Source organism: Microbulbifer rhizosphaerae, from assembly GCF_014191725.1.
In the GTDB taxonomy this organism is placed as follows: domain Bacteria; phylum Pseudomonadota; class Gammaproteobacteria; order Pseudomonadales; family Cellvibrionaceae; genus Microbulbifer; species Microbulbifer rhizosphaerae.
In genome coordinates, this window is the sequence record NZ_JACHWZ010000008.1 from 1 (window position 1) to 57,671 (window position 57,671).

A 57,671-nucleotide genomic window follows, 5' to 3' on the forward strand; every position below is an offset into this window, starting at 1 on the left:
TGCACACTGGCGCGGTTAACCAGGGCATAGGTCCAGAAGGTGAGCACGTCGCGGCTTAAGTTCAGCGGCGGCTGCAGCAATAGCCGGTAGAGGCGTGCGGCGGTCTGGTATTCCGGCAGGTGTTGCTCGCCGGGCTGCCAGTCGAGCTCCTCCAGCTTCTCTTTGAGCAGCGAATCGTCGCTGCTTTCCCAGGCCAGTTGGTCCGGGCCCAGGATACCGCGGCCCAGGGCATAGACCTGGCTGCTGTCTACGGTGGTGAAGTACAGGGTGCCGTTGCCGGCCAGCACCGGGGTTTCCGCGATGCCGGCACCGGCGGGATAGGTCCACTGGATCGCGCCATTCTGGGCCTGCACCGCGTAGAGGACGCCGTCCATGGAACCTTGATAAAGGATACGGTTCTCGTCCAGCACCGCGGAGGCAACCAGATCACCGCCGGTCTTCAGGCGCCACTGTTCCAGACCCAGGGGGGTCAGCGCATAGAGGTTGTCGTCCAGGGAGCCTACATAGATATTGTCGTTGACCGAGTCCACCACCGGGGTGGCTTTCACCAAGTCACCGGTGGCATAGGGCCAGCCGGAGATAACGGTGCCATCTTCAGGATTGAGGGCGTAAACATTATTGCCGGAGCCCACATAGATGGTGCCGTCGACAGCCACTGCCGGCGCGGAGTCGATCTGGCTGAGGCGCTCCACCGTCTCGTTGCCGTAGGCATCGATACCCGCGCGCTCGCCGTTGGCGTTTTGCACCGAGACGTGGACGCCTTCCTTGTTGTCCAGGGCATTTTGCATGGCGACGCTCAGGGGCAGCCATGCGTAGGTGGCGGGGTCCAGCTCCTCTTCGGCGCCCACCCTGACCGGGGGCCGCCAGGTAATTGCAGCGGGGCTGAGCAACTCCCGGCCGCCAGTTTGCAGATCCGTAAGGGTAAAGGCGGAATCCGGGTCTATACCAGTGCCCTGGATCTTCAGGCAGTGGCCGTTGCAGTTTGCATCGTCGGCAACGGGGTCGGCAGTCAGCAGGTTGGGCGGCTGTACATTAAAGGTGACAACTTCCCCCTCGGCGCTACAGTCGAAGGCGTTACAGGCTCTGACCTGATAGCTGTAGGTGCCCGGCGCCTTATCTTTGAGGGTCAGTTCCGTCGTCAGACTGTTAGTGAGCGCCTGCCACTCCGCCGGAGAATCGACACCGCCGGTTTTTTCCTCCAACCGGTAATACTTGGGTTTGGGTTCGCTGGTGACGGACTCCCAACTCAAGGTATGAGCGCCGGTAAAGTCGTAGCCCGCCCGCGCGGGCACGGCCGAGAGTCCGCTGGGCGCCTGGGGCGCGGAGAGCACCACGGAAAGGGCAATTTCCCCACTGAAGTCGCCGCAGCCGGCGGCGTTGCAGGCGGCCACCCGGTAGCGGTAATGCCCCTGACTCTGGTTGGGCAGATAAGCTGAGGTAACACCGTCGGGAGTGGCGATATCCTTAAACTGAGTATCCACACCCTCCTGCAATTGTTGCAGTTGATAGTCATCGGCACCGGCCACGGGATTCCAGGACACGGTGTAGAAACCGGTGATATTGTCGGGAATTGGGGCCAACTGGTCGTCGATCTTGAGCTGGGTTGGAGGCGAGGGCGGTTGCAAAGCTTCAACCACTACCCGTTGCGTCTGGGAAGATGCCAAGGCGTCCTCGTTGTCCGCAGCCTCGACATGAATATCGTAATTGCCGGCGGCGCCGGGCGACCAGGTTTTTTCGTAAGGCGGCGAGGATAACCGGCCCAGGCTGCTGCCGTTTTCAAAGAACTCCACCCAGGCGATGCTGCCATCACTGTCGCTGGCGCTCGCCTTGAGCGTGAGAGAATCGTGATCCGTAATGTTTCCCGGCAGGGATTGCAGCAAAACCAACGGCGGCTGGTTTTCTTCAATATCCACAATGATACCACCTGCCGAACCGCTGACCGCGCCCAAGGTATCCTTTGCCTTGACGGTAATCGTCACAGGCCCTTCATTGGCGGGGGTTGTCCAGTTGTAGCGATAGCAATTGTGAGTACTAATGCATTCCTGTTTGTCTACGGCCCGGCCCTCGCCCAACCGGTTGCCGTTGCCGTAGAAAACCACTTCGGCAATACCGTTCGAATCAGTGGCAGTGGCGCGCAGGGTAAAAATTTCTCCCGGGGCGGCAGGAACCCGCTTGCTCGGACTATGTAGCTCGACCGTTGGTGGATTGTTTAACGGCACATGAACCACAACGACATCGCTGAAATCGCCACACTCCCGATCATTACAGGCACTGACTTGATAGGAGTAGCTGTGCCCATCTTCCCGGGGACTGCCGCTTGTAGTGAAACTCCGCGTTAAACCAGCCGATTTTCCTTGAACTGTATTCCAGCCTTTGCTGTCTTTTTTCTCTTGAAGGATATAGTAGGTGATATCCCCGGAAGGTTTATTCCAGCCTATGGTGTAAACGCCGTCGACGTCCCGGTTATTCGACGGAAAGGTATTGATCGTCGGCTTTTTCGGTTTTTCCGGCTTGTTGACAATAATGGTTTTGGGGACGGAGGTCTCACTATCTGAGATATTCCAGGTAACAGCGCCGGTAAAGGAGTCTCGATTCCACCAGTAAATTACCGAATAGACCCGGTAATCATAGGTGCCGTTATCGCGCTTCAGCGCAACGGAAAGTTCAGTGATTAGTTCGTCGGGCCAGTCCGGGCGATCACTCGGTTCATGGCTGGCGATAAGGTGCCAATCCCCGCCATTAGCACGCTCATAGAGCGCAATGGAGTTTTCGTGACATAGGAAAATCTCCATAAAATCGCAAGACCACTCCTGTGTCGCCGTCACCGTGTATTCGCCGTCGATGCTCTCCGGAGCGTCATCAATGGTCAGCGTCGTCGCAGCCCACTGCGCACTGGCCGAGCCTGCACCCGCGATGCACGACAGAAACACCATTCCCAGGAGCCAATGATGAAAACTCTTGGGGCGCCAGTGGCGGATCTTGTGTGTTTGCATACGCTAACAGCCTTTCTTGTACTTTTTCCGGCCCCACCAATACCTGTGGTGGCGGCCAATCCCTGATTTGTCTGTATGTTCAAGTCGTCGAGCCGGACCGACCGGCCGACAGCGGATACCAGTCTGGGGTGGCTCTAATTTAAGGGCCGGGTGAGAGAGTCAGATCCCGGACCCATAGCAGGCGGTCGTCGGCCCCCAGTTCTGCGGTCCGCGTATCGATCGCCATCAGCCGCCGGTCGGTGGTGTGTACGATCAGTGCCCCCTGGTCGGCGGACAGTGCCGGCGCGGCAGCCACGGCCGGCACGTCCGGCAGCGAGTACTTCCAGTGCACCTGCCCGTTCTGCGCATCCAGTGCATAGACTTGTCCGGTATAGGTGGCGATATAGGCGGTGGCCTTATCGGCGCTAAGAATGGGGCCGGCAACCACGGCACCCTCGGTGTCGAAGTTCCACAGCAGTGTCTTGTCCGAGTTGAGGGCGTAGACCCGCCCGGCGCTTTCAAGGCGACCGCTGCCACTGACATTGGCACCGACGATAATGCGGTCACCTGTGATTGCGACCTTGCCCATTACCAGGCCGGCATCTTCCAGGGTCCATGCCACTTGGCCGCTGGGATCGACCTTGTAGAAGTTGCCGTCGAAGGCGCCCACATAGGCGCTGCCGTCTTCGGCTACCGCAAGGGAGGTGGCGATCTGTTCCTTGACGGGGATCGTGGGGGTAGTCCACAGATCCGGCGGAGGTGGCAGGTCGAGGGTGACGGTGAGGCTTTGGGTGGCTTCGCCGCCGGGACCGCTGGCTTCGAGGGTGTAGCGGGTGGTGATCTGCGGGCTGACTTGCAGGGCGCCCGGGCTTTCCAGGTCTGCCTGGGCTTCGCTCCCGGCGTCGTTGCTGAGGGTTATTGTATCGGCGCCTTTGACCCGCCAGCGCAGTTCGACAGTCTGGCCCCGGCTTTCTAGGGTGTTCGGCGAGGCGGCGAAGGTTTCGATGCTGAGCGGCGGGAAGCTGTTGGCATCTTCGGGATCGCTGCCCGCGGCGATTTCCTCGGCGTCGCTGATGCCGTCGTTGTCGCTGTCCAGTTGTTCGGGGGCGCAGCCGTCGGCGTTGGCGGTGTGGGTGGTCGCGGTAGCGGGGCACTGGTCGGCGTAGTCGGCGATTGTGTCGCCGTCGCTGTCGATGGCAGTGGTGACGGTGGCTTCGCTACTGTTGCCCGCCAGGTCTTTGATCGAGGCGGAGAGAGTAACTTCCCGATCCGTGGCCAAAGGTGCGGGCAGTGTGCAGTGGGCGAGGTTATCGGCTATTTCGCAAGCGGTGACAGCCGTGCCATCGGCACTGACGCTCAGGCTGCCGGTGTCCAGTGCCAGGTTGTCGGAGAGCAACAGTTGCAGCTCCGGCTGGCGATCACTCAGCAGGGACTGGTCCGCGGGGGAGACGAAGGCGATTTCCGGGGCGGTGCGGTCCAGGTTGAGGGTGACTTCCGTGCCGGCGGTATTACCGGCGAGGTCGACGACGCTGCCGCTGAGCACCTGGCCTTCTCCGTCGGCGACCAGGGTTTGCGGTTCGGAACAACCGGCGATACCGCTGAGGCTGTCGCTGCAGTGGTAGGTCACGGTGACCGGGGTATTGTGCCAGCCGTTGCTGTTGGCCTGGGACGAGAGCTGAGTCTGGATAATGGGGGCAGTGGTATCGATACTGAGTAGCGCGCTGCTGCCGGCGGTATTGCCGGCCAGGTCTGTGGCGCTCGCCGGGATTTCCCGGTTGCGGCCCTGTTGGGATTCGACCCGGTCTTCGGGGCAGTCGACCACGCCGCTCAGGTTGTCGCTGCACTGGTAGCTGAGGGCTACCGGGGTTTTGTGCCAGCCGGCGGGGTTGGCCGGCGGGGTGATGGTGGTGACGATTTCCGGCGGCGTCAGGTCCAGTTGGATGGTGGTTTGAACTTCAGTGGTATTGCCGGCGATATCCGCGGCGGTGGCTGCAATCTGCTGGTCCGCGCCTTCCTCGCTGACCTGCTGTGCCTCGGGACAACTGGCTACGCCGCTCAGGGTATCTGCACAGGTATAACCGATGGTGACGCTTTCCCGGTGCCAGCCATTGTCGTTGGCGGGCGGATCGATTTCGGCCAGCAATTGCGGTGGGGTCTTGTCCAGGCTGACGGAGAGCTGGGTGCTGGCACTGTTGCCGGCCTTGTCCACCGCGGTGCCTTCGATCAGCTGTTCCGCGCCTTCTTCCTCAACCACGACGGGATCGCTGCAACTGGCGATACCGCTCAGGCTGTCGCTGCAGGCAAAGGAGACGGTGGCATCGGTATTGTGCCAGCCGGCACCGTTGGCCGCCGGGTCCACCGCCGCGACAATCTGCGGCAGGTCGTTGTCGACGCCGACGATTTCCAGTTGTACGCCGCTGTGCCAGTGGCCGTGCAGCTTGACGGTCAGGGTGTTTTCCAGGGCAAGGGACAGGGGCAGCTGGATCTCCGTCTCTTCCTCACAGGACCGGCCAAAATCCGGGCGCCAGGGAGCGTGTTTGTTTTTGTTTTTGTGTTTGTTTTTATGCTGCCCTTTCCCCGGATGTCCTTTCCTACAAAAGGCTTTTCCCCACCCAAAATCTTTGGGGCTCAATAATTCGCGGCCGTTCAGCCACAGCCAGCCAGCGCCGACTGGGTGCAAGTCTCCTGCCCCATTGTTCAAACGCAATAAATAGTGCGCACCGGCCACGGGAGCTTCAAAGGTAAGTTCCTGTTCCTGGGGCCAGCCGAAGACGGGGGTGAATGTGTGCGAGCCGCTGAGGGGGAATTCGTTGAAATAGGGGTTTTCGTCGCCGATGCTGAGCACTTCCAGGCGCAGCCCGCGCCCGGGGCGGCCGTGCAGCTCGACAGAAAGCTCGTTGGCCAGTTCGAGATCGAGGGGAATCTCTACCGGAGCCAAATCACCATTGCCCCCGTCGCGGCAGTGATGCTGCCAGAAAGGGCAATTGAAAGCGGCGGCGTACCGTCCGGCTTTCCAGCGCAATGCGGCGAGATTGGCCACTTTTTTGTGATTGACGGTAATCCAGCCGGAGTCCACCGGCTCCAGCTCGCCGGGGCCGTTGTGAATGCGCAACAAGTAGTATTGGCCGGGCGCGGGGGCATCAAAGGCGATCAGTTCCCGCTGGGGACGACCGCGCTCGCGGGTGAAATCCTGGGGGCCGGTGAGGGAGTATTCAGTGGCAGATGCCGAAGGGATCAGGGCAATCAAACCCAATACGCACAGAAATATCCGGTGCGCGCGGAAAAGCCGTCGCGGCTGCATGTATCCCCCAAGACTTTTAAAAATTACTGCAAGCTATCTAATTGATATTGTGCTCTGTGCACGATTCAAATCGGAACAAAGTCACAAAATTAGACCACAGATAAGACCGAAATTCCAAACCAAAGAGCAGCGGAAGATGAAAAATGGCCGTCAGCTTTCAATTAGTGTGGAAACTTTAGACAAACCTGTAATTGAGGTGTAATCGGCTACAGGTTAAACAGACAGGTGAGTACGTATTGGACAGATATGGAGGGCATCCCCGATCGGGGATTGTTCGCCTGCAAACAGGCTCCTACAAAAATACTTTGCAGGAGCCCGCTTGCAGGCGAGAGGGAAGGATGGATTAAAACTCAGCGCTGGCTCTCAGGTACCAGAAGCCACCGTTAAATCCGAAAGGCGACGTCAGGGACTGACGCACCCCCAGGAACTGCAGGGTGGGATCGGCCTCGTCATCCGGCTGTACATCGAAGATATTCTCTCCACCCAGGGCAAGCTTGTAGTTGTCCTTGATAGTGAAAGTCGCTTCCAGGTCAACCAGTAACTCGCTGCCGTAGCTGGAGGCATCGGAGGCATCTCCCGGCCCGAAGAGGCCGAAGGTGGACTCCCAGCTGCTGTACCGGTTCAGGCGCAGATAACCATTAAACAAGCCGCCGGTATCATAGGAAAAGGTGAGCGTAGTGCGGTCGCTCGGCACCTGATTTTCCAGGTCGAATACCCGCGATTCGTTGATGGTATTGGCGGCAACGCTGGTCACTTCCTGTTTGTTGTGATTGTGGCGCAAGTCCACGGTCAGCAGATTGCCGGCCAGTTCGAAGTCGCTGGTAACCGCCAGGTCGATACCGGAAACTTCCGAGTCATAGGCATTCACGAAATAGTTGGCGTTGCTGCCTTCCAGCAGAGCAGCACCTTCGATCCCCGCGTTGGTCAGCGTCTCCACTTCCGCGACACCGATGGTGTTGTTGCGCAATGCCAGACGATCTTCGATATCGATATTGTAGTAATCGATGGTCACGTTGGTGTTGTCGAACGGAGAAATCACCAGGCCGAGGGTAAAGCTCTGCGACTCCTCCGGTGTCAGCGAAACCGCACCCAGGGCTTCGGCCACCGGGTGGTTGACCGGATAAGTGCCATTGGGAATCAGGTTGCCGCTGGAATCGGAAGTGGTGGTGACGTTGAGGGTGTTCACCTGTCCCGGTGTGGGCGCGCGGAAGCCAGTGTTGGCGGTGGCGCGCACGGCAAAGTTCTCGGTGAAATCGAAACGGCCGGAGAGCTTCCAGTCGAAGGTGGAACCGAACTCCTCGAAGTCTTCATGGCGCAGGGCGGCCCCCAGGGTCAGGCGGTCGGTAATATCGGTCTCCAGGTCCACATAGCTGGCCCAGCTGTCGCTTTCGAAGCTGCCCGCAGCTTCCAGCGGGAAGCCCTGGAAACCATCGGAGCCCACACCAAATTGTGCCGCGGTGGGGCCGGATACTCTGGAAGCCTCGTCACCGGCGCCAATCTTATAGGTTTCGTTGCGCCACTCCACGCCGAATGCCAGGTTCAATGGGGAGGCGAAGGCGGCTATGTCGATGGGTTTGACGAAATCCGCGTTAACACTGGTCTCCTCCTGGGTCAGGGTGCCCGGGTTAAAGCTGGTGGGAGACAGTGCGCCCAGGCTGGGGTTGATGGAATCCTTCAACACATAACTCACCTCGTTTTCCGCAGTGCGCGCGCGCAGGTCCCAGCTAATGCCATTGGCCCATTCGCCGCGGGCACCGACCACCGCGGAGATGTCCTTGATATTGGCGCCGAACTGCGGGTTGTAACCGCCGGGGAACTGGCTGTAGATGGGGTTGCGCAGCACGTAGCCGCTGGGGCTGGAAGAGTCCGCCACCAGGTAATTGGAAGGGTCCAGGCCCTGGGCGATAATATTGGCGACCAGCGACGGCGGCGCCGGATCGGGCATAAAGTTTTCATCGGCATCCACTTGCAGGGTACCGCGGGCGGTGAATTGGTGTTCCGGGTCCAGTACCGGGCCGCGATAGAAGAAGTCGGAAATAGTCTCGTTATCCGAGTAGCCGAAGTTGCCGTACAGCTCGGTGCTGTCGCCGATCTCGTAGCCGGTATTGACGAACAGCTTGAGGGTTTCCACCTCGGGATCGCCCCAGCGCTGGCCCAGGCCGTCCAGCGGCACTTGGTCTGTGCCGACCACGCTGCCGACGAATTCCGCATCGGGGCGCGCCTCACCGCGCCAGGTCTTGTCTGCGGTGGAGTGCTCGACGGTGGTGTTGACGAAGCCCCGGTCCCCCAAACCAAAACCGGCGTTGGCGGCCACACTGGTGCGGGTGCCGTCGCCCTCGAAGTACTCGCCCCGCTGCGCGGAGACGCTGAAGCCCTCGGCGGCATCCTTGAGAATCACGTTGACCACCCCGGCGATGGCGTCGGAGCCGTACTGGGCCGAGGCGCCGTCGCGCAGCACTTCCACTCGCTTGATGGCGGCGGAGGGGATCGCGGAAAAGTCCACTGCCTGGGACCCCTGGTTGGTGGTGCCAAGGGGAGCCAGCTGCAGGTTGACCAGCGCGGAGCGGTGGCGGCGGGTGCCGTTGACCAGCACCAGGGTCTGGTCCGGTGACAGGTTGCGCAAGGTCACCGGGCGGATAAATGCCGTGCCGTCGGCAATGGGAAAGCGCTGGGTATTGAACGAGGGTGCGACTTTGGCCAGGGACTCGGTGAGGTCGAAGCTGGCCTGCCCGGAAAGGTTTTCCCCACCCACCACATCGATCGGCGAAAGCGTCTCGAGGGGGGAGACACCCTCCTTACGGGTACCGGTTACCACCACTTCCTCCACGGTATCGTTGGACGGCGTTTCCGCGGTCTGCGCCGAGCCGATGGTGGGAAATGCGAGCGCCGCAGCGATGGCTAGGGATAAAGGTTTAAAGGAATAACTGTGCATAGTATGTCCGTCCTCTCTCATTATTCATTATGGAGTCGAACATCGCGCCTCGTCTTACCCCGAGACAAATAGCACGATGTCGTTTAATAGATTTTATTGTTTGTCACGCGAAGGCGTTTGGGGAGAATATTGCAATCGGGTGGAGGCTTCAATTGATTGTTTGTGGCTGGGCAAAATGCCAATAATGTCACAGTGATTCTGCTGAGCCTCTGGGGGCTGGGGGAGATTTGGAAGGTCGAAAATAGAGTGTAGGAGCGGCCGTTGGCCGCGATCGATCTGTGATTTGAACCACCGTCGATCGCGGCCAACGGCGGATGGCCGCCCCGCCGCTCCTACAAGGGCGGGCCTGCGACCCGCAAGTCGAGTTGGCTATTGGCGGAAATCAGCTCTTGGTGGCCTCCTCATTCTCCTCGCTTCCCTCCGCTGTCTGCTGCGACTCGCCCTCTGCCTCTGACGTCCGTACCAGTTGCGGCCGGCGCAGGTCGGCGATGCGCTCGTAGTCATAGCGGCTCAGTTCGAAGAGCTGCTCCCGGTCACTGCGGCGCACGAAATATTTTTCGTCCGCGCGCAGGAACTGGTAGCTGAGCTCGCCGCCCCCTGTGGCGACTCGAATTTCCAACGGCTCCGCTTCCGGCATTTCCTCTGCGGGTTTTTGTATCCGCAGGCCGGAAAAGGCACTGGCCAATTCCCGTGCCTTGTCCACATCAAGCTCACCATCGCCGGCGACAAACTGCCACTCGCCGTCGACTTTGCGCAGCTGGTAGTCGGGCCCGCTGATCGACTCCGGTTCCCCGGCCGCCAGCAGTTTTTTGTCCAGCCACTCCTCGCCCTTGGCGGGCATTTCGTAGCTGTTCAGCTCCACCGCGTAGATGGCATCGTCGCCGGCACGGCGCAGGTGCACCCAGCGGAAGCCCGGTGAGGTGCCGATAAAAAATTCCGCCACCACTTCGCCGTCGCTGTACAGTCGCAGCCGCTTCTGGAATTTTTCCTCGCCCACCTCGAAGCGCTCGCGGGCGGAACTAGTGGTAGCCACCGGCCAGCCGCTGCGCATCTCTGCAAGTTTGTCCAGCAGGCCATCCAGTTTGGCGGCGTCCACCGGCAAGCTGTGCAGTTCCGGCAGCTGCCATTCGCCAGCATTTTTCTGCAGGGTGACGGAATTGTCGTCGGCGCTGATTTCCAGTCTCTGCAGTTGCTCCTGCTGCAGGGCCAGCAGTGGTTCGCTCTGTTGCTGCAGTTCCTGCTGGCGGTGTTCCCGCCAGAAGAGCCCGGCGGCCAGCACCAGCTGCAGGGCGAGAAATCCACTCAGATAAAATTGCAGTTTTTTCATGGCTTTTTTCCTTCTAATTTGTAATTACTCACTGCGTAGGAGCCTGCTTGCAGGCGAACAGAACGGAACTCCGTAGCCATTCGGCTGCAAGCAGGCTCCTACAGGGAAGCTTTTGCAGGTTCCCTATGGGTGAGTAGTTACTTTAATTTCGCCTTATCCCGCCAACAGTTGACGGTAGCGGCTCTGCCGCGCGCGCTTGCGCAGCTGCTGCACAATCGCCACCAGCGCCAGGGCGAGGGCGGCACAGATATAGTTCAGGTATTCCCAGAACAACTGGGTACCGTGTTCCATAGGTGGCAGGGTGCGGTTGAAATGGCTGCGGGAGCGGATGCTCAGCAGCCCCGCATCCTCCAGCGCCCAGTCCACACTGTTGGCCAGCAGCTGCAGGGTATTCAGGTATTCACTGCCCGCCGCGGAGCCGCTCATGCGCACCACCTGGTCGCGCAGGAAGTCGTTGGAAGAGAAGAGAATAATGCGCGCGGATTCCGGCGAACGGCCGATCAGCGACGGCAGGGTCTCCAACTCGCCGGCCTTTTGCCCTTCGGTTTCCTCCGCATTCTCTTCCTCCGTTTTTTCCTGTGCCGCCAACGGCGAAGTCTTGCCGGCGAAGTAGGAATCGAACCGGCCGGCGCTGATCACACCAAGCAGTTGCGCGCCCTGCTCCCCTTGCGGTTTGAAACCGCTGACCGCGCCGTTTTCCAGCCGCGGCATCACATCGGTGGAAGTGGACAGCCAACTGCCCGCGGAGCTTTTCAGCAGTTCGGTAACCTGACGCCCGCCCTGCTTCTCGCTGTCCACGCGGATGGGCGATGCCCAGCTCAGGGTGGCCTGGGGCAGGCCGGCGGTGATGGGGCTGCCGCCGTTCAGTCCCTCTCCGCGCACGTCGACGAAATAGGGGTAGTCGAGCATGCGCAGCTCCTGCATCTGGAAGCCGCCGATATTGCGGTTGACCGGCACGGGAAAGGCGCTGTTCTGCGGGTCCAGCACCAGTTTCTTGTCGATGTCGAGGCCGTTGTGGACGAGCCATTTTTCCAGGCCGCTGGTCACCGGGGACAGGCTCAGGCTGCGGTTGCTGAGGCTGGCGCTATAGGGCGAGGTGACGGCGACCACGGTACCGCCCTGCATCAGGAACTGGTCCACCGCGAACAGCTGCTTCTCATCCAGGTTTTTCGGCGCGAGCAGCAGCAGGATATCCGCGGCACCGGATACCCGGCCGTCGCTCAGGTCCTCGCGCTCGATATTCAGCTCGGCGCCGAGCAGGTTTTCCAACTGGCTGAAGCTGGGTCCGCCCATGCCGAACTGCGCGTGCGTGGGATCGCCGGGCGGGGTCACCAGGGCCACTGTCTTGGTAAACCCGCTGGCAAAGCGCTTGATGCCCGCCTCCAGGTTGCGTTCCAACGTCTCTTTTTTCAGGTCGTCCAGCGGGATCTGTACCACTTGGTCGCCACGCCCCAGGGTCAGGTAGAAATAGAAGGTGTCGGTGCTGAACAGGCCCGCGGCCATCGGCTGGAAGCCGTAGTCGTCTGCGATCTGTTTGGCCACCGCGCCGCCTTCCGCGTCCGGGTCGATAAAGCGCACCTGCAGTCGCCCGCGGGCGTCTGTCTGCAGCTTTTCCGTCACTTCGTGCACCGCGCTCTTGAACTCCACCAACTGCTGCGGCAGATTTTCGTCCGCGGACACATAGGCGTTGAACACAAGTTCGCCCTTTACCGTATCGAACAGGTTGCCGCCGGCCTGGTAGCCGTGCAGCACCTTGCGGATGGCGCGGGTGACGTCCAGTTCCGGGTTGCGCAGTTGCACGTCGATATCCGCCTCGCTGGCCGCCTTGACCTCGATCAGGTCGCGGAAGCCCAGCACCTGGTATTCGTCGCCGTACTGCACCAGCACATCGAAATAGGAGCTGACGATGGAGGCCTGGTAGCGGTCCGCCACCTGCAGGGGCACCGGCGCTATGCCGTATTTCTGGTTGGCCTCCTTTTCCAGTTCCGGTTCCCGCGCCGGGTCCACGAACTCCACCCGTACCTTGCCGCCGCCGGCCACCTGGTATTCCCGCAGCAGGTCGCGCATCTGCGGCACCAGCGGCGAGAGCAGCGGGTGGGTCTTGGCGCTGAAGTAGCCGCGGATCAGCAGCGGTTCCTGCAGCTGTTCCAGGTACTGGCGGGTGGCCGGGGAAATGGAATAGAGGTTGCCGCGGGTGGCGTCCAGGCGCAGACCGTGCACCTGACCCAGCCACAGGTTGACCCCCAGGGCGTTGGCCACCAGCAGCGCGGTGACCGCGCGCCAGCGGTTGCGATTGCCGGCGTCACCGCCCGCGGACCAGCGCTCGCGCTCCAGCACCAGGGTGTTGAGGGCGAGAAATACCGCGACCATGCTCAGATAGTAATAGAGGTCGCGCAGGTCAATCACCCCGCGGGTGATGGCGTCGAAGCGCGAGCCGGTGCCCAGCAGTCGCAGCCATTCGGCGGCGGTGTTGCCGAAGAATCCGGTGACCAGCGGTGAGCCCAGCAGGTAGAAGAAACCGCACAGGGCCGAGGCCAGGATCAGGCTCACTATCTGGTTGTTGGCCCGCGCGGATACGAACAGGCCGATGCTGAGATAGGCGGCGCCCAGCAGGAAGGTGGCGAGATAGCCGGCCCACACCGGCCCCCAATCCAGTTCGCCCATCAGCGAAACCGTGACCGGCAGCGGCAGGGTGATGAGCAGCGCAATGGCCAGCAGCGCCAGGCAGGCGGCGAACTTGCCCAGCACGAAATGCCACAGCCCCGCGGGCTGGGTGAGCACATGCTCCAGGGTGCCGCTGCGCCGCTCCTCGCTCCACAGTCGCATGGTCAGCGCCGCGCACAGGAAAATCAGCAGCAGTGGCATCCACTCGAACAGCGGGCGCACGTCGGCGATATTGCGTGAGAAGAACGCCTCGCCCCAGAAAAAGACGAACAGGCCGATGGCCGCAAAGCTGGCCAGGAACAGATAGGCGATGGGCGAAGCGAAAAACAGAGTGATTTCCTTGGCGGCGATTCGGCGCACCAGGGAACCGTGAGAGAGATTGTTATGCGGCATGGCTCAGCTCCTCCTTCCCGTTAACCGCGGCCTTCTCGTTCACCTCCCGGAACAGGGCCTCCAGGTCCCGCTGCTCCGGCTGCAGACGGTAGAGTTCTCCACCGCCCTGCACTACCGCGCTGGCGACGGCGGCACCCACCGCGCGCGGATCGGCGTCGGTTTCCAGAGCGATGCAGTAATTGCCCTTGCCCGCGTCCTCCACCGAAGCGACACCGTCGATCTCCGCGATGCCGGGCGCGGCACTGGCCTCCAGCAGCAGCCGGTTCCCGCGGCGCAGCGCGTCCAGGCGCTCGTCCACCGCCAGCCGGCCGGCGCTGACGATCAGCACCCGGTCGCAGAGCGCGTCAACCTCCTGCAGGATGTGGGTGGAGAGGATCACCGTGGCCTCCCGGGAGATCTCGCGGATCAGTTCGCGCATCTGCTGGGTCTGGCTCGGGTCCAGGCCGTTGGTGGGTTCGTCGAGGATCAGTAGCCGGGGTCGGCCGAGGATCGCCTGGGCCACCCCCACCCGCTGCTTGAAACCGCGGGACAGGGTACTGATGGGGGAATCCAGCTTGGCCGCCAGTTGGGTGGCGGCTATGGCGCGGCGGATTTCCGTGCGTTTTTCGTCGCCGGTGAGGCCCTTGAGGTCGGCGGCGTAATCCAGGTAGTCCGCCACGCTCAGTTCCCCGTAGAGGGGCAGGTTTTCCGGCAGGTAACCCAATTGGCGCTGGATGCGTTTGGTATGGACGGCCAGATCCAGGCCGTCCATGCGCACGCCGCCGGCGTCCGGTTCCAGGTAACCGCTGAGCATTTTCATGATGGTGGTTTTGCCGGCGCCGTTGTGTCCCAACAGGCCGACGATCTCGCCCTTGCCAATGGCGAAGCTGACGTTGTCCACGGCCTTGAAGGCGCCGTAGCAACGGCTGAGGTTGCTGACTTCCAGCACGATGTCCTCCTTTTTTTCTAGGGTTATTCTTCTCCGGGTAGCTGCGGAATGGCGGGCTCAGCGCGGCGGAGGACGGGCCGCGAGGCGCTTGTCAGTCGAGGAAACCATTGCTCTTATTCCGGTAAAAACAAAGCTCAAACGAGTGATGGGCGGTTAGATAGGGGCGTTTGGGAAAAGTTCAAGTGGTTGGGGACTGGGGGGCTCGCCATGATTATCCGCTGTAGGAGCGGGCCGTACCCGCGATTGAACTCTCGGCTGGCGGAAAGTCCGATCGCGGCCATGGGCGGATGGCCGCCCCGCCGCTCCTACAAGGACAGCACCCTGTAGAGGCGGCCAGGCTTCTGGTGGATGATCTCCATACGGCCGGCGAGGGATCCGTCCAGATGAAAAAATTACTCGTCCAAATGAAAGAATGGTTTCGGCCAAGTGTAAATTTTTCTTGATAATGTACGGACGATCAGACTGAGGGGACCGTCGGGATGGAGCTGCGGAGCTGGAGCTCCGCGGTCCCGGGAGTGAGGGTTAAGAGACTGTTTTTCGGAAATGTAGGAGCGGAATTACTCGTAGCGGTCGCGGCCGGGGGTGTCCTCGCCGTTTCCCTTTACCGGCGGCGGTGGCAGGGCTTCCGATTCCAGCTCGCGGCGCAGCAGGTGGGAGCGGGTTTCCTCCAGTTCGTGCAACCGCTGCTGAACCCGACCATTAAAGGAGTGCTCCGGGAATGCCCCCCGCTTGTCTGCGCGGCCCACTTCCAGGCCGGTGAGCAGGACCAGTGCTTCGTCCACTTCCTTCACCGCGCAGATGGAGAATTTTTTCTCGCGCACCGCGTCGACCACCTCCTGCTTGAGCATCAGGTGCTGGATATTGGTCGCGGGGATAATCACGCCCTGGGTGCCGTCCAGCCCGCGGGCCCGGCAGAGTTCGAAGAAGCCCTCGATTTTTTCGTTGACGCCGCCCACCGCCTGCACCTGTCCGAGCTGGTTGACGGAACCGGTCACCGCATAGCACTGCCGCAGCGGCACCCGGGCGATGGCGGACAGCAGCGCACAGAGTTCCGCCAGGGAGGCACTGTCGCCGTCCACGGGACCGTAGGACTGCTCGAACACCAGGCTGACGGATAGAGACAGCGGCTGTGACGGGGCGTAGCGGTTGGCGAGGAAGGCGCCCAGTATCAATACGCCCTTGGAGTGCAACGGTCCGCCCAGTTCCGATTCCCGCTCTATGTCCACCATCTTGCCACTGCCCAGGCGCGCGGTGGCGGTGATCCGCGCGGGCCGACCGAAGGCGGTGTCCCCCAGCGGGATGATGGAAAGGCCGTTGACCTGGGCCACCTGTTCGCCGGCCACGTCGATCATCAGGATGTCCCGCTCGATCGCCTCCTGCAGCTGCTCCTGCAGCTGGCGCTGGCGGTATTCCCGCCGCTCTATGGCCTGTTGCACATGCGCCCTGCCCACCTGCCCGCTCTCTTCCCGGCGGCAGAAATAATCCGCCTCGCGCAGCAGTTCGACCAGTTGCCCGCGGTGCAGGGACAGTTTTTTTGCATCCCCGGCGAGACGTGCCGCCTGCTCGATCACCCGCGCGACCGCCTCTTTCGACAGCGGCCGCAAGTTTTCCCGCTTGGCCAGGGCGAGCATCTGCCGCGCATAGGCGGCCACGCTGTCACGCTCGCGGGTAATGTCCTCGGAGAAGTCGGCGAAGACCTTGAACAGCTGGCTGAACTCCGGGTCGTAGGTCTTCAGCAGGTAGTACAGCCAGCGTTCGCCGATCAGCACCACGGTGACGTCCAGCGGTATGGGTTCCGGCTCCAAGGTGATGGTGGACAACAGGCCCATCTGCAACTCCAGGGGCTGGATGCGGATCTCCGCGGAGCGCAGGGCCCGCTTCAGGGTCTCCCACACGAAAGGCGTCATCAGCAGGCGGCGGGCATCCAGGATCAGGCAACCGCCGTTGGCCCGGTGCAGGGCGCCCCCCTGGATCAGCATAAAGTTGGTGGACAGGGTACCCATCTGCGACTCGTGCTCGATACGCCCGAGCAGGTTGGTGTAGATAGGGTTGTCCTCGTAGACTACCGGCACCCCCACGGCCCTCTCATTGTCCACCAGGACATTGACGCGAAAGCGGGTAAATTCCGGCGAGTGGATCAGTTTGCCAAGGGAAATGCCTTCCTTTTCCCCGCGTTCGCCGGCAGCGCGAAAGTCGTCGGCATTTTCGATCGCCTCGTGCTTGATGCTCTGGATAAACTCCTGGACATGGCCCAGCCCCTGGTAGCGCTGGAGCAGCCAGTCGATCCGCTCGTCCAGGGTCAGGTGCAGAAATTCGCGATCCAGCCGCTTGAGTTCCCTGGTCAGTTTCTCGTGCCAGCGCAACGCGCGCCCGAGGGTTTCCTTGAGATCGCTGTTGACCTTTTCGATATTTTCTTTCAGCCGCTCCTGCTCCTCTTCCGGCAGTTCGGAAAATTTCTTCGGGCTGATAAATTCACCGTCGATCAGCGGCCCGATGGTATAGCCGGATGGCGTCCTCATCACGCCGATACCGAGATCTTTGGCGCGATCTGACAGTTTGCTCAGGGCCTTCTCCTCGCGGTCCTCCAGTTGCTGCTTGAGCTCATCGTGGCGAGCGCGGTATTCGTCGCTCCGGAAAATATCGGGAATGGCGGTCAGCAAATGCTCCAGTAAATTCTCGGTGTCGCGCTGCAATTGGTGCGCCGTACCGGCAGGCAGGACCAGCGCCCGGGGCCGGTGTTCCTCTTTGAAATTGTGGATGTAGCAGAGATCGGATGCGGGCTCCCGCTGCTTCGCCCAGGCAGAGACCCGTTTGTTTACCAGCGAGTGCTTGCCCAGCCCCACGGAGCCTGCAACATAGAGGTTATAACCGCCACCGGGCATATCCACCGCGAAATCCAGCGCCTCCAGGGCCCGGTCCTGACCGAACGGCCGGCTCTCCACGGCTTTCTCCGCCGCCGGCTCCAGCTCAAGCCACTCCAGGGGACAGTGCTGATACAGTTGATCCGGCGACAGCGGGGCAGGTTTCATGTGGGCGCCTGAGTTATGCAGTGATCCATTAGAAAATAGTGACTCAGCCGAAATCCTGCCGCTCCATCCACGGAATAATCCGCTCAAAAGCCAATTCGATACTCCTGATGGAGGTGGCGTAGCTGATGCGCAGGGCGTTGCGGCAGGACTCGCCGAAAGTGTCGCCGGCGATGGTACAGACGCCGGTTTCGCGCAGCAGGCGCAGGGCCACATTGTTGCCGTTCACCCCTTCCGGCAGCGCTGGAAACAGATAGAAGGCCCCCTCCGGCATATATCCTTCCAGGAATGGTGTCTGTTCCACCAGTTGTACCAGCCGGTTGCGGCGCTTTTTGTAGGTCTCGTTGATCTCGTCGATAAAGGTGCGCTCGCCTTTGAGCGCGGCCACGCCGGCCCACTGGCAGGGGGTGTTGGCCACGGTGGTGGTGAACATATGGTAGCGGCGCAGTTTGCGGATGGCGCCCTGGCTGGCGATCATCCAGCCGATGCGCATGCCGGCCATGCTGAAGGTCTTGGAGAAACTGCTGATCACCACCACGTGGTCCAGGTCCGAGCAACACGAGAGCACGCTGGCGTATTCGCGGTTGTCGTATACCAGGTGGTCGTAGACCTCGTCGCTGATCACATAGATGCCGCGGTAGGCGGCCTCCTGCACGATGGTCTCGATGGTCTCGCGGGGATAGACGGTGCCGGTGGGATTGCTGGGGGAGTTCAGCACTATGGCGTGGGTGTTGCTGTCGATGGCATCGATCACCTCCTGCGGGTCCAGTTGGTGATTGTTCTCCGCCCGCGTGGGTACGTACCGCACTTCGCCGCCGTTCATGCGGATCAACGGTGCGTACAGCATAAAGGCGGGGTCCGGCACAATAAATTCCCGCCCCGGCGCGGACATCGCGGTGAGCGCCAGGTAGATCGCCTCGGTGGCACCGGTGGTCACCAGGATATTTTCCGGCGACAACGGCCGGGCGTATCGCTCGCCGTAGTATTCCGCCAGCGCTTCCAGCAGTTCCGGCAGGCCGGCGTCCATGGTGTAGCCGGTCTGGCCCGCCTCCAACGCATCCACTGCCGCCTGGATCACGTGGGGCGGCGCCGGCGCGTCCGGTTGGCCGATGGACAGGTGAATCACATCGTCCATGGTGGCGGCCAGGTTCACCATCTTGCGGATGCCCGGTACCGGGATGGTGAGCAGCGCCGGGTTCCAGACCGGGTCCTCCGATTCGTAAAAATCGAAATCCAGGTGGCTCACGCTTTCCCCCCCGCTGCGGCATCGGCGTAAAACAGTTTCGGCCGCCTGTCGGTCAGCGGCGCCGCCTGCTGGTAAGCCTGGCCAGCGCGCAGTACCGCGACATCCTCGAAGCGCCGGCCCACCAGTTGCAGGCCTATGGGCAGGCCGTCGGAGGAGAAGCCGCAGGGCACCGAGAGCGCCGGCTGGCCGGTGAGATTGAAGGGGTAGGTGTAGGGCGTCCAGGAAGGCCAGCGGGTGCGGGGCCAGTCCACCGGCACCTCGCGACCCGCCTTGAACGCGGTAATGGGCAGCGTGGGCGTCAGCAGCAGGTCGTATTTGCGGTGGAACATCGCCATGCGCTCACACAGCGCCGTGCGCTCGTTGATCGCCGCCAGGTAGTCGAGCATGGAGAGTTGCGACGCTTTCTCCGCCACCGCCACCAGTTGGGAATCCATCAGCGCGCGCTGGCGCTTGTCGATGGTGCGCAGCGCGTTGGCGGCACCGCTGTAGAACAGGTGGCCGAAGGCCGCCAGGGGATCGTCGAACCCGGGCGCCACCTCGGTGACCTCGGCGCCCAAGGACTGCAACAGGTGCGTCGCCTTGCGCACCGCGGATTCCACCTCCGCATCCACATGCACATAGCCGAGGGTGGCGCTGAAGGCAATGCGCAGGCCGGAGAGCAACTCGCGGGGCTCCCCGGCAATGGCCGCCAGGTAATCGATATGGCGCCGGGGGATGGCATTGGTATCGCGGTCGTCCGCCTCGCTTAATACATTCATCAACAGTGCGCAGTCGGCCACAGTCCAGGTCATGGGCCCGGCGTGGGCCAGAGTACCGAAGGGACTGGGTGGCCAGTGGGGCACCTCACCGAAGCTGGGCTTCAGCCCCACCAGGCCGCAAAATCCCGCGGGTATGCGGATGGAGCCGCCGGCATCGGTCCCCAGCGCCAGCGCTCCCATTCCCAGCGGCACCGCCGCAGCGCTGCCGCCGCTGGAACCGCCGGCCGTCTTGTCGGTATCCCAGGGGTTGCGGGTCACACCGTCGATGGGGTTGTCCGTCACGCCCTTCCAGCCGAATTCGGGAGTCGTGGTCTTGCCCAAGGGCACATAGCCGTTGCGCGCCAATGCCGCCACCGTCGGCGCCTCCTTTCCCAGGGTAGAGGAGGGATTGACCGTCTTCGAGCCCTTGAGAGTGGGCCACATGGGCGTGAGGAACACATCCTTGATCGCAACCGGCACCCCGTCCAGCTTGCCTTTCGGCTCGCCGGCCAGATAGCGCTGCTCCGACTCCCGCGCAAATGCCAGAGTGGTTTCCTCGTCCACCAGACAATAGGCATTCACCGCCGGATTGCAGCGCTCGATCTGGTGCAACATGGCCCGGGCTACTTCCACCGGGGAAAAAGACTTGTCTTTATACCCGGTCAGCAACTCCGCCGCGGTCATGCGGACAAAATCACTCATCGGCATTCCCTCTTCTTCTGGCCTTATTTCCCTAGCCTAGTACGGGGTGGCGCCCTAATACGGGGCCGAGGCGCGGATTCGCGTGGACTCAACCGCCCCGATGGCCGATAATTAGATTTGTGACACAGACCTCATTTTATTGTATTTGCTTCAAGATGCAGTCAGCCTCGATGAGATAAATTGCCTCTCGACGCATCCTGTGACGGGAACAGACAGTGAAATTAATAAGCAGAATAATTCCATCCGCGGTTCTGGTCTTGCTGGCCAGCGGCTGCGCCACCATGAGCGAAGAGGAGTGCCTGATCGCCGACTGGCACGCGATCGGCTATGAGGACGGCGCCGCCGGCCTGCAGGTAACGCAGTTGGGCAAGCGACGCGAGGCCTGCGCCGACCACGGCGTGCGGCCGGATACGACCGCCTACCGCGCCGGCCGCGACGAGGGGCTGCAGCTCTACTGCACCGAACACCGCGGCTTCCGCCTGGGGCGCGCCGGCGGCGGTTACAACGGCGTCTGCCCGGCAGGCCTGGAGGGCCTCTTCCTGCGCGGCCACCAGGCCGGACGCGAGATCTACCTGGCCAGGAACGCCGTGAACCAGGTGGCCGGCGCTATCAGCCAGCGACAGCAGGAGCGCGAGCACATCCTCGATGACATCACCGAAATGAGCGCGCACCTGATCAGCGACGAGGCCACCAAGGAAGAGCGAATTACGCTGTTGGCCGATATAGCCCGCCTGAAGGACCGCCACAGCGAGCTGGGCGTAGAGATCGAGGATCTGCAGTACGAACTGGCAATGCGCGAAGCGGAGTACCAGGAAGTGCAGGCGCGCTCGCCCTATCAGTAGGAAATGGCTCGGGCCTGCTGCGCTCGGCGGTTGATTGCAGCCATGGACCGCCCCTATATTGTAAGGGCAGAAGAGAGCTTCTGAATGTTTTGGCCCAGCGCCATTTCCAGAATCGAGAGCAGGGAGCGTTACGTAATGGATTATGACGCCGTAGTTCTGACGAATTGCTTAAAAGTCTCTATTGGATATTTATATCAACAAGAATAATCTAAGCATGGCAATTGAAACAGTCACTCTATATCGCCCTACTGGCCCGAAAGAACTGGAACTTGTCAGGCAAAGCGGCTTCAAACGCTGGCCCCCAAGACTGCCCGGGCAACCTATTTTCTATCCAGTGACAAATGAGGCCTATGCCAAGCAAATCGCAACTCAGTGGAACATCAAAGACAGTGGTATCGGCTATGTCACGCGGTTTGAAGTCAGAAAACCTTTTATGGACCGCTACCAGATTCAACAAGTTGGCGGATCTGATCCACACTGAGTGGTGGATTCCGGCCGGAGAACTTGAAGAGCTGAATGACAGTATTGTCGGATTGATTGATGTGATTGGTGAATACCGTAAAGATTCATAAGAAATAAAAAATGTCTCACCATTACTCGCAGACGCAGCGGAGCGAAATAACCAATCACCTTGCTGAATTCGGAAACCTGGGTTACACATTAGTGGAATCCGTTATTCCTCAGGAGGAACTCCGCTCTATAGACCGCTGCTGCAGCCAGATCGACCTATCCCGAGCTGGCGCCCGAGATCTACTCACACTTGACTGGTGTGCCAATACCTGTGCTCCTTTCCATCCGGACAGCCCTTGTAGGAGTCTGCTCGCAGGCGAATTGAAGTGGTTGATTTGAAGTTCGGAGATGTTCGCCTGCAAGCAGGCTCCTACAGAAAAATCCGATAACGTTGCGGCGCACTCACTTCTCATTAGATTACCTGTGCCGTGGAAAGAGAGAAAATGCAGAGCCTTGAGCGAGGATGATCGCGGCCATGGGCCGCTCCTACATGAGTTCCCTCCCCTTTTTCAGGAAAGGGGCGTTGAAGTGGTCAGCGGTAGAAGGCTCCCATATCTTCCAGTGCCTGCACCAGGGAGCCACGATCGAAGGTGGACTCCCCTTGGGCGTTGTAATCCAGGTCATACACCTCGCCACCGCCGAGCTGTTCAAATTGATAGATCAGTTCGCCCCGACGCACTGCCTTGCGGGACCAGCTGTTGAACAGCAGCGCCCTGTCCGCGGGCAGTGGAGCCAGCATGTCGATGCCAGTGGTGTAGTCGTACAGCGGGTTGTCGCAGCCGAGGGCGTGCTTCATCAGAGTCGGCGCCATATCCAGGTGGCTACTGAGGCCGCCGATGCGCTGCGGCTCACGGCCAGGCCAGTGGATCACCATGGGCACGCGGGTCTGCCACTCGGAAAAGTTGCTGTTGTGGCCCCAGAAATTTTTGCCGGTTTCATTGAACTCCTGGCCGTGGTCCCCGGTGATCACCACAATGGTGTTATCCAGCAGTTGCTCTTGCCGCAGGCGCTGGAGAATATCGCCGATCAGGCTGTCGTTGAAATGGATCGAACTCTTGTAGCGGTTGAGAAACGGCAGTGGATCGTAGTCGTTGTCCAGAGCCAGGTAGTTAACGTTTTCCACCACCGGTTGGAAGGCCGGCGGGGTGTCTTCCGGTATGGCGAAACCGTGGGGTGCATCGAAGAACAGGAATCCGAAGAAGGGTTTCTCCCGTTCGCCCTCATCGAGATAACGATTAAAGTGCTCCGCGATATAGCGGTCCGCCGCCACCGTGGACTGCTTTTTCAGTTCCCGCGGCGGCCAGTGCAGTTCTTCCTCCGGTAATTGCGCAAAAACCGTCTTGTCGAATTCCGGGCTGTTCAGCGGCGCGCTGCCGTACAGGAAAAAGTCGTAGTCTTTCCTCTGCAGCTCGGTCATCAGCGCGGCGCCGCGCTGACGGCCGAGCATATCGAACCAGTAGCTGCCGGGCAGGCCGTAGAAGAAACTGAACACACCGAATCGGGTGGCATTACTGTTACTGTAGTGCCGCTCGAACTGCAGGGCATTTTGCGCGAATGCATAGGCGTTGGGCATCACCTGCGGATCGAGCATATCGAAGCGCAGGGAGTCCACCATCAGCACCAGGATATTGGGTGGCATTTCCGCGCTGCACTGCAGCGGAGCCCGAGGGTATTGCAGGCTGCCGCCCTTGTGTCGCGGCAGCCGGTCCGCGGTTTTCACCTCCACGCCCAGGTCTCGCATCAGCCCCTTGGCGGTCACCGGCTGGGCCCAGGGTATATAGCGCAGCTGCGCGGTCACCGGGGTGTAGCCGGCGGCGTCCCCCCAGGCATAAAGCAGCTGGCCACAGATCATCACCGCGGCACTGGCCGCGGCCAGGCGGCCGCCGGATGGCAGATGCCGGCGGGCGAGAAAGCGCGCGAGCAACCACTGTCCGAGAGCGATCGCCGTCACCGCCGCCAGGGACAGCGCCCACATCAGCGGCGAGAAGGCGAGGATATCGCCAGCGGCGCCGCCGGTGATCAGATTCCACACCATGCTGTTGAGATGGAAGCGGTAGAGTCGGAACACCTCGTGGTTGGCGCACACCAGAATCAAGCCGGCGGTGAAAGTTCCCACCGCCAGCCAAAGCGCGAACCGCCGGCGCCACAGGCCCGCCAAGCCGGCGGGTAGTGCCAGCAGCGCCGCCAGGAACAGGAAGTGACCGGGCAGCGCCAGCGAGAGGAACAGCAGGGACCAGCCGTTGTGGATGGATGCGGGGGTAACCAGGGTGGCGGCAACCAGTGCGGCCAACAGGCCGTTTGCGGCGCCGTGCCAGCAGAGCCAGCGGCTAAAGCCTTTGCGGGAATCGAGTGCAGGCATATGGCATCAAACTGCTATAAATCTGGGCGCGCAGTTTAGAGACGATAGCACCGCAAAGCAATCCGCCCCCTCTACTGGGCCGCACCACATCCGCGGCGACGCCAGGAAGGCCCGGGAGCACCCACTATCAGAATGTCTTTCAAAGACCCCCGGTAGTAGGCCCATTGAGGCCCGGACCTAATGGCCATAACCGGCCTGATGGCCAAAATGCCCTTTCCGGGGTTTCAATAGCTTGCTAACACAATTGCGCTTCCAGCTCTGGTAAGACATCAAACAGGTCTGCAACCAAACCATAATCCGCGATATCAAAAATAGGGGCGTCAGCATCTTTATTGATAGCAACCACCACTTTCGAATCCTTCATCCCGGCTATATGCTGGATAGCTCCGGAAATCCCCACCGCTATATACAGCTCAGGGGCCACCACCCGACCGCTCTGGCCTATCTGCAAATCATAGGGTACGAAACCCGCATCCACCGCTGCCCGGGAGGCGCCGACCGATCCATTGAGCTTGTCCGCAAGAGAATACAGCAATTTAAAATTCTCACTGCTGCCGACTGCCCGCCCGCCGGAAACCACCACCCTTGCGGTACCCAGGTCGGGCCTGTCTGATCGTCCGATTTCAATCTTAGTACGGCGGGAGAGCTGCAAATCGAAAGCCTTATCCACAACCTCTAAAGTACAGGCCTCCGTTCTTCGCGTAACAGGAGGAAAAGCCGACGTACGGACGGTCATAGCCTTGACATTGTCATTCGACTGGATTCTCGCAATCAGGTTTCCTGCATAAATGGGTCGAAGAAAAACATCGGTACCTTCAATATGCAAAACATCAGTAAGTGGCTGAACGTCCAGCAGCGCCCCCAACCTCGGCATAACGTTTTTCCCAAATGTGTTGGCGGGAGCGAGAATATGGCTATAGGGGGGCACCATCTCCGCCACGAGTGAAGACAGGTTTTCTGCCGACAATGATTCGTAGCAAGGGTGGTCAGCAAGTATCACATTGGTCACCCCTTCAAGATAGCGGGCGTCCTCCGCAACTTCCCGGCACTCACAACCGGCCACCAACAGGCTGATATCCTCGCTGATTGCCAGTGCCGCCCGCACAACGTTAAGGGTAGTCGCATCCAGAACACCTTCGCTGTGCTGCGCAATAATCAATACCTTCATAGAATCACCTTAGCCTCGTTCTTTAGCTTTTCAATCAGATCGGCCACCGAGTCAACCTTTATTCCAGGCTTACGCTCGGAAGGAAGACTGACACCCAACAGTGCTTGCCTGGGACGGGTATCCACTCCGAGATCACCCAGCGCCATGACTTCAAGAGGTTTTTTCTTAGCCTTCATGATGTTGGGTAAAGAGGCATAACGCGGCTCATTGAGGCGAAGATCCGCCGTTAACACCGCTGGCAGCGGCAGCTCCCAAACCTCTGAACCACCGTCGACTTCCCGTGTTATAGCAACCACATCACCAACAATATCAATGGCTGAGCAGAAAGTACCCTGAGGATAGCCACAAAGCGCGGCAACCATTTGTCCCGTCTGGTTATTGTCGTTATCAATACCCTGCTTACCAAAAATAAGTAGATCCGGACATTCCCTGTCAGCTATGATTTTCAGGCACTTGGCGACTGCCAACGGCTCCAGGGGACTATCTGCTTCGACTAATATTCCTCGGTCGGCGCCCATAGCCAGGGCTGTACGAATCTGTTCCTGCGCCTGCTTCTCACCAACAGATACAGCTATCACTTCACACTGGTCGTTCTCATCCTTGATTCTTAAAGCCGCCTCAATGGCAATTTCACAGAATGGATTGAGTCCCATCTTTGCCAGGCTAAGATCGACATCAGACCCATCATCCTTAGGTCGTGCTTTTACGTTGTAATCTATAACGCGCTTTACGGGCACAAGGATCTTCATGGTTCTAAGGCCTCATTTAATCTATAGTGAATCAACAATCTGTATCTCAGGCGCAGCAGTGCCGCGCCGATTGGTTTTCCAAATCTCAATGCCTACCTGGTGGGCCAGCGCAATATAGGACTGCGCCAAAGTACTGCCGGGCGATTCAACCACCGTAGGCGAACCGGCATCCACATCAGCTCTGATTCGCTTATCCAGCGGCAAAGTTCCAAGCAACTGCACCTGGTAACTGTCAGCCAGATGCTGAGCCCCACCGGAACCAAAGACAGTTTCCTCAAAGCCACAGTTTGAACATCGATGCGTGGCCATGTTCTCAACAATTCCCAATACCGGGATTGAAACCTTATTGAACATTTCCAGCCCCTTGCGCGCATCAATTACCGCCATTTCCTGAGGAGTAGTAACCACTATCGCGCCGGACACATTGACTTTCTGCGCCAGGGATATGTGAATATCTCCCGTTCCGGGAGGCATGTCGATTATCAGGTAATCAAGGTCTCCCCACAGAGTATTTTCCAACAATTGCTGCAGAGCTCTCACCGCCATAGGCCCTCGCCATATCATCGGCGTTTTATCTTCCGACATGAACGCAACCGACATGGACTTCAAACCGTACTTCCTGACTGGACTTACATATTTCTGATCTACAAGTTCCGGCTTTATATGGTTATCGATTCCCAACATGGTGCGGAGACTCGGGCCATATATATCCGCATCAAGTATGCCTACCTTGGCCCCTTCGGCCTGTAATGCCAGCGCCAGATTCACAGAGGTTGTCGACTTGCCTACGCCCCCCTTTCCCGACGCCACCATAACAATGTTTTTAACATCTTTTAGATGTCCCTGGCGGGAGATCAGCGGTGAGGCAAATACCTCACAGTTAATATGCACGGTAACACCCGGGATACCGGCCTTCTCCAGTTCACTGCTGAGTGTCATTGCCAAAAGATTGCTCTTCGATTGCATCTGCAAACCAACTTTCAGATACAGATCCACGCCACTTTCACCAATATTGATTGACTCTATTGCTTCCATCTCAATGTAGCTAGAGCCAAAGGGACTATACCCAATCTCCCCCAACACCCTGCGTACACTTGCTTCGGTTACCTCTAACATAAGCGTCTCATCTTTCTATACCAACTGGCATCCTGTACGGTCTGTTCGGTAACAGCCTGTAACTCAAGTTTCGACAAATGCGCGCTCAATGACATAACTTCCCAACTTCCCATGATGAGTTTCTGTAAAGCCCAAACTATCCAGAATTCCGGCGCAGTCCTTCAGCATCGAGGGGCTTCCACATAACATCACTCGATCCACCTCCGGATTGAAAGGGGGCATAGCAATATCATCGAACAGCTTTTCGGAGTTAATCAGATCCGTCAGCCGGCCTCGGCACTGGTAATCTTCCCGGGTCACAGTCGGATAATAGATAAGCTTCTCCCTCACGTCCTCTCCCAGATATTCATGCTCTGGCAAATGCTCAGTAATCAACTCTCTATAGGCCAACTCGTTAACTCTCCGAACACCGTGCGTCAAGATGACTTTGTCGTATGCTTCATAGGTTTCTGGATCGCGAATAATACTCAGGAAAGGCGCCAGACCGGTCCCCGTACTTAGCAAGTAGAGATTCTTTCCCGGAAGTAAGTTGTCGATCGTCAAAGTTCCTGTTGGCTTACTGCTAACGTATATTTCATCACCCACCTTAAGGTGCTGAAGCCGCGACGTAAGTGGACCATCGGGGACTTTGATACTGAAAAATTCCAGCTCATCCTGGTAATTGGCGCTGGCAATACTGTAAGCGCGAACCAGGGGTCGGCCGCCATTATCCAGGCCAATCATGGTAAAGTGACCATTCTTGAATCGGAATGACCTATCCCTCGTCGATTTAAAACTGAACAACGTGTCATTCCAGTGATGTACTTCAGTAATACTCTCTTTCATTAAATTCGCCACGTCAGCTGTCCTCTTGTATCTATTCAAATAATCATAAGTAAAGACATCGCCGCAATAAACAGGGTATTAATAATTATCAATAACAACGGCTTTCCACCAATACGCCAGAGTTCGACCAGGTTGGTTTTGGTCCCCAGTGCAGCCATCGCCATCCATAGACAGAGTTGCGAAATATCACCGAGCATGACTGTACCCTCTTGAGGAAGGGCTTGGGCGTTTGCGAGGATCACAAAGCCAACAAACGCTATGAGAAACGGAGGAACAACTCGACGAAAACCACCGACTTTCGCCTCAGGCTTGTGATAGATCAGCGCCAGTATGACCACTGTGGGTACGAGAAAGGCGATCCGTAGCATCTTTGTATAAGTGGCCAACTCTGCAACGTCGGGCGAGATCATCTCACCTGCGCCAAAAACCTGGACAACGTCATGAATACTCGCGCCGATAAACAACCCCATCTGTTCCGGTGTCATTCCCATGCTGGTCAGCAGCCCTGGGTAGAGAATCATGCAGATGGTGCTGATACCGGTTACCGCCACGACAGTACACAACAGGTGTTTCTCGATTGCCTTGTTATTCGGTAGTACCGATGCCACTGCCAGCGCGGCCGAAACTCCGCAGATTCCAACAGCTGCGCCCGAAATAATACCCCTGATACGATCAATCCTAAAAAGACCTGCAAGTATTATGCTGAAAATTATGGTACCGCTTACCACTGTGCTGACCAGTATCAATGGCGCGACTCCCAATTCTGCCATTTGAGAGAAAGTGATCCGGATTCCCAGAATCGCCACACCAGCACGCAATACCGTTTTTGCGCAGAAATCCAGGCCGGGGGAAAACTCCGGATACTGGGATATGGCCTGGAACGCCATACCCAGAAGCAGCGCTCCGAGTATTTTTGACGTTCCATAATGATCAGAGATGTAGCTGGACCCCAAAACAAGCAACAAGCAAAAGGAGATACCCGGAAGGTACTCAATGATTTTTTGTCTGGCGCCGGTGGCGAATCTCCAAATATTCCTGGTTTTTAAAACCTCCAATTCACTCATCGAGATATTCCTGTGCAAGCCCCTCACCAATGGCGAACAAATAGGGCCAAGGGTAGATTCCGCGATCATGGCCATCGGAAAATTCAATCTGCAGCGCGTTATTGCCCATTAACCTGGCTGAGCGCATTTCGGTCGACTCTGTAACAAGCGCAACACCCACCACCTTCCGGGCCCGACAGTTGGAACAGGCGCAATAACGGCGCAATTCACTACCGGCGATATGGCTCTTCTCTCCGCCTTTCCAGACAATTTTTAATTCACCCGCAGCTTTATCGAGAGTGACCAGGATCGGTGGATACAACACTTCATTCATGCTTACACCTCTATCTCTGAGCGGGCCAACCGCTGCCTTCAAAGCCCGAAGTTCTTGAGCTTTCCAAGAAGACGGAAGGGAAAGATACCCCTATCCCGGAACCATATGAGGCAGGAATGCCGATTACCAGCGTACAGGGATGTATTTAAGGGGCGCCCAGCCCGCGTCCCGGGAGAGGGGTACCCTTTCCTTCCGGCCCGGTAATAAGTGCGAAATACAAAACACCTCGAACGGAAACTAACAACGACTTGTTATGACAAGTTGCCGCCAAGTTAAACCTGCTCAGCGTCCAATACCAAAAACTGACGCTTATCTGGTTTATCAGCCCATTCATCCGCATCCGCCAACGGGTCCTTCGTGGAAGAGATCTCAGGCCACCGCGTGGCCAACTCAGCGTTGATTTCGATAAAGTCGACAAACTCCTCCGGCAACTCACTTTCCTCGAAGATTGCATCGACTGGACACTCAGGAACGCACAGAGCACAGTCGATGCAGACTTCCGGGTCAATCACCAGGAAATTGGGGCCTTCATGGAAGCAATCGACAGGGCAAACATCCACGCAGTCGGTAAATTTACATCTGATGCATTGCTCGGTTACAACGAATGTCATAACTAACCTCCAATTCCAGCCGCATTGGATTCAATTTTTGTTTTGGCCCATCGAGCCAGTTTCCTGACATCCGGGTCATTATCATTAAGGGCTTCTTCGACAATAGGCATCCCCTCCGGCCGGGCAATCTCACCGGTAGCGGCTACCGCCGCCTTGCGCAAATTGCTGATAGGATTGGAGGCGCATTTGGCCAGGGCGGGCAAAGCGGCGGCCAAACCAATCTTGCCCAAGGCTTCTGCTGACTTTTCCTGAACCTGCCACATTGCGTCATCCGTAACTGCTGTCATTAACGAGTCGACCGCCGACGCAACACCCAAGCGACCTATGCTCTTGGCTGCTTCTGACCGGACAAGCCAGTTGTCGTCTGAAAGTCCATTAATCAGTGCTTTTTCCACTTGACCCGGATCAGCGTAAACCAGAGTGCCGATAGCTGCGCGGCGCACTTCCGGATCGGCGTCCGTACCCGCGATAGAGATCAGCTGCGGCAGATTTTCATTTTCCTGTAGGTAGCCCAGAACGCCGACCGCTTCCCGCCGCACATTGGCATCGGGATGGTCCAGAAACTGGAGCGCGTGCGGCCTGGCTTCCTTGAGCCGCAGTTGCTTAAGCGAGCGAAGAATAGAAGCCAGCACGAAAGGATCACTCTCCTGAAGCGCTTCTATCAGGGCCGGCGCAGCATCATCGTCCTTTAAGTCGGCCAGAGCGTTGGCGGCGGCATTGCGCACGTTCTGGTCTTCTGAGGTTAAAGCCCCTACGAGAGCATCCATCATGTCGCGCGGCTCGAACTCATCAATCATTCTTGCCGCTTCCATTCTTACCGTCTCATCTTCATCACCCAAGGCGGCAATGAGCAACTCGACAGCTTCTTCTTCCGGACTATCTACCAGGTCCAACACCGCCACACGACGTATACCTGGATCGGAGTCTCGCAAGCGATCGGCCAATGAACCCACCAAAGGGTTTGAATAATCAGACATCGTTCACCTCAACTCAGTAAATAAGGGATGTTCACCGTAACGGCGTCTGTTGGGCAATCCGCCTCACAGGGCATGCAGTACCAGCACTCATCGTACTTCATGTGCGCTTTTCCGGTCTCTTCATTGATCCACAACACATCTAACGGGCAGACATCGATACAGGTTCGACAACCCTTGTCGGCGATACATTTATCGTCATCCACGACGACAGGAACCATAGAAATCTGGGATGCAGTTGGCATAAACTTTCTCCTGAATGTCCGCTAATGATTAGCCGGCTTGCACTCGCAACTGTTGATAGGCATTCTTCTCTTCGTCATCGAGTTCTACAACGTACGGCTCAACCTCCCTCTTCCGACACGTCATATTATCGTTCTCACCTTTGAACAACTGGACATGACAGAACCAGTTTTCATTGTCCGTTTCGGGGTGATCGACATAGTTGTGGTACAGCCCCCAGCGACTCTCCTGTCGATAAAGGGATGCAACTGCCGCCATCTGTGCGCAATCAAAGATGTGCTGTGCTTCATTTGCGCGCAGTAGCTCATGGGGATCACGGGCGTACAAATAGGGAATATCATTTTCCATTGCCCGTATACGGGCAAGGCCGATATCCATTTTTTTGCTTACCTTGGGCGGCTGAAGATAGTCATTAACCAAACGGCGAACCTTGTACTCAAATTGACTGGGCGGTATTCCGTCCGTGCGTTTTAACGGCGCCAGGATACGGTCTCGTTCCGCAATAATGTAGTCTTCATCCAGTTTCGGAACATCCCGCTCACGCGCAAACTCCACTGCATTTTCGCCGCAGATTTCTCCGTAAACGAAAGCCCCCAACATATAACTGTGGGGAATAGACGCCATATCGCCAGCTCCGTACAGGCCCGGCACACTCGTCTCGCCCTTTTCGTTGATCCAAACTCCCGAGGCAGAGTGGCCCGCACAAAAACCAATTTCCGAAATGTGCATTTCCACCATCTTTGTTCTGTAGTCCGTGCCACGACCATCGTGAAAACGGCCACGACTGGGGCGCTCGTTGGTGTGCAAAACGTGCTCAATTTCCTGGATGGTTTCCTCGGCCAGATGATCCAACTTAAGGAACACAGGGCCATTTCCGCCTTGGAGCTCATTGTAGAACTCCATCATCATCTGCCCGCTCCAGTAATCGCACTCTATGAAGCGATCTCCCTTGGCATTGGCGGTATAGCCGCCCAGGGGCCCGGTAACATAGGCACAGGCCGGTCCGTTGTAATCCTTGAGCAAGGGGTTGATCTGGTAGCATTCCAAACCGGTCAGTTCGGCACCCACATGGTAGGCCATAGAGTGGCCGTCACCACAGTTGGAAGGATTCTCATAGGTGCCGAACAGATAGCCTGACGCCGGCAGACCAATACGACCGGCCGCGCCACTGCACATGATCACCGCTTTTGCCCGGACCACAATCACTTCGGCGTCCCGGGTACCCAACGCGATACAGCCACTCACCACACCGGCTTCATCCTTCAGAAGGCGGATAGCCTGATAGCGGTTCTCGACCTTGACGCGATGGCGCCGGAGGCGGCGATAAAGAATCTTTTTGACGTTGTGTCCTTCTGGCATTGGCAACACGTAGGTACCCAAATGGTGTACCTTTTTCATGTCGAACTCGCCTGTCTCATCCTTTTGGAAGTAAACACCCCATTTATCCAGCTTCTGAATCATGCTGTAGGAGCGCTGCGCGTAAGCCATGACGCCTTTTTGAAGGAGAATCCCATCGTTAGCTATGGTGATCTCTTTCACGTAGTCTTCCGGAGTTGAATGACCGGGAACGACGGCGTTATTCAAACCATCCATACCCATACTGATGGCCCCGGAACGCTTAACGTTGGCCTTCTCCAGAAGCATGACGCTCGCATCTGGATTCTTTTCTTTTGCTGTGACGGCAGCCATTGGCCCGGCCGTGCCACCACCAATAACCAATACATCAACATCCATAACTTTTATGTCATCAGGAATTGCCATTACTTATCCTCTTGGATGGGAGCGTTCTTTAAAGGATCGCGTTGTATTTGGAAGCGGTATTTGTAGGAATCACCGCGGAAAGCGAGATACTCGAAATCAATGGGCTGGCCGGTGCTGTCACGAGTCAACCGCTCCACCCACATAATTGGGCTGCCCGGCTCTATTTTCAGAAACTTGGCGACGTCCGCATCTGCGGGGCGCGCCTCCAGGCTTATTTCAGCCTCACCGAGCTCTATTCCAAGCTGATTTTCCAGCATCGGAAAGATGTCCTGGCTCAGGTCCTTCGAGAAAAGCGCTGTACCAATGGCCATCGGGAAGTAGGAGCTGTCTACTGACACCGGCTCGCGGTTGAGGTACCGGACACGCACAACTTCCACTACCCTTTCCTTGGCAGTAAGCCCCAGATTTTCCTGCACATTCTTACTCACAACGGTTTCACGGATACTGACCAGGCGTGCAGACGTCTCATAGCCCTGGGGCTTCATTGCCTCATCAAATCCCTGCAAGTGCTTAATGTCCTGAGTCGCCTTGGGTTTGCTGGCGAAGGTACCTTTTCCCTGCGCTGAAAAAATTAGCCCTTCACTATGAAGATCTCTCAGAGCCTGCCGAACAGTAATGCGACTCACGCCGAAGCTCTTCATTAGCTCACTTTCCGAGGGCATACGCTGATAAGGCGCATATTCTCCCGCGAGGATTTGCCTCTTCAGCGCTTCTTTTATTTGCAGATAAAGAGGTTGATGTGACATATCTTTCGGTTGCAGTGGTTTCATAAATTCTGCCTCCTGTAGCCTTCTATATTACTTATTATGACTTGTTATAACAAGTAAAATATAAGCTAATTTTAGAGAAATTTTGTCTAGCCACTGCATCCGCCAAAACCTATTTAAACATGCCTTTTTTTAGTGCACCTCAATGCTCTATTGAAGTGCACAAGAATTTGTTTTTTCGCGCTCAAAACGCGTCAATGACAAGTAATAAGCAACGGCTTCAACTTCCTCCTCGGTAAGCTTTCTGACCGCTTTTTGCATCGCCATACCCTTATCGTTGTTACGCGCACCCTCCCTGAAATCAATAATCTGTTTACGCAGATATTGACGGTGTTGCGCATCGAGCCATGGCATCGAAGGGTCACCGCTGCCATGGCAGCCGACACAGGCAGGGACATCATCCCGACCTGTGCAGAATGTTGATCGCCCCAACTTGTAGCGCCTGCTATCCAGGGGAGCGTCCAGGTCCTCCAAACCGGCCTCGGATGGGGGAAGCTGGGCAAAATAACTGGCGGCACGCTCCAACTCTCCCGGCTCCAGTTCAGCGAGAATTGAACGCATCTGGCCGTTGTCGTTGTTCCTTCTACCCGTTGAAAAATCCAGAACCTGGCGAACAATGTAAGCTTCATTTTGCCCGGCAAGCTTGGGGAACTTGTTCACATGGCTAATGCCGTTCGCGCCGTGACACAGAGCACAGGTTTCCCAAGGTGCCATTCCCTTCTTATCGATCATTCCCGCATTGCCAATAGCCCCACCCAAAAGCGCCAGAGCAACAAGAGGCAGTTGCAGGAAAGGGAACTTACTCATGATGCCCCTCATGGGAAGCTGAACCATACTTGGCCCGGCGGGTCTTGACAGGCATTGTGAATGACTTGGTTGCGCCATTGCCGAACACCAGAGCGACGTCAATATGATCACCCTCACCAAGCCGCCGCTTCGGTTTTTGCATCATTAGATGCAGAGATTCCGGTTCAAACTTTACCGTTTCTCCAGGCGATATACTCAGACGGTCCAATGCCTCCATACCTGCTATTCCCTCCACCACAACGGAGCGATGTATTTCAACTGATTCGAACGCTGAGCTCATCACCTCAACCAGAGTCACTTCTTCTGACGAAGTGTTTGTTAAGGTAAAATAACCTGCCCTCACCAAAGAAGGTGCGTCTGGCTGCCAGGCATCAGCAATAGTCAACTCAGATGTCGAATCAACATCTTCCCGGTCAGCACCACTTACCCAAGGGGTCATCGCCAAGCTAATAGCGAAGGTACACACAGCTAACAGCGCTCTCATGACCTTTTCCTTTTTCGGATCAAACGAGTTAAAAATTTCGAAACTTCCTGTACATCCAAGGGTTGACTTATCTCTGCCACCAGCTCAGCTTTCGGGCTGATTACCGCTATGGCTGCGGTGTGCGTGACGTCATAGTGAGCATTGCCGCGCCCGGGTTTACCCAGCCGATAAAAGCCACCTATGCCGGATACCAGAGTATCAATTTGCTCCACCGGACCCGTAATGCCGACATTGTCAGGATGGAAATGGGCCAGGTACTCCGTCAGAACCGGCGCATCCCGCTGCGGGTCCACCGCCAGGAATACGATTTCTGGAATTCGGGACGGGGAGAACTGCAATCCCAACTCTGCCCGAACGGCTTCCAGCTTCATGAGGGTTACCGGGCAAACATCAGGACAGGATGTAAAACCGATAAATATCAGCGTCCACCGTCCCTTCAGTCGATCCAAGTCATAGATCCTTTTGTGTTGGTCCAGCAGTGAAAACTCGGGGAGTGGTCTTGAATCCTTGAAAATCCGGGTTCGCTCTCCTGAGCCATGAGCTTCTGAAAATCCACAAAGAATCAGACAGGAAACAAGTGCCCATATAACTCTCATTACCACTCTCCTGACTCCGAAAATGCTTTAAGACTCTCCTGGCGAATGAATGATAGACACTTTCGCTTAAGCCTAACGAACTCATCACTGGTCGCCAGCTCTCCCTTTCTCGGCCTCTCCAGATTCACACTCAGGTCAGCTATAATGGATCCCGGGCTGGTACTCATAATCAGAATTCTATCGGCCAGGAAGATCGCTTCGTCAACATCATGAGTTACGAACAGTACCGTGATTTCAAACTCCGACCAGATATCCAGCAGGCTCTCCTGCATAATCAGGCGGGTTTGCGCATCCAAGGCACCAAAAGGCTCGTCCATCAGTAACACGTCGGGATAGTTAGCCAGAGCTCGAGCTATTCCGACCCTTTGTTGCATACCACCGGACAGCTCGCCGGGCAGCTTGTTCGCGATTTTGCTCAGCCCTATCATCGACAACAAGGTATTGGCAATGGAATCACACTCACGTGAGCTACGGCCGGCCAACTTTGGACCGAATGCTATGTTTTGATGAACGGTTTTCCACGGGAATAGCGAGTATTGTTGGAATACCATCCCCCGGTCCGGCCCCGGGCCGATCACCGGATGATCGTCCACCAATACCTGGCCTGTGGTTGGCTTCACGTAACCAGCGACAGAATTAAGTAACGTTGATTTACCACAACCTGACGGCCCGAGAATACAGACAAATTGCCCGGGCTGTATGTCTAAGCTGGTTTTTTCAACGGCTCTATTAAAGGTTGCTCCTGATCTAAAGCCAATTGTGACATCATCAATTTTTATATGCCCCCGGCCAGTCGTTTTTTTGCGACCGGGTTGCATTCCTGGATCTGGTTCCACTACTAGCTTCATATTCATTACTTACACCACACTAGGTTCTAGTTTTATCTATGTCAGGTAAATATCCGGCGAAAACGTACAGTGCTGATAACAACAATCCAAAACCGGCCATATGCAACCACCACCCTATGGGTTCAAGCCATAGGGAAGTTGAGACCCCTAAGCCCATCATGGCCAGGCCGACCACCCAGCTTGGGGTAGCACAACAGACCACCCAGGAAAGTGAAATCGAGGTCAACGCAACAAGACCAGCACCTACTCCCCCCGAGGCTTTCGCGGCCCACAGATTCCGCCTTGCACAGCTGGCTTCAGCTATACTACGGATAATCAAGACAAGCATCCCAAGAAGAGTGCCGAATATCATTATTTCCAATGCCTTTGCCGGCGCTACAAATAAGCTCCATTGCGATATCCCGATACCGAAGTCATAGTTCATGTATCCAATCTCAAACAGCCATTCATCCTTAATTATCATCAGCCTGTCTGACCAAGATGGTGTAGAGGCAATAATTCTTCTCGTATTCTCGAGCCAGTCATAAGTAGTAATGTAGTTTGGCCACTGCTGGAATTTGATCATCGGTGCCGAAAGCAACACTATGTAATACAGCAGCGTAAATCCCGCGCCTGCACCAAGACAAAGAGCCTTATTTCTTCGGGCCAGACGAAGGCTGATCCTGAATCTCCTCATATAGTCGCCAGCTAGTGCGTGGTTTTTTTCCATCGCAGTGATGGAGCCATAGCCAGACGGACCAGATATGTGGACAATGATCCCAGGCCGCCGATAACAAGCATTCCAACGATAATGTCGGGATAATTAATCAGTGAATAGGCGTTCCAGGTAAAGTACCCGATACCATACTGTCCGGAAATTATTTCGCCCGCCAGCAGTGAAAACCAACTTACGCCCATACCAATGGCCAGCCCTGCAGCGATACTGGGCAGAGCTGCCGGCAAAACCACATGCCAGAAGATATCCAGACGTTTGGCCCCCAAGGACAGGGCTGCCCGCACTAGCACTTTGGGCGTCTGTTCAACGCCGTGCACGGTATTGAGGATAATCGGAAACAGCGCCCCCAGGAACGTGATGTAAATAATGGATGACTCTTCTGTTGGCCACATAAGAATGGCCAGCGGAATCCAGGCAACTGCCGGTATGGGCCGAAGCACCTCTATGTATGGAAGAACGGCGGCTCTCGCGGATCGGGACCTGCCAACCATAACCCCAATTACAACTCCCAGGATTACCGCCAGCGAGTAGGCAATGAGTATTCGTTTGATGCTAACCTGCACATGGGTATGAAATTCTGAATCAGTACCATGCACAAGGAAAGCAGACCCAACCGTTCCCGGAGACGGGACATTTTCAAAGTTAATGAAATAGTTAAAGTTGTACTTGGTTGCGTAATGCCAGATCAAAATCCCTGCTATTACCGACAGGGATCCAATACCAATCATCTTGATTCTATCGGGATTAAAATACTTTGAAAACAAGTCACTTAGTCTATCAGATTTGTTTTCAATGGCGCTTTCACGCCCTTGAACCGAAGAATTATCAATTTCTGATCCATCCTTGACAGGATCGACCGGCCTGTCGTAATCCTTAGGGATATCCATACTGATAGCTTTATCAGATAACAATGTACTCATTACTGCCACCATTCACTAACGTTCTAGAATCAGCCGATAATTTATATCGCTGCCGGCATCTCAATTTAACTGGAGTAACCTTCGAGGGCCTGTTCCAGTTGCATAACCGTGCCCTTGTTCTTCATTGCATAAGTATCGGCATCCGGCTTTCTCAGGAAAGCTTTGAAACCGTCTGAAGATTTGACAAAAAAAGCTGTTTTACCGAAAAGTTTCAGTCCCGTTTCTTCATCGTATACGTAGGTTGCGTTCAATTTTGCACCTGTTTCCCTGAACTCTTTGATAGCCTTCAAAAAATCAGCTATGGAGGCGTAGGATATTATGCCGTTTCTGGAGTGCCAGATTTCCACCGGTAGCTGTGCGTTGGCAACACCAGGATCAACGATAGTGCTCTTTTCCGCGTCGTAATCGATACCCAGATCGGAGTACGCTTTTTTCACGTAGTCTTCCGTCACCCATTCTTCAAAATCGAGTGGGGGCATATTCATCTCTTTAGTTAGGACACCATGATCCGCTTTCAGGGCTTCCACCCATTTTGATTTAATGGTTGGATCGAGCGTAAGATGTCCACCTTCTGAGAAATAGATATAGAGCACTTCTTTCTCAACACCGGTCCAGTTCTCCATCATATCAACTGCCTTGACCGGATCTGACTTAATCCATTGCCCCGCTTCATGCACCGCTTTAATAAAAGCAACAGCAACCTCAGGGTATTGATCCAGAAAGTCTTCACGCACAACAACACCATGAAGATAAGGTATGCCTGTCTCTCTACCGTCGTATATTTTGCGGCCAGTTCCCCTGAACTCCATTAACTCAGACCAGGGACAAAAATCCGCATGCGCATCAATTCGGCTGGAGGCTATATTCGCTGCTCCTACGGCGGGGCTTTGATTCTTTAAGGCATAGTCCTTTGCAGGAATCCCTTCGTCCTGCATAGCTTTCAACAGCATCCCCCAAGCTGCGCTCCCTACGGGAACCGATACTTGCTTGCCAGCAAGTTGATCAATGGTGTAAATATCGGAATCGACCGGAACGACAATGGCGTTACCACTACCTTTCAGGTTATAGCCGGTACCGGCGATATACTTGGTGCGTAAAGATTTTGTTTCCTGGAACTTGGCCCCGTTCACAATCAGTGGGTAATCACCCATTACTCCAAAGTTCAACTTGTTAGCCATCATCTGGTTGGTAATTGGGCCACCAGAGGAATAATCGCTCCAGGAAATCTCGTAGTCAGAATCAGCATATTTTCCTGACCTGGGAAGGTGTTTCTCCAACAGCCCCAACTCCTTAACGACGATGCCCGCCGTGTAGGTGTCCGTACACATACTTTGGTGCCCTATCGCAATGCGTATCGTCTCGGCGTTCGCCGAGTTCGCCAGGGCCGCGGCCATAAATATTGCTGTGAATAGCTTGGTTATTGTCATTGTCATCCCCCAGTAAGGTTTATTATCCAACTTGTCTTGCCATGTTATAACGACCTACTTAGTAGCTGCATAAGCCGTGCCAGAAACCCAACCGCCCGATCCTCAAAGCGTATAAGTCGTTAATTCATAAACCTTTTTTTAGAGAGTTCAGAGCCCCCTTAATTCCTTGAAGAACCTCTTCCATATTAGGAAAATGCCCCGCTATTGCGCCTGCGCATCAGTACCGCACTCTATAAGCGCACAATCGACCCGCATGCCTGTCGCAGGGCCAATACAAGTAATACAGATCTCATCCCGAAGTATCCCTATCGAGGTCACAGAAATGACACGAGCCACCCCATGACGGAGAACAGTCATACCGTTGGTTGGGATATGAAGGCTACCGTCACTGACGGGTTTCGTATGCCCGGTGTTCGGAGAGCGCGGGACCCTGATTTTTCAAGAGTCGAGGTGAGAGAGAGCGGGAAGGTGCCCCGGGGCGATAATCTTGCTATTAACCCGGAAACCAAATAGAACATCCCTGGCCTGAATGCCGCTAAGTTAAGCAATAAGCTTGATGCGAAGGGCTTGATGCCGGGGATTCTTTGCGGGACTGTGACTCGGGCCATCCTTGGCCTATTTGCTTGCCGCCATTCAAATACTGGCGGATGGCCGCCCCACGGATGGCCGCCCCACGGATGGCCGCCCCACGAATGGCCGCCCCACGAATTGCTTGTGTTTCAAGGACTCGCGCCGGCCTCCGGTCGGCGGCGACACTGATTTTTCAAAAGGTAAACTGGGTCTGAAACCGGTGATTGATCTGTTCAACAGAATCGACATCGGACGTCACCAGCTCCAATCTCCATCGAAAGGATAAACCTTCCAGATACTGGTCAAGTGCATAGATCACGTCCAGGTCGGTCGCCTCCCGATCCGGTGCCTGATCGAAATCAAACGTTGCATAACTGAGTTTTACATCCACCTTGCTGGAAAAACTGTGATTGAAGGTTACCTTCAATGCCTCACCGGCATCTACGTTCTCCAGGGTCTCCAACATATTGTTAGTGTAAAGCGGGCTGGTGGAGTAACTGAAGGGAGCCAGAAATGCACCATTTCGAAAAGCGGATTGCTCCGTAGCGACACTGTTGTAAGCCAAAGTGACCTTTGAGCTTCCCATTGTCGTTCCAAACTTAACGCCGTAAAGACTTGAATCGATTCTGCCCAGTATTTCGTCACCGCTTTCACGTTGTGTTGCATATTGCGCGCCCACGAAAGGTTTGACACTGTTGGATATCGAGGCACTGTAGCTACCGTTGACGTACAGGGTGTCAAAGAACTCCGAAACCCGGGTAAACCACGCTTCCAACTTTATTGGCCCAGCTCCGTATACAGCTCCCAGGTTAGCCATACTGCCTGTTTCGGAGGGGGCAGAAGCCCCGTACCGGCTCGCCGTCCAGGAACCGATATCCACAAATGTTTCACTATTACGATTCTTGATCTCACTAAGGTAGTTGGCCTCGAAGGAGATATCTTTCAGGCTTTTATTGGTAACGCCGTACCCGTGAAACGTAAAGGGGATCATGAAAGCATCGCCAGAGTTGGCAAAAGGAGTATTGACTTTCTGTCGACCCAGGGTAGCTACGGTATGGCCGGCATCAAATTTCAGATAGGCCTCTCCCAACACTTCCAGATCGCTGCCCAAACGGCTATTCACCTTGTTTGGGTCGTCGTCGTTCGTACCAAGATCCTGAGCAGTGTAATATCCTGCACCGATCTTGATTGGGCCTATCTTACCGGTCTCAGCGCGTAACGCTCCCCCTAAGGAAAATGCACTTTCATCGGTACGATCCTCATACTCTCGGGTGTTGTAGTAGGCTCTGATGTTTCCATCCAGACTTCCGTTGTCAAATATGTCCCTTAATTGATCTTCGGAAAACGCCAGCGTAGAGAACCCCGATACCCCTGCAAGCAGGATCAGCTTTTTGATTGTATTCATGTAACCCCCATAATCTGAAAATTTCAGCCTGCTCCGTCACAGCTGAGCAATGCCCCGGTTTGTGTGAAGTCCACTTGTACTAATAAGATATAACGACTCAGGATTAATAAAGCGATTTCTATGCCAAAACCGGATTGGAGACCTGAGCTGACACCAAGGCCTTGTATTTCATTACTTTTTAGTTCGTTTATTTACCAACCCGACAATTGTCTACCGACCTCTATCAGACGCTGAACGCCCTACATTGGCCCAACAATGCCCGCAGAGGGGAAACTATTCATGCAAGCAGGGCAACGGATTTATAACGACTAGTACAAGTTCAGTAGCGAATTACAGTAAGGGCGATCAAATATTTTCAGATAGTCGATGGGAGGAGTGCACCGAGACATTCGAAAGCAGCTTTCGGCAGTGTCCCTGCTGTGAGAGAGGCTGGGATTAGATGATCATGCCGGGAGATAATTTTTGTCGCAGTTTCTCGCTTAACAGGGTATCTATCCCTTTCAGGGAAAGATCAATGGATCTTTTTCCTAAAATGCTGGGTGCTTATGGGTATCCATCAATCCATCCATGGAGGGGATCGGCTCGGCCATGACGCGATTCCATTTCGCTTGATGATGGCAGTGCCTGAATCAAGCCGTCAGATGGGTCATTGCCGGTCACTCCTTTCAACCAGCTTTTTCCGGAACGAAAAGAGACTGACGTTCCACGGCCCTATTCGCCTGCAAGCAGGCTCCCGCAAATCTTCAAAGAGGTTTGGGTAGAGGCACATTCAACTTTTCCGCCCAGGGCTCAAGGTCCTGCATGATGGAGGGATAGAGCTCCACCCCTTCTTCCAACTGCCGCGCCCGGGCGGCCCAGGCACGCTGGCCGGGTACGCGGGCCGGGGAATCGCCCTCGCTGCGGCTCTTTTCCCAGAGGTGACAAAGCGCTGTGGTCTGCCGCAGGAAATCCGCCTGGGGGCCGAAGGCCCTGGGATCGATAATCTGCAGGAATACCGAGTTGGCCTCATCGTCTCCTTTCGATTCCTCGTCTCCCCGGCCGTAACCGCCCAGGGCCATGGACAGAACCTCCAGCATGGCGCTGAGCGCCGCGCCCTTGTAGCCGTGGTCGGCGCCACCCACCGGTAGGATACTGCCGCCGTTTTCGAAGGCGGCCGGATCGTCCGACAGGTTGCCCTCGTTGTCCTTGAGGTATTCGCCCGGCAGTTTCCTGCCCTCCCGTTGCGCCCGGCTGACATAGCCACCGGCGGTGACCGACATGCTGATATCGAACAGCAGTGGGTAATCCCCCGCCGGGGCGGCGAAGGCGATGGGATTGGCGGAGAACAGCGGATCTATGCCGCCCTGGGCGCTGACGGTGTTCTCCGATGGGGTGGAACAGGTCAGCAAGGCCACGTAACCCTTTTCGACGACTGGCGGCAGATAGGCAGCCAGGCAGGCGATATGCTGGCTGCGGCGAATGGTGGCGGTGACCATTCCCTGCTCCGGCAGCCTCTCCAGCGCCTGCTCCACCGCCTGGGTGAGCACCCAGGGGCCGGGTAGAAAGTCGGCATCCCAGTTAAAGCAATTGCCGCGGTCGGCGAGCACCCGCGGCTCTCCCTCTCGCCGGGACTCGCCATTCAGCAGCCACCGCAGGTTGCTCGCCACCCGGTTGAGACCGTGGGTGGTGAAACCCATCAAATCCGCCTGCAGGAAAACATTGGCCATCACCGAGGCCCGTTCCCCGGTAAGACCGACTCGCTTGAAAAGTTCGGCCGCAAACTGCTGCAGTTCATCGGCGTCGTAGCGTTTGGACATGATTTCTCCCTTTAGGTCGTTGGCCAGTCAGGGTGAACACTGGGTTCGCCCCACACTCATTCACTGACTTTCCCACGCCACGCTTTCACCTGCCCGCGCCGCGTCTTGTTCTGCAACCGCCGCTCCTTCGCGGCCCTGCTGGGTTTGGTGGCGATGCGTTTCCTGGGTGTACCGGTCGCCTTTTCGATCAGGGCGCAAAGCCGTTCCAGTGCATCCGCGCGGTTTTTTTCCTGGGTGCGGAAGCGCTGGGCCTTGATCACTGCCACACCGTCGGAAGAAATACGCCGGTCGCGCAGGGCCAGCAGGCGCTGCTTGACTTCCTCCGGCAGCGAGGAGGCACGGATATCGAAGCGCAGATGAATCGCGCTGGCCACCTTGTTAACATTCTGGCCGCCGGCGCCCTGGGCGCGCACCGCGCTCAGCTCCACTTCGGATTCGGATATCCTCAGGTTCCTGGAAATTTCAATCATGAAGAAGCATCTGGTTATTCGCGAAAAATTTAAGTACGGTGGTCAGCTACGCTAAAATAAGCGCCTATTTTAACCCGCCGCGCTCGCAAGCAGCACCGAGGAATAGCAGTCATGAAGCCTCCCCAAAGGGACAACAAAGCGCATTTCGACCCCCCGGTATTCTACACAGCCACCGGGGTACTGCTGTTGCTGGTGGCCTACGCGGTGCTGTTCGCCGACGACGCCACCGCGCGCTTCAAGGCTCTGCAGGCGGGTATCGTGGCCAATATGAGCTGGTACTACGTACTGGTAGTGGCGATCGTTCTCATCAGTGTAGTGATGATCGGTGTATCCAGGTTCGGCGAGATCAGGCTCGGGCCCGAACACGCGAAACCGGATTACGGTTACGGGTCCTGGCTCGCGATGCTGTTTTCCGCCGGTATGGGAATCGGCCTGTTGTTCTTCGGTGTGGCCGAGCCGGTGATGCACTACCTGTCGCCCCCGGTGGGTGAAACCGGCACCGTGGCTGCCGCGCGCGAAGCGATGGTGCTCACCTTTTTCCATTGGGGGCTGCACGCCTGGGCCATCTACGCCATCGTCGCACTGATCCTGGCCTATTTCAGCTACCGCCACGATCTGCCGCTCACCCTGCGCTCGGCGCTCTACCCGATGATCGGCGAGCGCATCCACGGTCCCATTGGCCACGCGGTGGATGTCTTCGCCATTGTCGGCACCGTGTGCGGCGTGGCCACTACTCTGGGTTATGGCGTGCTGCAGATCAACGCCGGGCTCAATCACCTGTTCGATATCCCGGTGGGCACGGGGCCGCAGGTGGTTCTGATCGTAATCACCACCATCCTGGCCACCATCTCCGTGGTGATGGGCCTGGATCTGGGTATCAAGCGGCTGTCACAGCTGAATATGGGGCTGGCGATATTGCTGCTGATGATGGTGCTGCTGCTCGGCAGTACCGTGTACCTGCTGCAAACCTTCGTGCAGAACTTCGGCAGTTACCTTTCGGTAATGGTGAGTCGCACCTTCAATCTCTATGCCTACGCACCTACCGACTGGCTGGGGGGTTGGACCATTCTGTACTGGGGCTGGTGGATGTCCTGGTCGCCCTTTGTAGGGCTTTTTATCGCGCGGATCTCCCGCGGGCGTACCATTCGCGAATTTATTGTCGGCGCCATGCTGGTACCCGCTGGGATCACCCTGCTGTGGATGACGGTGTTTGGTAATTCCGCCATTCATATGATCCTGGATGAGGGACTGACCTCACTGGGCCGGATAGTGAGCGAGAACGAGTCGCTGGCGCTATTCCAGTTCCTGGAGCAGTTCCCCATGCCGGGGTTCTTTTCCTTGCTCGCCGTGGTGATGGTGGTGGTCTTCTTTGTCACCTCGGCGGATTCCGGGGCCATGGTGGTGAACATGCTCTCCTCCCACGGGCGCGACGATACACCGGTATGGCAGCGCATCTTCTGGTGCGGCCTGATCGGTGTTGTGGCCATCGCCCTGCTGCTGGCCGGTGGGCTGCAGTCCCTGCAGACGGCAGTGATTGCCAGCGCCCTGCCCTTCTCCGTGATACTACTGGTGGCCATATACGGGTTGATCGCGGCTCTGCGCAGGGACACGGCCAAGCGGATTGCACTGAGCGCGCCGGTGGCTCCCGCCAGCCTGGGCAGTCCCGTCTCCTGGCAGCGGCGACTGAAAAACCTGGTGCGCCTGCCCTCGCTGGAGGAAGTTCGCGAGTATATTCGCGAGGTGGGGGAACCGACGCTGCAGGAATTTGCCAGCGAGATGGAGAAAAACGGCTTTTCCGCAACGGTCAGCCGGGTGAATCACTCCGTTTGCCTGGAAGTGCTCCAGAGCGGGGAAATCGATTTCATCTACGGCATACATCCCAAGGCCCACCTGAAGCCCAGCGCCCCCAATCCGGACGCGGAACTGAATGATGAGGTGGACGACGGCTCCCCGGAAAAATATTTCCGCGCGGAAGTGCACCTGCAGGAAGGCGGCCAGGACTACGACGTCATGGGCTGGACCAGGGACCAGCTGCTCACCGATATCCTCGCCCAGTACGAGCGTCATTTGCAGTTTTTGCACACGGTTCGCTGAAAGACAACTGCGGTGTAAGATTGCATTTTTGCAATCTGGCAGCCTTATGACCCCGATAAAAACCGAGCGCCTGCGACTGCGCCGCCTTACCGAAGACGACGCGCCGCTGATGCTGGCGGTTCTGAACGATCCCGACTTCCTGCGCAACGTGGGCGACCGCGGTGTACGCAACGATAAGGCGGCGCGCCGCTATATCGCCGACGGCCCGCTGACCATGTACCGCGAGCACGGCTTCGGCCTCTACCGGGTGGAACTCGCCGACGGCACGCCCGTCGGTACCTGCGGCCTGATCAAGCGCGATGGACTGGACGACGTGGATATCGGCTTCGCCTTTCTCCCCCGCTTCCGCGGTTGCGGCTACGCGCTGGAGGCGGCGCGGGCGGTGATGCAGTACGGCCGCGAGGCGTTGGCCTTGAAGCGCATAGTAGCCATTGTCCTACCGGATAACGCGCCCTCTGTACGCCTGCTCGAAAAAATAGGCCTGCGCGCCGAGGGGAAAATCACATTGCCGGGGGACGACGAAGAGCTGCTGTTGATGGCCTGGGAGGCCGATAACCCGGCATAAGCCGTATGATGGGCAAAGCGAAAGCAGAACAAAGTGCTCCCCGCATTTTCTGTATTCGTGCCATCCATCACGAGGTCGTGCCCATCACAGCATGGAATGATGGGCACGTCGCCTCGCTCCTTTGCCCATCCTACAACGGGACTCCAAGCCCGAAATGGCAAAAAAGGCGAGACACTTCTGAGGGAACCCAAGTGTCTCGCCAAGGACCGTAAGGTGTTTTCAGTCAGGGATCAGTGCGCACTGGCCTCCCCCGCTCCTTTCGGGAAGCGGATGCTCTCCACCATTTCCTGCACATGCGCCGGCGCTTCGCTGGTAACCCTGGCAACCGCAATCGCCACCGCAAAGTTGAGCACCATGCCCAGGGTGCCGATGCCCTCCGGGGAAATTCCGAACCACCAGTTTTCCGGGCTGTTGGCCGCCGGGTTGATAAACTTGAAGTAAATGATATAGGCCGCGGTAAAGAGAATGCCGGAGAGCATACCCGCGATCGCCCCTTCCTTGTTCATGCGCTTGTAGAAGATGCCCATGATAATTGCCGGGAAGAAGGACGACGCCGCGAGGCCAAAGGCGAAGGCGACCACCTGCGCCACAAAGCCCGGTGGATTGATTCCCAGGTATCCCGCCACACAGATGGCCACCGCCGCGGCGATGCGCGCGTAGCCCAGCTCCTGCTTGTCGGTAATATTCGGCATCAAATTCCGTTTCAACAGGTCGTGGGAAATCGACGTGGAGATTACCAATAGCAGGCCCGCGGAAGTGGACAGCGCCGCGGCGATACCACCGGCGGCTACCAGCGCGATCACCCAGGCCGGCAGGTTGGCGATTTCCGGGTTGGCCAGCACCATAATGTCGCGGTCGATGGTCATTTCGTTGCGTTCGTCACCGGCGTAGAACATGCGGCCGTCTTCGTTCTTGTCTTCCCAACTGATCAGGCCGGTGCGCTCCCAGTTGTCGATCCAGCCGGGTGCCTCGGCGTGGGGTGTGCCCTCGCCTTCCGGCCCGTTGATGGTGTCGATCATATTCACTCGCGCAAAGGTGGCGATGGCCGGCGCAGTGGTGTACAGCAGGGCAATAAATAGCAGCGCCCAGCCGGCGGATTTGCGCGCGTCGCGCACCTTCGGCACGGTAAAGAAGCGCACGATCACATGGGGCAGACCGGCGGTACCCACCATCAGCGCGGCAGTGATAAAGAAGACGTCAATGGTGCTCTTGGTGCCCGATGTATACTCAGTAAAACCCAGTTCCGTCGACAGGCCATCGAGCTTATCCAGCAGGTAGGTGCCTGAGCCATCGGCCAGTTCAGAGCCGAAGCCGATCTGCGGAATCACGTGGCCGGTCATCATGATGGAGATGAAAATCGCCGGCACCAGGTAAGCGCAGATCAGCACGCAGTACTGAGCCACCTGGGTATAGGTGATGCCCTTCATGCCGCCGAGCACCGCGTAGAAGAATACCACCCCCATGCCGATAATCACCCCGGTGGTGATATCCACCTCCAGGAAGCGGGAGAAGACCACCCCCACGCCGCGCATCTGTCCCGCCACATAGGTGAAGCAGACAAATACCGCGCAGATTACCGCCACGGTACGCGCTGTATTCGAATAGTAGCGGTCGCCGATAAATGCGGGCACGGTGAACTTGCCGAATTTGCGCAGGTAGGGCGCCAGGCAGAGTGCCAATAGCACATAGCCGCCGGTCCAGCCCATCAAGTAGACGGCACCGTCGTAGCCCATAAAGGAGATCAGTCCGGCCATGGAGATAAACGAGGCCGCGGACATCCAGTCGGCTGCGGTGGCCATGCCGTTGGCCACCGGGTGTACACCGCCGCCAGCCACGTAGAAATCGTGGGTAGAGCCTGCGCGGGACCAGATGGCGATACCGATATAGATCGCAAAGGTGGCACCGACAATCAAAAAGGTAAGGGTTTGAATATCCATGATGGGCTCCTATTGACCGAATTCTTCTTCGAGTGCTTCCTCGAATTCTTCTTCGTTTTCGTGGTCTTCATGCACGTTGTATTTCCGGTCCAGCGTATTCATCTTGATCACGTAGACCACGATCAACAACAGGAACACATAAATGGAGCCCTGCTGGGCGAACCAGAAGCCCAGCTTGAACCCTCCCAGCTTGATGGCATTGAGCGCATCCACCAGCAATATTCCGAAGCCGAAGGACACCGCAAACCAGATGCACAACAGGGTGAGCATCAGGCGCAGATTCTCTCTCCAGTAGTCTTTGGCGTGTTGTTCGCTTTCGAAACTCATCTTTTTATCTCCGCACTTATTATCGATTTATCGGAATCTTCTCAGGTCGTGACCCCGGCGAAGGCCGGGGTCCAGCTCTCCGGAGCATGGATTCCGGCATACGCCGGAATGACGAATGTCAGAAAACATACTTGACAGAAAACTGCAGGCGCCTCAGTTCGCCTTTGTCGTCCGCCAGTATACCACTCACATTCTCCACCTCCTTGTTCGCCAGGATATATTCGCCTCCCAGAGTGATTTTGGGAACCGGCGAATAGAGCAGGTTCAGGTGCATGCTCCGATAGTCTGAGGCGGTGGTGTCGGACACCGCATCCGGGTTGTCCGCCGTGGAGGCCGACAGCACAAGGTTAGTGCGCAACTGGTCGCTCCAGAAATGGCGCAGTGCAATGAAGCCGCCACTCTGGTCGATCAATTCAATATCACCATCCCCTTCAATAATACCGGACCGGAAACCGTTCAGGCCCATATAGCGCCCCAGGGCATTGCCGGAGCTGAGCATAAAGCGGATATCATCCCGCCCCACCTGGTACTTTCCGGATACGCTGACCGCATACCCGCGCACCGATTCCGCGGCAGCGCCATCCTCATAGGCCAGCTCCCGGCTCATGGAGGCCACCGAATAGCTGAAATCGCCGATGCTGTTGTTGTAGCGCAGCACGATATCCGGCATGCCATTGTCGTCATAGGGGTTTTCCGTGCCGTTGTACAGGGTGGTAGCCGGGTTCTCCGCGGAAACCTGGATACTACCACCGCCGATTTTGTGGGTGTAGCGCAGCTGCGGCTGGCGCTCGAAAATGGTGCCCACCGGGCCGACAAAATCCATGCCCTCCGGCAGCGCGCCCACATTGAAAAAAGTGGACCAGGTCTGACCCGCGAGCAAACTTCGGTTCTCGTCGATATGCCAGTCCACATAGGCGTGGCGCAATCGCTGGGAATAAGAGTTGCTGATGCGCTCGTCGCCCTGGCCGCTGGCCATGGCATCGACTTCCAGGTGGGTGTTCACGTGGCCGCGGGCCAAGGCCGTGTGGCTCTTGATAAACAGCCGCGAAGACTTGGCGTGGGAGTGGTACTTGGTATCCCCGTCCTCGCCGCCCACCGGAATGGTGGAGGGCACCAGGAAATCCTCGCCGATGCCAGCGGTGGCGGAACTCCCGTCGGAGTAGTCGCTGAACTGGCTGTCGAGCTTGATAAAACCGCCGAACTCGATCTGCGTGCCCTCTTGCGGCTGCTCCGGCTCCGGGTTGTCCACCATCTCCCGGCGCTTTGCCTCTTCGGCCAGCTGTGAAACCTGCGCCTGTAGTTCCTCGATGCGCAGTTGCAGTTCCTCGTTGGTAGCCTGCGCCACTGCCGCCAGCGGGATCATCGCCGATAAAGCCAGGACGCCCGTGGACAGGCGGAACACAATGGTATTGCTCTCTCTACTGGACATTCCTTCATCCTCCCGAAATTGTTTTTATTCCGGGTACAGATGTAATCCCTTATTTGCGAGCACGGCTATTAACCATTGGTCTAAACCGGGAGTAATTTCGACTAATGTCTAATGGCGGGAGCGGAACTGATTTCGACTTATGTCTAATACGCACTACAGATGCGGGAAATGCAGAATGTCGGTGAGCTATAAGACCGAAGAGGCCCGCTGTGTCCCGAGAAACCCGCCCACCCAGTCCCCGCGGCCTACGCCGAACGCTCACTGCTGAACGAATCTGACTATTTCGGGATGTATAGTCACTCAGTCAACGGCAGCGAGGGCTTCTGGCGCGAACAGGGCCGGCGGCTGAACTGGATCAAGCTCTATACCAAGTGAAAGACGCGCCCTTCGCCAAAGACGACCTGCATATCCGCGGGTATGCCGACGGCACCCTGAACCTCTCCGCCAACTGCCTGGATCGGCACCTGCTCGAACACGGCGACAGCACCGCGATCCTCTGGGTGGGCGACGAACCCGGGACCTCCCGAGAGATCAACTACCGGGAACTGCACGCCGATGTGTGCCGCTTCGTCAATCTCAAATCCCAGGGCGTACGCAAAGGCGGTACTGAGTCACACTGAAGCTGGGGTTACTGGTCTAAAATCCCTGGCCGTGCGCAAAGGCGACGTGGTGACCATCTACATGCCGATGGCTCCCAAGGCGGCGATGGCCATGCTCGCCTGCCCCGTATCGGCGCCGTGCATTCCATGGTCTTCGCAGGATTTTCCCCGGAGCCTAACGGGCACTACGTGTTGCAGACTCTCGGTGAATCGGGCTGGATCGCTTCAAGAGAAACGCTTTTTAAACGCAATGAAGACGAAACCGATACGGTCATTCCTTCGAAAGGGGAGCTGGAGGAAAATACGTAAAAATAAACAAGTCAATATCATGAGGATATCCATGAAGATTAAAAGAAAAATCGGCAACATGATCCGCGCAGGCTTGGCCGTGGCGCTAATGACAGCCGTTAGTGCAGTACAGGCTGTCACCGTCGATCTTCTGGTTTTGTACGACGGCTATTCAGCCAATTACTTCAATAATCAACCTGAAACGGCGATGCAGAACTGGGTGACCCAAATCAACAACGCCTACCAGGACAGCCAGGTTGACGTTCAGTTGCGCCTGGTGGGCGTCATGCCACACGAAGAAGCCGGCTCGGACATGGGCGCGGTATTGGAAAATTTGCGTGTCGACGAGGAAGCCAACAACCTGAGGAATCAACTGGGCGCTGATTTCGTCACCCAAATACACCAGCAGGGCAGTTGCGGCATCGCTTATTTCGCCGTCGCTTCCGAGTGGGCCTGGGGCGTAGTGGGACCGGATTGCGGCCCGATGACCATGGCGCATGAGTTGGGACACAACATGGGACTGGCCCATTCACGCCGCCAGGGCGATGAAAGCGGAACACGTTACCGCTACGGACTGGGGCACGGCGTCGATCAGACGTTCGGTTCCATCATGACTTATCACTGGTTGTTCGACGCGCCGCGCGTGTCAAAATTCTCCAACCCGCGAATAACGTGCAACGGTGAGCCGTGCGGAGTTGAAGAAGGCCAGCCGGATGAAGCCGATGCGGCCAAGGCGATCCAGAATATTCGCGGGGAAATCGCCGAGTTCAGACCGACCACCATCAGCGGCGGCAGCAGCAGCACCTTGCTGAGCAGAGTTAGCGATAAGTGCGTGGATGTTTCTGACCGATCAACTGATAACTACGCGAATATCGTCCAATGGGATTGCTGGGGCGGTGATAATCAACAATTTGAATGGAAGAATCTAGGTAACGGCTATCATCAACTTGTGGCACAACACAGCGGAAAATGCATCCGGGTATCGGATGGCGATGTATACCAGTATGATTGTCACGACAATTACTGGAGCGAGATGTTCGAAAGAATAAGTTCAGGAAGCGGATATTACATCCTGAAAAACCGCGGTTCTGGATCATGTCTCCGCGTAGAGAACTCCTCCGTTTCCAATGGGGCAAATATTGTACTGGCAAGTTGTGATACCGGCTGGTGGAGCCAGCATTTTTCCTTCGAGTAAGTCAGCCTCGTAGGTGAGCACCACGGGTGCTCACCTTTTTTCGCATATAGCTCAATGCAAATATGTGTGGCTCGACTTACAGAACCAACGCAACCGAGCCCGCAAACGCAGGCTCGCTGGTCATGCAGAAGTGCATGCCAAACTGCTCAACGCCTTGAAGGAGAAGAAAAAATGGGAAAAAGAACACCGGGGCTACTGATTCTATCCACCACAGTAGTGGCTATTGGTTTTTTTGTTTTTCGGGATACGTTCACGCCTTCACTACCCGGGGATGCTTCCGGTCGCTCATCCGCTTTTGAAGCGCTTCCCTCCGACAAAACAGGCAATACGATGCCCGATGTTGTTGAAAAAGCCGATAACATTCGCGAGCATGAAGACGCAGTGGACGATAGCGGTGGCGACATTGCAGACCTGCAAGCAAGGTATGCCGAAGTTTCAGATAATCCCGACTATCCGCAGTTGGAAGCGCGAATGGAAGCAATGCAAGAGCGCCATCCGGGTAGATCGTTTGATCCGGAGAAGGTGGTGGAGACAATGGCCCGGACCGAAGCCTGGGAGCGCGTCGCAACGCATCCCGATGATCTGCCGCTGACTCCTGAGCAAAAATATGACGGCCGTGAATTTATTCACTTTAACCCGTTGCGTATTGAAACGTTGATGCCGGGAGACACACTGCAAATTCCAGTTTGGCAGTTGGGAACGCATTTTGAAATGCGCGTTGATCGTGCGGAAACCCATAAAAACGGCAGCGTTACCTGGCACGGGCATCTCGAAAACTACAATGAATCCCATCGCGTAGTCATTACCGTGGGAGAAGGTTTGAGTCTGGCCGGTATTGATACGCCTAACGGGCACTACGTGTTGCAGGCTCACGGCGAATCGGGTTGGATCGCTTCCAGCGAAACGCTTTTTAAACGCAATGAACAGGAAACCGATATGGTCATTCCTTCAAAAGAGGGACCGGAAAATCCGTAAAATAAAAAGTCAATATCATGAGGATGGTCTGTCAACGTTAAAAGAAAAATCAGCAAAGCTGCGGAGCAGCGGCGCATGGCCAAGAGTGTGGCCCTGGTGGTGGGCGAAGTCCTGCCCGAGCAGCTCGTGCGCCAGTGGGTGTTGAGTTTCCCGTTTCAGTTACGCTTTCTGTGCGCCAGCCGCCCGACGATCATGGGCCGGGTGCTCGGTATTATTTACCGCGTGATTGCCACACCTGATCAAGAAAGCGGGGCAGACCCACGCAACAGCCCGCACTGGCGCAGTCACGCTGGGTTTGACTCGGCGCTGAATCTCAACATCCACTTTCACATGCTGTCCCTGGATGGCGTCTACGTCATCCGATGGGTTTACCAGATTCCGCGGGGTCAAGGCCCCCACCAGTGCCGAGTTCACCCGACTCGCGCACGCCATCGCTCACCGTGCCGGCCGCTTACTAATATCTAACAGCGGGAGCGGAACTGATTTCGACTTATGTCTAATACGCACCGCCAGCGCGGAAATGCAGAATGCCGGATAAGTTATAAGACCGAAGAGGCCCCGCTGTGTCCCGAGAAACCCTCCACCCTGTCCCCGAAGCCTACGCCGAACAGTCGCTGCTGAACGAAGCCGATTATTTCGAGCTGTACCGCCGCTCCATCGACGACAGCGAAGGCTTCTGGCGCGAACAGGGTCGGCGGCTGGACTGGATCAAGCCCTATACCCAAGTGAAGGATGTGTCCTTCGCCAAAGACGACCTGCATATCCGCTGGTACGCCGACGGCACCCTGAACGTCTCCTCCAACTGCCTGGACCGGCACCTGGTCGAACACGGCGACAGCACCGCGATCCTCTGGGTGGGCGACGAACCCGGGATCTCGCGAGAGATCAGCTACCGGGAACTGCACGCCGATGTGTGCCGCCTCGCCAACGGCCTAAAATCCCTGGGCGTGCGCAAAGGCGATGTAGTGACCATCTACATGCCGATGATCCCGGAGGCGGCGGTGGCCATGCTCGCCTGTGCCCGCATCGGCGCCGTGCATTCCGTGGTCTTCGCAGGCTTTTCCCCGGAGGCGCTGGCCGGACGTATGGACGACGGCAAATCGCGCATCGCAATCACCGCCAACGCCGGAAAGCGCGGTGGCAAATCGGTGGTGCTGAAGGAAAATGTGGACAGGGCCGTGGCCCTGTGCCGGGAAACTTCAGTGGACAAAGTGGTGGTGGTCAATTACACCGACGACGAAGTCCCCTGGAATCCCGCCCGCGACTGCGACTACGGCGAACTGGTGGCACAGCAGAACGACGATTGCGAAGCGGAGGAAATGAGCGCGGAGGACCCGCTGTTTATCCTCTACACCTCCGGCTCCACCGGCAAGCCCAAGGGTGTGCTGCACACCAGCGGCGGCTACCTCACCTACGCCTCCCTCACCCACGAATACGTCTTCGACTATCGCCGCGGCGAGCGCTACTGGTGCGCCGCGGATATCGGCTGGGTCACCGGCCACTCCTATATCATCTACGGTCCCCTGGCCAACGGCGCCACCACGGTGATGTACGAGGGCGTGCCCAACTACCCGGACGTGACCCGGGTCGCGCAGATTATCGACGAGCATAAAATCGAAATCCTGTATATCGCCCCCACCGCCATCCGCGCGCTGATGGCCGAGGGCGACAGGCCCACCGCCGGCGCCAGCCTGGAGAGCCTGCGCCTGCTGGGCACCGTGGGCGAGCCCATTAACCCCGAGGCCTGGAACTGGTACCACCGCAGCTTCGGCCGCGGCCACTGCCCGATCGTGGACACCTGGTGGCAGACGGAGACCGGTGGCGCCATGCTCACCCCTCTGCCCGGCGCCACTGCGCTCAAACCCGGCTCCGCCACCCGCCCCTTCTTCGGCGTGCGGCCGGCGCTGGTGGACAACGGCGGAAACATTCTGGAGGGCGCCGCCGAAGGGAACCTGGTGCTGCTGGACAGCTGGCCCGGACAGATGCGCACCGTGTTCGGCGACCACCAGCGCTTTATCGACACCTATTTCAGCACCTTCGAGGGCATGTACTTCACCGGCGACGGCGCCCGCCGCGACGCCGACGGCTATTACTGGATCACCGGGCGCGTGGACGACGTGCTCAACGTGTCCGGCCACCGCATGGGCACCGCGGAACTGGAGAGCGCCCTGGTGGCCCACGAGGCGGTGGCCGAGGCCGCGGTGGTGGGCTTCCCCCACGAGATCAAGGGCCAGGGTATTTACATCTACGTGACCCTGAACAGCGACCGGGAACCCAGCGAGGAGATGCGCCGGGCCCTGCGCGACTGGCTGCGCAGCGAAATAGGTCCCATCGCCACCCCGGATGTGATCCAGTGGGCCCCGGGCCTGCCCAAGACCCGCTCCGGCAAGATCATGCGGCGCATCCTGCGCAAGATCGCCGCGGATGAGTGCGACCAGTTGGGGGATATCTCCACCCTGGCGGACCCCTCGGTGGTGCAGCAGCTGATCGACGGCCGCGTCGCGCTGGCGCAGACAGCCTAGCCGGGAGTGCCGAGCTCCAGCTCGGCACGCGGGCCGCAGGCCCGCTTGGTGGACGCGCTCAGCTTATCCACCTTACGGATTTGGGAATTTTACCGTCATTGTAGGAGCGGCCGTTGGCCGCGATCGATCTTGCCGAGTGGGAAATATCGATCGCGGCCAACGGCCGCTCCTACAGGGAAAGGGGAAAGTACCGGTAGGGAAAAGCCACTCAGCCGTATTCCAATAGCAATAAACAATAACAAAGTCTCAAGACACCCGCGTACACTACAAAAAGTATAAAATTCGAGCGCGCTGCCCCTGCCCAAGGGGCTATTGATGATGAGGGAGCGATGGCCATGCACTTGAATGCCGAGGATGCGGTACCTAAGTTCATTGTCGCTGACGATCACCCGCTGTTCCGCAGCGCCCTGCGCCAGTCCATCACCCAGACTTTTCCCGGTGCCGAACTGTACGAGGCGGAGGATATGCAGAGCCTGCAGCGCTGCGTGGCCGGGCACAGCGATGCCGATCTGTTGTTACTGGACCTGCATATGCCGGGCGCGCGGGGCTTTAGCGGGCTGATTTTTCTCAGCGGCCAGTGTCCGGAGCTGCCGGTGATGGTGGTGTCCGCCAACGAGAAGCCGGAAGTGATGTGTCGAGCGATCGACTACGGCGCCTGTGGTTTCCTGCCCAAGTCGGCGCCGGCGGAGACCATCGCCCGGGCGCTGCAGCAGGTACTGGCGGGAGAGATCTGGCTGCCGGAGGCGGTGGCCGGGCACTGCGGCCGGGAATCGCCGGAGCTGGCGGTGGCCGATGTGGTGGCCTCGCTGACTCCGCAGCAGTTCCGCGTGGCCACCATGCTCGCGGAGGGGCTGCTCAACAAGCAGATCGCCTACGAGATGAACGTCACTGAGGCCACGGTGAAAGCGCACCTCACCGCGCTGTTCCGCAAACTGAACGTCAGTTCGCGCACCCAGGCGGTACTGGCCCTGGGCAGCCTGGATGTGGAGCCCCCGGGGCAGTTCACCCCGCCGCCGCCGAAGCCCTCGCCGGCGCTGGCCTGACAGTTGGGAGCCCGCTCCTACAGGCTCGTTCGCACTCTAACCACTCTCCACCGCCGGTCGCCTCGCCAACCGCCGCACCAGGTTGCGCAGCGCCGCCGGTTTCACCGGCTTGGACAGGTAGTAGCAGCCCCGCTCCACCGCGGCCTCGCGCACCTGTTCGGAGATGTCCGCGCTGATTAGTATGCCCGGCAGCGGCTGTCGCCAGTGCCGGCTCAATCCCTCCAGGGCGCCGATGCCGGTCTCCTCCCGATCCAGATGGTAATCCACGATCACCAGTTGCGGCGGCTCGCCGCCGGGCCAGACCGCCAGGGCCTCTCTCAGGGATCGGGCCGCCACCACCCGGCAGCCCCAGCCCGCCAGCAGGCTCTGCATTCCCCGCAGGATCGACTCTTCGTTGTCGATACACAGCACCCCGATTCCCGACAGGTCGCCACCCGCCGCCAGTGGCTGTGGCCGCGGCCGCGGCGCCATATCGGCCCGGCCCAGCGGCAGCCGGATGCAGAACAGGGAACCTCGGCCCGGTGTGGACTGCACGCCGATGGGGTGCTGCAGCAGGTCGGCACTGCGTTTGGCGATGGCCAGGCCCAGGCCCAACCCCTTGTCGGCGGGCCTCTCCGCGGAGGACAACCGTACAAATTCCTCGAAGATCTGCGCCTGGGCTTCCGGCGCTATGCCCGGGCCGGTATCCCACACCTGGATTTCCAGTTCCTCCCCGCGCCGGCGCACCCCCAGCAACACCCGGCCGCGGGTGGTGTAGTGCAGCGCATTGCTGAGGAAATTCTGCAGGATGCGGCGCAACAGGTGGCGGTCGGTGTACGCCCAGGCGGCAGTGGGCACATAGCGCAACCGCAGGCCACGGCTGGCGGCGATGGCCCGGAACTCCAGGGTAAGGGCGTCGAGCAGTTCCCCCAGCGGAAAGTGCTCGCGCCTCGGCGTGAGGTTGCCGGCGTCCAGACGGCTGATCTCCCGCAGCGCGCTGATCAGTTGCTCCGCCGAGTTGAGCGCGCTGTCCACATGCGCCATATCCTTCAGGGTCTTTGCCCAGGCACAGCTCTCGGCCTTCTGCTGGGCGGAGGCGATAAACAGGCGCGCGGCGTTGATCGGCTGCAGCAGGTCGTGGCTGGTGTGG

44 protein-coding genes and 1 pseudogene (1 of these 45 running past the window's edge) are annotated in these 57,671 nt (G+C 57.6%); 10 read left to right on the forward strand and 35 right to left on the reverse strand.

From position 1 onward, the window contains the following. From FHS09_RS09610 to FHS09_RS09650, 9 genes are all read right to left on the reverse strand, one after another. Positions 1 to 2,993: Ig-like domain-containing protein (locus FHS09_RS09610; RefSeq protein WP_183459247.1), on the reverse strand; the 2,993-nt coding region annotated here is incomplete at its 3' end. A 139-nt stretch (positions 2,994 to 3,132) separates the two neighbouring features. Further along, positions 3,133 to 6,273: an outer membrane protein assembly factor BamB family protein gene (locus tag FHS09_RS09615; RefSeq protein ID WP_183459250.1), complete on the reverse strand. Its 3,141-nt coding sequence runs from the start codon at positions 6,271 to 6,273 to the stop codon at positions 3,133 to 3,135. A gap of 343 nt (positions 6,274 to 6,616) precedes the next feature. After that, a complete protein-coding gene (locus FHS09_RS09620; protein WP_183459252.1) occupies positions 6,617 to 9,205 on the reverse strand; it encodes a TonB-dependent receptor plug domain-containing protein in 2,589 nt (862 codons plus the stop codon). 382 nt (positions 9,206 to 9,587) lie between these two features. Continuing rightward, positions 9,588 to 10,532, reverse strand: a complete 945-nt coding sequence (locus tag FHS09_RS09625) for a DUF4340 domain-containing protein (RefSeq protein WP_183459254.1) — start codon at positions 10,530 to 10,532, stop codon at positions 9,588 to 9,590. A gap of 153 nt (positions 10,533 to 10,685) precedes the next feature. Further along, positions 10,686 to 13,589, reverse strand: coding sequence for a Gldg family protein (locus FHS09_RS09630; RefSeq protein WP_183459257.1), 2,904 nt, complete (start codon positions 13,587 to 13,589; stop codon positions 10,686 to 10,688). Continuing rightward, on the reverse strand, positions 13,579 to 14,517 hold the full coding sequence (locus FHS09_RS09635; protein ID WP_183459259.1) for an ATP-binding cassette domain-containing protein: 939 nt from the start codon (positions 14,515 to 14,517) through the stop codon (positions 13,579 to 13,581). Before FHS09_RS09635 ends, FHS09_RS09630 begins: the two co-directional genes overlap by 11 nt. Before the next feature lie 557 nt (positions 14,518 to 15,074). Beyond that, complete coding sequence (locus FHS09_RS09640; protein ID WP_183459261.1) at positions 15,075 to 17,546, reverse strand: Lon protease family protein; 2,472 nt, start codon at positions 17,544 to 17,546, stop codon at positions 15,075 to 15,077. 43 nt (positions 17,547 to 17,589) lie between these two features. Next, on the reverse strand, positions 17,590 to 18,789 hold the full coding sequence (locus tag FHS09_RS09645) for an aminotransferase class I/II-fold pyridoxal phosphate-dependent enzyme (RefSeq protein ID WP_183459263.1): 1,200 nt from the start codon (positions 18,787 to 18,789) through the stop codon (positions 17,590 to 17,592). After that, complete coding sequence (locus tag FHS09_RS09650; RefSeq protein ID WP_183459265.1) at positions 18,786 to 20,228, reverse strand: amidase; 1,443 nt, start codon at positions 20,226 to 20,228, stop codon at positions 18,786 to 18,788. The genes FHS09_RS09645 and FHS09_RS09650 overlap by 4 nt, the downstream gene beginning before the upstream one ends. A gap of 215 nt (positions 20,229 to 20,443) precedes the next feature. Between FHS09_RS09650 and FHS09_RS09655 the strand changes: the two genes are divergently transcribed. Both FHS09_RS09655 and FHS09_RS09660 read left to right on the forward strand, forming a co-directional pair. Continuing rightward, complete coding sequence (locus tag FHS09_RS09655; RefSeq protein WP_183459267.1) at positions 20,444 to 21,070, forward strand: DUF2799 domain-containing protein; 627 nt, start codon at positions 20,444 to 20,446, stop codon at positions 21,068 to 21,070. A 181-nt stretch (positions 21,071 to 21,251) separates the two neighbouring features. After that, positions 21,252 to 21,551, forward strand: a complete 300-nt coding sequence (locus tag FHS09_RS09660) for a hypothetical protein (RefSeq protein ID WP_221191913.1) — start codon at positions 21,252 to 21,254, stop codon at positions 21,549 to 21,551. Between the two features lie 561 nt (positions 21,552 to 22,112). Here FHS09_RS09660 and FHS09_RS09665 read toward each other — a convergent pair. From FHS09_RS09665 to arfB, 22 genes are all read right to left on the reverse strand, one after another. Next, positions 22,113 to 23,939, reverse strand: coding sequence for a DUF3413 domain-containing protein (locus FHS09_RS09665; protein ID WP_183459269.1), 1,827 nt, complete (start codon positions 23,937 to 23,939; stop codon positions 22,113 to 22,115). A gap of 235 nt (positions 23,940 to 24,174) precedes the next feature. Continuing rightward, on the reverse strand, positions 24,175 to 25,107 hold the full coding sequence (locus FHS09_RS09670; protein ID WP_183459271.1) for an electron transfer flavoprotein subunit alpha/FixB family protein: 933 nt from the start codon (positions 25,105 to 25,107) through the stop codon (positions 24,175 to 24,177). After that, positions 25,104 to 25,856 (reverse strand): electron transfer flavoprotein subunit beta/FixA family protein, encoded by a 753-nt coding sequence (locus FHS09_RS09675; protein ID WP_183459273.1) that lies wholly within the window; start codon positions 25,854 to 25,856, stop codon positions 25,104 to 25,106. The genes FHS09_RS09670 and FHS09_RS09675 overlap by 4 nt, the downstream gene beginning before the upstream one ends. Before the next feature lie 21 nt (positions 25,857 to 25,877). Further along, complete coding sequence (gene apbC, locus FHS09_RS09680; protein ID WP_183459275.1) at positions 25,878 to 26,972, reverse strand: iron-sulfur cluster carrier protein ApbC; 1,095 nt, start codon at positions 26,970 to 26,972, stop codon at positions 25,878 to 25,880. Between the two features lie 63 nt (positions 26,973 to 27,035). Beyond that, entirely contained in the window at positions 27,036 to 27,809 is a 774-nt protein-coding gene (locus FHS09_RS09685; protein ID WP_183459277.1) for an FAD-binding oxidoreductase, read from the reverse strand. A gap of 23 nt (positions 27,810 to 27,832) precedes the next feature. Beyond that, a complete protein-coding gene (locus FHS09_RS09690) occupies positions 27,833 to 28,861 on the reverse strand; it encodes a YeiH family protein (RefSeq protein WP_183459279.1) in 1,029 nt (342 codons plus the stop codon). After that, positions 28,854 to 29,174, reverse strand: coding sequence for a DUF971 domain-containing protein (locus tag FHS09_RS09695; RefSeq protein WP_183459281.1), 321 nt, complete (start codon positions 29,172 to 29,174; stop codon positions 28,854 to 28,856). The genes FHS09_RS09690 and FHS09_RS09695 overlap by 8 nt, the downstream gene beginning before the upstream one ends. Before the next feature lie 272 nt (positions 29,175 to 29,446). After that, positions 29,447 to 29,785 (reverse strand): ferredoxin FdxA, encoded by a 339-nt coding sequence (gene fdxA, locus FHS09_RS09700; protein ID WP_183459283.1) that lies wholly within the window; start codon positions 29,783 to 29,785, stop codon positions 29,447 to 29,449. 2 nt (positions 29,786 to 29,787) lie between these two features. Continuing rightward, positions 29,788 to 30,762: a HEAT repeat domain-containing protein gene (locus FHS09_RS09705; RefSeq protein WP_183459285.1), complete on the reverse strand. Its 975-nt coding sequence runs from the start codon at positions 30,760 to 30,762 to the stop codon at positions 29,788 to 29,790. A gap of 8 nt (positions 30,763 to 30,770) precedes the next feature. Further along, positions 30,771 to 31,004, reverse strand: a complete 234-nt coding sequence (locus FHS09_RS09710) for a 4Fe-4S dicluster domain-containing protein (protein WP_183459287.1) — start codon at positions 31,002 to 31,004, stop codon at positions 30,771 to 30,773. 28 nt (positions 31,005 to 31,032) lie between these two features. After that, positions 31,033 to 32,763, reverse strand: coding sequence for a fumarate reductase/succinate dehydrogenase flavoprotein subunit (locus tag FHS09_RS09715; RefSeq protein WP_183459289.1), 1,731 nt, complete (start codon positions 32,761 to 32,763; stop codon positions 31,033 to 31,035). Further along, a complete protein-coding gene (locus FHS09_RS09720; protein ID WP_183459291.1) occupies positions 32,763 to 33,533 on the reverse strand; it encodes a GntR family transcriptional regulator in 771 nt (256 codons plus the stop codon). Before FHS09_RS09720 ends, FHS09_RS09715 begins: the two co-directional genes overlap by 1 nt. Before the next feature lie 147 nt (positions 33,534 to 33,680). Next, positions 33,681 to 34,337, reverse strand: coding sequence for a c-type cytochrome (locus FHS09_RS09725; RefSeq protein ID WP_183459293.1), 657 nt, complete (start codon positions 34,335 to 34,337; stop codon positions 33,681 to 33,683). Next, the gene (locus tag FHS09_RS09730; protein ID WP_183459295.1) at positions 34,330 to 34,821 is read right to left on the reverse strand and encodes a copper chaperone PCu(A)C; all 492 of its coding nucleotides are present in this window, start codon (positions 34,819 to 34,821) and stop codon (positions 34,330 to 34,332) included. The genes FHS09_RS09725 and FHS09_RS09730 overlap by 8 nt, the downstream gene beginning before the upstream one ends. Further along, on the reverse strand, positions 34,818 to 35,417 hold the full coding sequence (locus FHS09_RS09735; RefSeq protein ID WP_183459297.1) for an SCO family protein: 600 nt from the start codon (positions 35,415 to 35,417) through the stop codon (positions 34,818 to 34,820). Before FHS09_RS09735 ends, FHS09_RS09730 begins: the two co-directional genes overlap by 4 nt. Next, positions 35,417 to 36,271, reverse strand: coding sequence for an ABC transporter ATP-binding protein (locus tag FHS09_RS09740; RefSeq protein WP_246394796.1), 855 nt, complete (start codon positions 36,269 to 36,271; stop codon positions 35,417 to 35,419). Before FHS09_RS09740 ends, FHS09_RS09735 begins: the two co-directional genes overlap by 1 nt. A gap of 13 nt (positions 36,272 to 36,284) precedes the next feature. Beyond that, on the reverse strand, positions 36,285 to 36,974 hold the full coding sequence (locus tag FHS09_RS09745; RefSeq protein ID WP_183459299.1) for a hypothetical protein: 690 nt from the start codon (positions 36,972 to 36,974) through the stop codon (positions 36,285 to 36,287). Further along, the gene (locus tag FHS09_RS09750; RefSeq protein WP_221191915.1) at positions 36,953 to 37,900 is read right to left on the reverse strand and encodes an ABC transporter permease; all 948 of its coding nucleotides are present in this window, start codon (positions 37,898 to 37,900) and stop codon (positions 36,953 to 36,955) included. Before FHS09_RS09750 ends, FHS09_RS09745 begins: the two co-directional genes overlap by 22 nt. A gap of 65 nt (positions 37,901 to 37,965) precedes the next feature. Beyond that, entirely contained in the window at positions 37,966 to 39,327 is a 1,362-nt protein-coding gene (locus tag FHS09_RS09755) for an ABC transporter substrate-binding protein (RefSeq protein WP_183459301.1), read from the reverse strand. Positions 39,328 to 40,090: 763 nt separating this feature from the next. Then, positions 40,091 to 41,302: an OprD family outer membrane porin gene (locus FHS09_RS09760; RefSeq protein ID WP_183459303.1), complete on the reverse strand. Its 1,212-nt coding sequence runs from the start codon at positions 41,300 to 41,302 to the stop codon at positions 40,091 to 40,093. 743 nt (positions 41,303 to 42,045) lie between these two features. Then, the gene (locus tag FHS09_RS09765; protein WP_183459305.1) at positions 42,046 to 43,098 is read right to left on the reverse strand and encodes an Ldh family oxidoreductase; all 1,053 of its coding nucleotides are present in this window, start codon (positions 43,096 to 43,098) and stop codon (positions 42,046 to 42,048) included. Positions 43,099 to 43,154: 56 nt separating this feature from the next. Further along, entirely contained in the window at positions 43,155 to 43,568 is a 414-nt protein-coding gene (gene arfB / locus FHS09_RS09770) for an alternative ribosome rescue aminoacyl-tRNA hydrolase ArfB (protein ID WP_183459307.1), read from the reverse strand. A 111-nt stretch (positions 43,569 to 43,679) separates the two neighbouring features. On the opposite strand from arfB, the gene FHS09_RS09775 reads away from it, so the two are divergent. Beyond that, on the forward strand, positions 43,680 to 45,662 hold the full coding sequence (locus FHS09_RS09775; protein ID WP_183459309.1) for a BCCT family transporter: 1,983 nt from the start codon (positions 43,680 to 43,682) through the stop codon (positions 45,660 to 45,662). A 46-nt stretch (positions 45,663 to 45,708) separates the two neighbouring features. Continuing rightward, on the forward strand, positions 45,709 to 46,227 hold the full coding sequence (locus FHS09_RS09780; protein ID WP_183459311.1) for a GNAT family N-acetyltransferase: 519 nt from the start codon (positions 45,709 to 45,711) through the stop codon (positions 46,225 to 46,227). A gap of 230 nt (positions 46,228 to 46,457) precedes the next feature. Here FHS09_RS09780 and FHS09_RS09785 read toward each other — a convergent pair whose 3' ends face one another. The 3 genes from FHS09_RS09785 to FHS09_RS09795 all read right to left on the reverse strand — a co-directional run bounded on the left by FHS09_RS09785 (position 46,458) and on the right by FHS09_RS09795 (position 49,920). Further along, entirely contained in the window at positions 46,458 to 48,164 is a 1,707-nt protein-coding gene (locus tag FHS09_RS09785; RefSeq protein WP_183459313.1) for a sodium:solute symporter family protein, read from the reverse strand. A 9-nt stretch (positions 48,165 to 48,173) separates the two neighbouring features. Then, positions 48,174 to 48,491, reverse strand: a complete 318-nt coding sequence (locus FHS09_RS09790) for a DUF4212 domain-containing protein (RefSeq protein WP_183459316.1) — start codon at positions 48,489 to 48,491, stop codon at positions 48,174 to 48,176. Between the two features lie 118 nt (positions 48,492 to 48,609). Then, the gene (locus tag FHS09_RS09795; protein WP_221191916.1) at positions 48,610 to 49,920 is read right to left on the reverse strand and encodes a DcaP family trimeric outer membrane transporter; all 1,311 of its coding nucleotides are present in this window, start codon (positions 49,918 to 49,920) and stop codon (positions 48,610 to 48,612) included. A 371-nt stretch (positions 49,921 to 50,291) separates the two neighbouring features. Here FHS09_RS09795 and FHS09_RS09800 point away from each other — a divergent pair, with 371 nt between their 5' ends. From FHS09_RS09800 to FHS09_RS09825, 6 genes and pseudogenes are all read left to right on the forward strand, one after another. After that, positions 50,292 to 50,540 carry a hypothetical protein gene (locus FHS09_RS09800; RefSeq protein WP_183459318.1) on the forward strand — a complete coding sequence of 83 codons (249 nt, stop codon included), beginning with the start codon at positions 50,292 to 50,294 and terminating at the stop codon, positions 50,538 to 50,540. A 319-nt stretch (positions 50,541 to 50,859) separates the two neighbouring features. After that, positions 50,860 to 52,002 carry an RICIN domain-containing protein gene (locus FHS09_RS09805; RefSeq protein WP_183459320.1) on the forward strand — a complete coding sequence of 381 codons (1,143 nt, stop codon included), beginning with the start codon at positions 50,860 to 50,862 and terminating at the stop codon, positions 52,000 to 52,002. A 171-nt stretch (positions 52,003 to 52,173) separates the two neighbouring features. Further along, entirely contained in the window at positions 52,174 to 52,977 is an 804-nt protein-coding gene (locus tag FHS09_RS09810; protein ID WP_183459322.1) for a hypothetical protein, read from the forward strand. A gap of 66 nt (positions 52,978 to 53,043) precedes the next feature. Then, a pseudogene (locus FHS09_RS22550) lies at positions 53,044 to 53,434 on the forward strand (IS91 family transposase); the annotation flags it as partial. Positions 53,435 to 53,540: 106 nt separating this feature from the next. Further along, entirely contained in the window at positions 53,541 to 55,499 is a 1,959-nt protein-coding gene (gene acs / locus FHS09_RS09820) for an acetate--CoA ligase (protein WP_183459324.1), read from the forward strand. A 335-nt stretch (positions 55,500 to 55,834) separates the two neighbouring features. Further along, a complete protein-coding gene (locus FHS09_RS09825; protein ID WP_183459326.1) occupies positions 55,835 to 56,542 on the forward strand; it encodes a LuxR C-terminal-related transcriptional regulator in 708 nt (235 codons plus the stop codon). 36 nt (positions 56,543 to 56,578) lie between these two features. Here the strand turns inward: FHS09_RS09825 and FHS09_RS09830 are convergent, their stop codons facing one another. Then, positions 56,579 to 57,671 carry the final stretch of a hybrid sensor histidine kinase/response regulator gene (locus FHS09_RS09830; RefSeq protein WP_183459329.1) on the reverse strand. It continues 2,405 nt past the right edge of the window, so only the last 1,093 of its 3,498 coding nucleotides appear in the window; the start codon falls outside the window, past its right edge; the stop codon is at positions 56,579 to 56,581.

Excerpts from the sequence above, each read along its gene's own strand:
- FHS09_RS09740 (WP_246394796.1), bottom strand. The coding sequence starts at position 36,271 with ATGAATATGAAGCTAGTAGTGGAACCAGATCCAGGAATGCAACCCGGT.
- FHS09_RS09745 (WP_183459299.1), bottom strand. The coding sequence starts at position 36,974 with ATGGAAAAAAACCACGCACTAGCTGGCGACTATATGAGGAGATTCAGG.
- FHS09_RS09650 (WP_183459265.1), bottom strand. The coding sequence starts at position 20,228 with ATGAGTGATTTTGTCCGCATGACCGCGGCGGAGTTGCTGACCGGGTAT.
- arfB (WP_183459307.1), bottom strand. The coding sequence starts at position 43,568 with ATGATTGAAATTTCCAGGAACCTGAGGATATCCGAATCCGAAGTGGAG.
- FHS09_RS09725 (WP_183459293.1), bottom strand. The coding sequence starts at position 34,337 with ATGAGTAAGTTCCCTTTCCTGCAACTGCCTCTTGTTGCTCTGGCGCTT.
- FHS09_RS09775 (WP_183459309.1), top strand. The coding sequence starts at position 43,680 with ATGAAGCCTCCCCAAAGGGACAACAAAGCGCATTTCGACCCCCCGGTA.
- FHS09_RS09715 (WP_183459289.1), bottom strand. The coding sequence starts at position 32,763 with ATGGCAATTCCTGATGACATAAAAGTTATGGATGTTGATGTATTGGTT.
- FHS09_RS09760 (WP_183459303.1), bottom strand. The coding sequence starts at position 41,302 with ATGAATACAATCAAAAAGCTGATCCTGCTTGCAGGGGTATCGGGGTTC.
- FHS09_RS09670 (WP_183459271.1), bottom strand. The coding sequence starts at position 25,107 with ATGAAGGTATTGATTATTGCGCAGCACAGCGAAGGTGTTCTGGATGCG.
- FHS09_RS09785 (WP_183459313.1), bottom strand. The coding sequence starts at position 48,164 with ATGGATATTCAAACCCTTACCTTTTTGATTGTCGGTGCCACCTTTGCG.
- FHS09_RS09620 (WP_183459252.1), bottom strand. The coding sequence starts at position 9,205 with ATGCACAGTTATTCCTTTAAACCTTTATCCCTAGCCATCGCTGCGGCG.
- FHS09_RS09690 (WP_183459279.1), bottom strand. The coding sequence starts at position 28,861 with ATGAGTGAATTGGAGGTTTTAAAAACCAGGAATATTTGGAGATTCGCC.
- apbC (WP_183459275.1), bottom strand. The coding sequence starts at position 26,972 with ATGTTAGAGGTAACCGAAGCAAGTGTACGCAGGGTGTTGGGGGAGATT.
- FHS09_RS09790 (WP_183459316.1), bottom strand. The coding sequence starts at position 48,491 with ATGAGTTTCGAAAGCGAACAACACGCCAAAGACTACTGGAGAGAGAAT.
- FHS09_RS09710 (WP_183459287.1), bottom strand. The coding sequence starts at position 31,004 with ATGCCAACTGCATCCCAGATTTCTATGGTTCCTGTCGTCGTGGATGAC.
- FHS09_RS09735 (WP_183459297.1), bottom strand. The coding sequence starts at position 35,417 with ATGAGAGTTATATGGGCACTTGTTTCCTGTCTGATTCTTTGTGGATTT.
- FHS09_RS09630 (WP_183459257.1), bottom strand. The coding sequence starts at position 13,589 with ATGCCGCATAACAATCTCTCTCACGGTTCCCTGGTGCGCCGAATCGCC.
- FHS09_RS09755 (WP_183459301.1), bottom strand. The coding sequence starts at position 39,327 with ATGACAATAACCAAGCTATTCACAGCAATATTTATGGCCGCGGCCCTG.
- FHS09_RS09780 (WP_183459311.1), top strand. The coding sequence starts at position 45,709 with ATGACCCCGATAAAAACCGAGCGCCTGCGACTGCGCCGCCTTACCGAA.
- FHS09_RS09705 (WP_183459285.1), bottom strand. The coding sequence starts at position 30,762 with ATGTCTGATTATTCAAACCCTTTGGTGGGTTCATTGGCCGATCGCTTG.
- FHS09_RS09665 (WP_183459269.1), bottom strand. The coding sequence starts at position 23,939 with ATGCCTGCACTCGATTCCCGCAAAGGCTTTAGCCGCTGGCTCTGCTGG.
- FHS09_RS09805 (WP_183459320.1), top strand. The coding sequence starts at position 50,860 with ATGAAGATTAAAAGAAAAATCGGCAACATGATCCGCGCAGGCTTGGCC.
- FHS09_RS09810 (WP_183459322.1), top strand. The coding sequence starts at position 52,174 with ATGGGAAAAAGAACACCGGGGCTACTGATTCTATCCACCACAGTAGTG.
- FHS09_RS09765 (WP_183459305.1), bottom strand. The coding sequence starts at position 43,098 with ATGTCCAAACGCTACGACGCCGATGAACTGCAGCAGTTTGCGGCCGAA.
- FHS09_RS09675 (WP_183459273.1), bottom strand. The coding sequence starts at position 25,856 with ATGAAGATCCTTGTGCCCGTAAAGCGCGTTATAGATTACAACGTAAAA.
- FHS09_RS09615 (WP_183459250.1), bottom strand. The coding sequence starts at position 6,273 with ATGCAGCCGCGACGGCTTTTCCGCGCGCACCGGATATTTCTGTGCGTA.
- FHS09_RS09730 (WP_183459295.1), bottom strand. The coding sequence starts at position 34,821 with ATGAGAGCGCTGTTAGCTGTGTGTACCTTCGCTATTAGCTTGGCGATG.
- FHS09_RS09695 (WP_183459281.1), bottom strand. The coding sequence starts at position 29,174 with ATGAATGAAGTGTTGTATCCACCGATCCTGGTCACTCTCGATAAAGCT.
- FHS09_RS09640 (WP_183459261.1), bottom strand. The coding sequence starts at position 17,546 with ATGAAACCTGCCCCGCTGTCGCCGGATCAACTGTATCAGCACTGTCCC.
- FHS09_RS09625 (WP_183459254.1), bottom strand. The coding sequence starts at position 10,532 with ATGAAAAAACTGCAATTTTATCTGAGTGGATTTCTCGCCCTGCAGCTG.
- FHS09_RS09825 (WP_183459326.1), top strand. The coding sequence starts at position 55,835 with ATGCACTTGAATGCCGAGGATGCGGTACCTAAGTTCATTGTCGCTGAC.
- FHS09_RS09795 (WP_221191916.1), bottom strand. The coding sequence starts at position 49,920 with ATGTCCAGTAGAGAGAGCAATACCATTGTGTTCCGCCTGTCCACGGGC.
- FHS09_RS09750 (WP_221191915.1), bottom strand. The coding sequence starts at position 37,900 with ATGAGTACATTGTTATCTGATAAAGCTATCAGTATGGATATCCCTAAG.
- fdxA (WP_183459283.1), bottom strand. The coding sequence starts at position 29,785 with ATGACATTCGTTGTAACCGAGCAATGCATCAGATGTAAATTTACCGAC.
- FHS09_RS09720 (WP_183459291.1), bottom strand. The coding sequence starts at position 33,533 with ATGAAACCACTGCAACCGAAAGATATGTCACATCAACCTCTTTATCTG.